Consider the following 56,397-nt stretch of genomic DNA (forward strand, 5'->3'; position numbering starts at 1 on the left):
CTGCCCGAAGGGCGCGGTCCGGTGAACCAGGCCGGGTTGGACTATTATGACCGGCTGGCCGACGCCCTGCTGGAACGCGGCATCCGCCCCTGCGCCACTCTGTATCATTGGGAGCTGCCCTCGGCGCTGGCTGATCTGGGCGGCTGGCGCAACCGCGACATCGCCGACTGGTTCGCCGATTTCACCGAGATCATCATGGGCCGCATCGGCGACCGCATGTACAGCGTCGCCCCGATCAACGAGCCTTGGTGCGTCAGCTGGCTGAGCCATTTCGAAGGCCACCACGCCCCCGGCCTGCGCGACATCCGCGCCACGGCCCGCGCCATGCATCACGTCCTTCTGGCCCACGGCCGCGCGATTCAGGCGATGCGGGGCCTTGGCATGTCGAACCTGGGCGCGGTGTTCAACCTGGAATGGGCCGAACCTGCCGATGACACCCCCGAGGCCCGCGAAGCCGCCGATCTGTACGACGGTATCTACAACCGGTTCTTCCTGGGCGGTGTTTTCAACAAGGCCTACCCCGAGAACGTCCTGCAGGGGCTGCAGGCCCACCTGCCCGACGGGTGGCAGGATGATTTCGACACGATCGGCACACCGGTCGACTGGTGCGGGCTGAACTACTATACCCGCAAGCTGATCGCGCCCGCCGACACGCCCTGGCCCAGCCTGCAAGAGGTGCCTGGCCCTCTGCCCAAGACGCAGATGGGGTGGGAGATCGAGCCAAGCGCGCTGACCCGGTTCCTGACCCGTACGGCCCGGGACTACACAGGCGATCTGCCGATCTATGTCACCGAAAACGGCATGGCAAGCCCCGAGCGGCAGCAGGATGACGACCGCATCGACTATCTGAATCAGCATCTGTCGGCGGTGCAGGACGCGCTGGATCAAGGCGTTCCGGTCAAGGGCTATTTCATCTGGTCGCTGCTGGACAATTACGAATGGGCGCTGGGATACGAAAAGCGGTTCGGCCTGGTCGATGTCGATTTCGACACGCTGGAACGCCGCCCCAAGGCCTCGTTCAGGGCGATGCAGGCGGCTTTGGCCCAAGGCGAACCGGTCTCGGTCCCGATGGCGCAGCCCAGGGGCGCGATGCACGACCACTGGAACCTGGTGGCCGATATCGGCGGCACCAACACGCGGCTGGGGGTCGTCACCAATGGCACGCTCACCGATCTGCGCAAATCGCCCACCGGCACCCTGCCCGAGTTTCTGGCCGCCCTGCACGACCTGTGCGCCGAGATCGGAACGCCGCCGCGCGCCGTAGTCGCCGCGGGCGCCGGCCCGGTGCGCAATGGATCGATCCGCCTGACCAATGCCAATCTGGACCTGTCCGAGGCCGACATTGCAACAGCCACCGGCGCGGACCACACCTTTGTCATCAACGACTTCACCGCCGCCGCGTGGTCGGTGGCCGAGATTACCCGCGATGACGTGCAGGCCCTGCAGGGCGACCCGACCCCGCCCAAGGGCACCCGACTGGTGGTCGGCCCCGGCACTGGGCTGGGCGTCGGCGCGCTTTTGTATTCCGAAGGCCACTATCACACCGTCTCGGGCGAGGGCGGCCATGTCGGCCTGTCACCCCGCACCCGCGACGAGGTGGACGTGTTCGAAGCCGCCCGCCGGATCGCGCCCGAGTGTTTCTTTGGCGACAGCCTGACGCTCGAGGCCGAAATGTTCCTCAGCGGCACGGGCCTGCCGATCCTGTATCGCGCTTTGGGCATGGCCGCAGGCCAGCCCGACACGCCCGTCCTGCCCGCCAAGGACATCCTGCACGCCGCGCAGAACGGGTCCAATCCGCTCGCCATGCGCGCCGCGCAGATCTTCACCACCCACTTGGGCGCCGTGATGGGCGACATGGCCGTGACCGTGATGCCCACGGGCGGCGTCTTCCTGGTGGGCGGCGTGGCCGAGAAGAACCGCTGGCTGTTCGGCGACGACTTCCTAGCGGCCTTCAACGCCGGAGGCCGGTTCGACGCGCTGCGGCAGGGCTTTGGCGTTTATGTGTCGGAACAGGCCGAATTTGGCATTGTTGGCGCTAACAACTTCTGCAAAAATGCGCTCGCGCGGTAAACTCACCGCCAGATCTTTGCAGAAGGAAGGAGCCGGGACATGATCCTGTGCTGTGGCGAGGCCCTGATCGACATGATCGCGGAGCCGACGGTTTCGGGCGCGCAAGGTTTCGTGCCGCATTCGGGCGGGGCGGTGTTCAACACCGCCATCGCGTTGGGCCGGCTGGGTGCGCCTGCCGGAATGCTGACCGGGCTGTCCAGCGACATGTTCGGCCAGCAAATGGCGCAAGCCCTGAAAGACAGTCATGTGGATGGCTCGCAGGTTGTTCTTTCGGACCGTCCGACCACGCTGGCCTTCGTGCAACTGCAGGACGGGCACGCCACCTATTCCTTCGTCGATGAAAACTCGGCCGGGCGGATGCTGCGCCCCGAAGACATGCCGGACCAGTTGACCGCGACCTCGGCGCTGTATTTCGGCGGCATCAGCCTGACCTGCGAGCCCTGCGCCGATGCCTATGCCGCCCTGCTGGACCGCCACGGCGCCGAGCGCGCAGTGATGATCGACCCCAACATCCGCCCCGGTTTCATCCAGGACCAGACCCGCTATCGCACCCGGCTGAACCGGATGATCGCGCAGGCCGACATCGTCAAGGTCTCGGACGAAGATCTGGACTGGATCGTCCCCGGCCCTGAAACGCTGGAGGAAAAAGTGCCGCTGCTGCTGCAGGCCGGCCCCGCCGTGGTGATCGTCACGCGCGGCAGTCAGGGCGCGGCCGGGTATCTGGCCGATGGCCGCACGGTTTCGGTGCCGGTCACGCCGGTTCAGGTGGTCGATACGGTGGGCGCGGGCGACACGTTCAACGCCGGGGTGTTGGCGCAACTGCACCGCGCCGGGCTGCTGACAAAACAGGCGCTCCGTGCGATCTCGCCCGACGACCTGCGCACCGCGCTGGAGCTGGGCGGCAAGGTCGCCGCCGTCACCGTATCCCGCGCCGGCGCCAACCCGCCCTGGGCGCACGAGCTGTAATTCATCGAAAGCACCGATATGAAACGATCCGAGATCAACCGCATCAAGGCCGAGGCGCAGGCCTTCATCAATTCTTTCGGCTTTGCCCTGCCGCCCTTTGCCGACTGGACGCCCGAGCAGATGCGCAGCCCGCAGGCCGCCGGCATCCGCGCCCGTGGTCTTGGCTGGGACATCACCGATTACGGCCAGGGCGAGTTCGATGAACTGGGCCTGTTCCTGTTCACCCTGCGCAATGGCGACGAAAAGGACCTGAGCGCGGGCCGGGGTATGCTCTATGCCGAGAAGCTGCTGATTTCGCGTGACAAACAGCTGTCGCCGATGCATCGCCACATCGTCAAGGCCGAGGACATCATCAACCGCGGCGGCGGCGATCTGGTGATGGAGATCTACGCCTCGGCCCCCGATGGCAGCATCGACCGCGATACCCCCGTCACCGTACCCAGCGACGCCTGCCCGGTGACCATCCAGCCGGGCGAGCATCTGCGCCTGAAACCGGGCGAAAGCGTCACGCTGATGCCCGGCATCTGGCACGCCTTCTGGGCGGAAAAGGGCGATTGTCTGATCGGCGAAGTCTCGACCGTCAATGACGACCGCACCGATAACGTGTTCGAACAGCCGATCCCGCGCTTTGCCACGATCGAGGAAGACACCGCGCCCGAATTCCTGCTGGTCGCCGATTACTGAGCGCGCGGGGCCGGACCAAACGGCGGGTCCGAGGCCAGTGTCAACGCGACCCGGCCCGGGCTTGCGGCCTGGGCCAGCCGGTCGCGGACGGCCTCGAAGGCTTCGATCGTCACGGGTTCGGCGGGTTTCAGATAGACAAGGTGGAACAGTGCCCGCCCGCTGCGCACCGTCGCCACGTCCAGCACCTGAAACGGGCTGTCGGCACAGATCCGGCGGGCCTGCGCAATGATCTCGGCCCGGGCATCAACCGGCAGCGCCACACCCACGACATCGCGCAGCGCGCCCAGAAATACCTTGATCGGCTGAGGCAGCAGCGCCAGGCACAGCAGCAACACCACCAGCGCATCCGACACCGGAACCAGACCGGCAAGCGGCCCGCCCTCAAGTAGGTTGATCGCAAAAAACGCCGCCCCGGCCCCAAGGCTCAGCACCCCGTCGACCATCGCGGCCCGGGACTCGACCCGCAGCAGATCGCTGGTCTTTCCCGTGCGGCGCCAGTTCCAGCGGTGATAGGCGAACAGCGCCAGGCAGATCGCCGCCATCGACCCGGCATAGATCAGGATCCATTCCAGAACCACCGGCGCGGCTTCGCCCGTCTTGGCATAGACCAGCAGACGGTTCACCGCCGAACCAGCCGCCATCAGGATGATCCCGAACAGCAGCAGGCTGCGGAACATCACGAAGACGGATTCGTCGATCTCGTATCCGAAGGGGCGGTTCTGGTCCGGGGCCCGTCGGATCGAGGCGGCGACCCATCCCGCCACCACAGCCGTTGCGAAATTGAGCCCCGAGAACAGCCCGTCCAGCAACAGCGCATCGGAGTTTGCCAGCAACCCGGCCACAACCCCGGCACCCGCCATGAACAGGCTGGCCCATTTTGCCGCGTTCAGCGACCGGCGTTCAAAAATCAATGTGTCCTGCATCGGTTCAGCTTTTCCGGTTGATGAGGCTGGCGGTCATTTATGTCCGACGGGCCAAGGCGCAAGCCCCGCGCTCATGCCCGTCCGCGTATCATGTCGGCAGCCTTTTCCGCGATCATGATCACGGGCGAGGCGGTATTGCCCGACACGATCTTCGGCATGACCGAGGCATCGACCACCCGCAGCCCCTCCAGACCCCGAACGCGCAATTGTGGATCGACCACCGCGGCGGCGTCGCTGCCCATGCGGCAGGTGCCGACCGGGTGAAAGATCGTGGTGGCGATGTCGCCCACCGCATCCAGCAGACCCTGTTGGTCGTTGATCTCGGGGCCGGGCAGAACCTCTTGCGGGTGATAGGGTGCCAGCGCCCGCGCGGCCATCACCTGCCGGGCCTGCTGCACGGATTTGACCGCCACCTGCCGGTCACGCTCGGCCGAGAGGTAGTTCAACCTGATCTCGGGCTGGGCCGTCGGATCGGGCGTGGTGATGTGGCAGTGCCCCCGGCTTTCGGGCCGCAGATTGCAGACCGAAACGGTGATCGCGGGGAACGGATGCAGCGGATCGCCCAGACGGTCGGTCGACAGTGGCTGTACGTGATATTCCAGATCCGGCGTGGCCAGCATCGGGTCGGATTTGGTGAACATGCCGAACTGGCTGGGCGCCATCGCCATCGGGCCCGACCGGGTCAGGGCGTACTGCGCCGCGATGCGCGCCTTGCCCCACAGGCTGTTGGCCATGGTGTTCAGGGTTTTGGCGTTTTGCACCTTGAACACGGTTCGGATCTGCAGGTGGTCCTGCAGGTTCGCCCCCACGCCCGCGCTTTCATGCTGAACCGCGATTCCGTGCGCCGCCAGCACCTGGGGGTCGCCGATCCCCGACAGTTCCAGCAGCTTGGGCGAGTTGATCGACCCCGCCGCCAGCAGAACTTCGGCCCCGGCCACAGCGCGGTATTCGGTGCCCCCCCGCGCAAGGCGTACGCCGCGCACGGCCTTGCCCTCGAGGATCAGGCCCAGAGTCTCGGCCTCGGTCAGGACCCGCAGGTTGGGCCGCTTCATCGCTGGGCGCAGAAATCCCTTGGCCGTGTTCCAGCGCACGCCGTTCTTCTGGTTGACCTCGAAAAACCCCGAGCCCTCGTTGTTGCCGTCATTGAAATCGGCGCGCGGCTGGATGCCGATCTCGCGCGCGCCGTCCTGAACGGCTTTCAGGATCTCCCAGCTCAGCCGCTGTTTCTGAACCTTCCACTCGCCGCCGGACCTGTGCATTTCGCTGTCGCCGGCGTGGTGATCTTCGGATCTCAGAAAATAGGGCAGCACGTCGTCCCAGCCCCAGCCCGCATTGCCCAGCTGCCGCCAATGGTCATAGTCGGCCGCCTGCCCGCGCATGTAGATCATCCCGTTGACCGAGCTGCACCCGCCCAGCACCTTGCCGCGCGGATAGACCAGCGACCGCCCGTTCAGACCCGGCTCGGGCGCGGTTTTCATCATCCAGTCGGTGCGCGTATTGCCGATGCAGTACAGATACCCCACCGGGATGTGGACCCAATGGTAATTGTCCGACTTGCCCGCCTCAAGCAGCAGAACCCGTGTCCTGGGGTCCTCGGTCAGCCGGTTGGCCAGCACGCAGCCCGCGGTACCCGCGCCTACGATGACATAGTCGTATTCACCCTCAAGCCGGGCGGTTTCAGATGTGGCGGAATTCATTCTCGGTCTGCTCTGTGCATTGTTCCTGATCCTGCAGAGCGCAGCTTAGCAGCTGCTGCGGGCAATGCACGGGTCCGATGTCGCATTCCGCAACAGTATTTCGCAATCCTGCAGGTCGCGCCCCCGGCCGGCGGTCAGACTGGGATCAAAGGAGGCCCAGAATGACCCAGACCGCCACTCGCGTCCGCACCGGAGGCCGCGCCGCCCGCCGCGCCCTGCGCACCGCACCCAGCTTTGACATGTTGCCGGGCCTGACCCGCAACATCCCGCTGTGCGAAGTGATGGACGGATCACAGGTCGAGCGGATCGACGCGGCTTCGATGGATATCCTCGAAAACGTAGGCGTGCAGTTCCGCGACCCGATCGCGCTGGCCGACTGGAAGGCGGCCGGTGCCAAAGTTGACGGCGAGCGGGTGTATCTTGATCGCGGCTTGGTCCGCGACTTGATCGCGATGATCCCCTCGGATTTCACCTATCACGCCCGTGACCCGCACAAGAATGTGCGCCTTGGCGGGCCGCACGCGGTTTTCGTGCCGATGACCGGCGCGCCGTTTCTGCGCGATCTCGACGACGTGCGCCGCAATCCGACGCTGGACGATCTGGCGATGTTTCACAAGCTCAGCCACATGCTGCCCGCGCTGCATTCCAGCGCACATCACATCGTGGAACCCTATGATCACCCGATCAGCCAGCGCCACCTGCGCATCACCTATTCGTCGATGAAGTATTCCGACAAGACCTTCATGGGCATGACCACCTCGCCCAAAAACGCCGAAGACGTGATGGAGATGTGCGCGATCCTGTTCGGCGAGAAGTTCATGGAGGATCACCCGGTCACCACCGGCAACTGCAACGGCAACTCGCCGCTGGTCTGGGACGAGACCATGCTGGGGGCTATGCGCGCCTTCTGCCGCCGCAACCAGCCGGTGCTGTGCTCGCCCTTCGTGCTGGGCGGGGCCAACACGCCGGCCAGCGTGCCGGCAACGGTCGCGCAGCTGAACGCCGAGGCGCTGAGCGCGCTGGCCTATACGCAGGTGATCCAGCGCGGCTGTCCGGCGATCTATGGGCATTACCTGTCGACCGTCAGCATGAAATCCGGCGCGCCGATGGCGGGTACGCCCGAGATCAGCCTGATGAACTTCATGATCGGCCAGATGGCCCGGCACTACGGCGTGCCCTGGCGCAGTTCGAACACGCTGGGCGGGGCCAAGACGTTCGATGCGCAGGCGGGCTACGAATCCGCCACGACGCTGTCGGCGGTGATCCATGCGGGGGCCAACTATATCTGGCATTCGGCGGGCTGGAACGAGGCCGGGATGCATTGCTCGACCGCCAAGTTCGTTGTCGATGCCGAGCAATGCGCCATGGCCTACCGCATGGCCGAGGGCCCCAAATGGCACGATTTCGACGAGGCCGTCGCCGCCGTATCCGATATCGGCCCCGGCGGGCATTACCTAGGCCATCCGCACACGCAGGACAATTTCCAGGAGGCGTTCTTCATGCCCGAACTGTTCGACAACAACTCGATCGAACAATGGGTGGCCGAGGGCGGGGTCGAGATCACCGAGCGCGCCCTGAACCACGCCCGCAAGCTGCTGGCCGAGTATCAAGAGCCCCGAATGGACCCGGCCACCGACGAGGCGCTGCGCGATTACATCGCCCGGCGCGAGCGGGAAATTCCCGCCGCCGACGAATTGAACCAGCACTATTAGGAACACTCCACTTGCCCGCCTGCCTGTCAGGCGGGCCTTTTTCATTCGTCGCGCGCGCGCCATTCCTTCCAGCGCAGCACCATATTGGCACTGATCTCAGACAACGGTCGGGGCGGCAGGCGTTTGGGCCGGTCCTCGGCACCGAAATGATCGCTGATCCCGGACCGCACGCCACAGGCCATCTCGGCCGCGGCGATCCCGGTCAGGGTGCCGCGCGCGGTGCCCAACCCGTTCTGGACGCAGGCGGAATAAACGCCGGTCTCGATCTCGCGGGTGACCGAGACGCCGTTCAGGCTCAGGCACAGATGGCCGGCCCATTCGTACTCCATCGCGATGCCGCGCAGCTGTGGAAAGCGCCGGTCGAACTTGCGCCGCATCACCGCAACTGCGCGCCGCAGGTCCGCTGCCCGCGCCTCCATGCCCGGGCGCAGCACGGCGCAGGTGCGGGTGATGATCCGGTTGCCGCCCTGCCCGGTGTCGATCCGGCGCATGGTGGTGCCCATCGGATCGGACGGGGTCACGCCCCAGCGCGGCTGGCCACCCAGCTGGGCCAGCGCATCGGCCTCCAATTCTCGCGTCATCGCCGCGAACAGATACAGCTGCATCAGCCGGCCACGTTCCACCCCGAAACTTTCCAGGTGACCGTTCACCGACAGGATCAGCCGGCCGGTCGAGACCTGCCCGCGCGCGGTCTGAACGCGCCAGCCCGCCCCGTCGCGCTGGAACCCCGTGACCGCGCCGTGTTCAAAAATCTGCACCCCATCGGCCGCCAACCCCGCCGCCAAACCGCGCACAAAGCCCGCCGGCTGCAGCATGACCGTGCCCGGCGTATACAGCCCCGAGACATAGTGCCCGGACCCGGTAAGTTCCTGCATCTGCTGCCGGTCCAGCATCTCGGACCGCTCGCCGAGGCTGTCCAGATGACGGGCATAGCTTTGGTTGTGCGCATGTCCCGTCGGGCTGGCCGCGCCGTTCACCTTGCCCGCCGGATCGAAATAGTTAGGGTCGATGCCGTATTCTTCAACCGCCGCGCGGGCAAAGGCGATGGCCCGCCGGTTCAGCCCGATCATCGCCCCGTCATCGCCCGCCCCGGCATAGTCGTCCGAGGCTAGGTCATGGGGCAGATCGATCATGAAGCCCGAGTTGCGCGCCGCCGCGCCTTCCGCCACGCGCCCAGCTTCAAACACCACGATCCGCGCATCGGGCACCAGCTGCCGCAGACGCCGCGCCGCCGACAGCCCGGCAAAACCGGCGCCCACGATGGTGAAATCTGCGGTGATATTGCCCGAAAGCTGCCGCGCGGGAGGTTGCGGGCCCAGCAGGGCATTCCACGCAGCCGGACCGCGCTGCACCGGCAGGCGGCAAGCGGTGAACCGCGTCAATCCACCGCCTCGTCGGCATCATCCGACAGGTCGATCCACAGCGTCTTCAGCTGCGTGTACTGGTCATGCGCGTGCAGCCCGTTGTCCCGCCCGCCAAAACCAGACTGCTTGTAGCCGCCAAACGGGGTCGAGATGTCGCCCTCGCCAAAGCTGTTCACCGTCACGGTCCCGGCCCGGATCGCGCGGGCGCCGCGCAGAGCGCGCTTGGCGTTGGCGGTGAACAGCGATGCGCACAGCCCATATGCCGTGTCATTGGCCATCGCGATGGCCTCGTCGAACCCCGCGACCTCGATCACCGACAGAACGGGCCCAAAGATTTCCTCACGCGCCAGCGGCGCGTCATTGTCGGGCAGCTCGACCACGGTTGCTTCGACGAACCCGTTTTCGGCCTTGCCGCCCAGAAGGACTGACGGCGCCTTGTCCAGATAACCGCAGACCTTGTTGAAATGGTCTTTGCTGACCAGCGCGCCCAGACGGGTTGCAGGGTCCAGCGGGTCGCCCACAGTCCACTGGCGGGCGTGGTGGGCGATGCGCTCCAGCAGGTCAGCCTTGACCGCGCGGTGCACGATCAGGCGCGACGTGGCCGAGCAATTCTCGCCCATGTTCCAGAACGCCCCGTTCACCACATGGGCGGCAACCCGGTCGAGGTTCTCGGCATCCTCCATCACGATGGCCGGGTTCTTGCCGCCCATTTCCAGCACCACCTCCTTGGCGTTGCTTTCGGCCGCATAGGACAGGAATTTCTTGCCCGTCACGGTCGAGCCGGTGAATGACACCATGTCGATATCCATGTGCCGTCCGATCGGTTCGCCCACCTCGGCGCCGCCACCCGGAACCACGTTCAGAACCCCGCGCGGCAGCCCGGCCTCGGCCGCCAGTTCGGCCAGACGCAGGGCGGTCAGCGGGGTTTCCATCGCCGGCTTCACCACCACCGAGCACCCGGCTGCCAGCGCCGGGCCGATCTTCCAGGCCAGCATCAGCAGGGGGAAGTTCCACGGCAGCACCAGCCCCACCACCCCGATCGGTTCGCGCAGGATCATCGCGATGTGGTCGTCGCTGGCAGGCGCGACTTGATCGTAAATCTTGTCAACCGCCTCGGCATGCCATTTCAGGCAGTGGATGGCCTCGGGGATATCCACGGTTTCGCAGTCAAAGATGGTTTTGCCGCTGTCGATGCTTTCCATCACCGCCAGTTCGCGAGCATTGCGGGTCATCAGCTTGGCCAAGCGGATCAACACATCCTTGCGCGCCGACGGGTGCAGGCGCGACCAGCGGCCGTCATCGAAGGACTCGCGCGCCTTTTCCACGGTCAGGTCCACATCGGCGGCGGCGCAGGCCGCGACCTCGGTCAGCACCGTGCCGGTGGCCGGATTCACCGTGGGAAACACCGCGCCCGAGGTCGCCGGGCGATAGCCGCCGTCGATGAAGGCGCCGGTGGGCAGGTCCAGCCCGGCGGCGATGGATGCGTATTCGTCCCGTGTCAGCAAGCCCATGCCTCAGCCCTCCGCCATGATGTCTGCGATCTTGCTTTTCAGCACGCGGGTCACCTGTTCCAGCGCGCGCTTGTCATCCTTGTTCAGCCCCTTCAGGGGCGGCCGAACCGCGCCCGCCGGGATGCCGTTCATCGTAACCCCATGCTTGATGGTCTGGATGAACTTGCCGCCCTGTTCCAGCACCCGCATCAACGGCATCAGCGCCGACATGATCCGGCGGCCCTTGGCGAAATCGCCCTTCAGCACGCAGGTCTCATACAGCGCCACATGCTCGCGCGGCAGAAAATTCGACCCGCCACAGATCCAAAAGGGCGCGCCCCAAGCGAAGAATTCCAGCGCCTGATCGTCCATGCCGCAGCCCAGCTGGATATGCGGATAGTCCCGCGCCAGCATGTGTACGCGGTTGATGTCGCCCGAGCTTTCCTTGATGCCGCAGAAATTGCGGCTGCGCCCGACGCGATCGAGGAACTCGGCCCCCATCATCGTGCCGGTGCGGTGCGGATAATTGTACAGCATCACCGGCAAATCGGCCGCCTTGTCGATGGCCAGCGCATTTAGGGCGTTTTCCCGGTCCGTCGGCACCGAATAGGGCGGGCTGGCCAGCAGGATGGCATCGGCCCCGATCTGGCGCGCGCCTTGGGCCAACGCGATCGAATCCGGCGTCAACATCGCGCCGGTCCCGACCACCAAAGGCAGCCGACCCTTCAGTCGCTGGTGAGTAAAACGCGCCAGTTCCAGCCTTTCATCGACGGTCTGGGCATAGTTCTCGCCCGTGGACCCGCCCGAGATCATCCCGTGCACACCATTCTCGACCAGGTATTCGATCACCTCGGCCAGCGCATCCCAATCGACGCTGAAATCATCCGCATAGGGCGTCACCACCGGAGTATAGATCCCCTGAAATCTGAACACGGGCGTCATCTCAATCCTCTTGCCGGGCACGCGTGAAGCTTGCGCCCGACACCAAGGCTAAGAAAAATACAAGATGTGCACAATGCAGATTCCCGACATGAACAGCCCAGGGTCCGACATGTCGTAGGAAATCCGGCGACCAAGGGTCGGCGTGGACACCGTCAGCCCAATGCCTGACCTTCCTGCCAGACCTGGAGCAGCCGTTGGTCAGAGACATGCAAAATATTTGCGCGGGCACCAACCGCCAAACGGCCAAGATCTGATCTGCCGATCAGGTCCGCAGGCAACCGGGTCGCCATGTCGAAAGCAGCTTGCAAAGGCAGTTGCGCGAATGCAACGACGTTGCGAACCGCGTCCAACAGCTCGAGATGCGCACCGGCGAGCGTTCCATCGGCGAGGGTCAACCGGTTGCCGTCGCGCAAGATCTGACGGCCGTTCAGCAGGAAGCTGTCGATATCCGACCCGGCGGTCGCCATCGCGTCGCTGACAAGGAAGACACAGCCCGGCCCTGTTTTGGCCCGGATGGCATTGCGCACTGAAACCGGATGGACGTGAATTCCATCAGCGATCAGGCCCGCCGACAGCTCGCCAAGCGCCAGCGCTGCGCCTACGACGCCGGGCTCTCGATTACCCATCTGGCTCTGAGCATTGAACAAATGTGTGACGCAACGCGCCCCAGCCTGAACGGCTCTCTGACAGGTTTCAAAACTCGCATCCGTATGGCCCAGCGAGACGACGATCCCCGCTTGGGTCATGGCGCGTATCTGATCATCGGTCACACTTTCCGGCGCCACCGTAACCTTGAGAACCGGCAACTGCGCGGCTGTGTCCAGCAACAAATCCAGATCAGCCTGCGCCATCGGTCGGATCAGGGCAGCGTCATGTGCACCTTTGCGGGTTTGGGACAGGTGCGGGCCTTCCAGATGAAGGCCGACAATGCCGGGAACGCCTTCGTTCACGGCCGCAATCGTGGCCGCGATTGCCCGGCGCGTGATCTCAGGCGTATCCGTGATCAGCGTTGGCAAGATCGACGTTGCTCCGATACGCGCATGTGCCTGCGACATCGTGCGGAGCGTGGCCAGATCTGGGGCGTTGTTCAGCATTGCCCCGCCGCCGCCATTGACCTGCAGATCGACGAAGCCCGGGACCAGAAGGCCACCGTCCAGCCGCGACACCCTCGCTGTGCCAGGAGTGTCGGAGACAGGCGTCACGCCCCCGATACGCCCTTCCGCGAACAGAAGGGCATGATCCTGCAGGATACCTGCAGGGGTCAGAATGTCCGCGCCCGCCAGAGCCTGCAGTTCGCTGGTCATACGGTTTCCGTCACCTTGTTCAGATGCCGCGGTGCGTCCGGATCGATCCCGCGCGAGGCGGCAAACGCCTCGACCATCGCGTAGAAGGAGACGATCAAGCTCAGCGGATCAGTCAGGGAATGCCCCGTGCGGACATGCGAAATGCGCGTCGCGGCAGTAACCCTGTCCGTGGTCGCAAAGACACGGGCACCCTTGGCGCTGATCGCGTCCGCCACCTCCGCCAACGCAGGCTCCGCCGCATCTGCCGCTGCAAAGCTGAGTACCGGAAAACCGTCCTCGACGATGGACACCGGCCCGTGCAGAACCTCGGCCGAGGAATAGCTTTCAGCGTGCAGCTGGCAGGTCTCCTTGAATTTCAGCGCAGCTTCGTTCGATACGGCCAGTGCCTGGCCCCGGCCAAGCGTGAACAGCGACGGGTGAGCACCGATAGCGTCACGCACTTCGGGCCAATCGATCCGGGCCGCCTGATCCAGCTGCTCGGGCAGGTCGCGCAACGCCGCCAGCAACGCCGCATCCTGCCCCCACTCTGCCAACAGCCACAAGCCGGCCACCGCCGATGTGACGAAGGTCTTGGTTGCCGCAACACTCAGTTCGGGGCCCGCCTGAATATCTATGGTGTGATCGCTGACCTCGGCCAACGGTGAAGCGGCGTCGTTGGTCAACGCTACTGTCAATGCGCCGTCGCGCCGGGCATTGCGAGCCATGGCCACGATGTCAGGGCTTTTGCCGGATTGCGACACCGACAGGCACATCGCCTGACGCATGCGCAGAACGGAATCGTAGATCGATCCGATCGACGGCCCGACCGAGGCCACCGGCACACCCAATAGGATCTCCGACGCGTATTTGAGATAGGTGCAGACGTGATCGGAAGACCCGCGTGCGACCGTCACGACAAATGTCGGGTCCAGTTCGCGGGCAACCGAGGCGACCGCCTCAATGTCGGTCTGGCCCCGACTCAGAAGCCTTTCTACGGCCACGGGGATTTCATCAATTTCCCGGCGCATCCGGGTGATCTGCTTTTGCATGATGTGTCCTAGCTGTTGGCCAACCGCAATTCGGCGACAAAATCATAGGCGTCGCCGCGATAGATCGACCGAGTGAATTCAACGACCCGCCGATTGGACAGGTATGATGTACGAACGATGCGAAGCCCGGCCGCACCGGGCTCGACCCCAAGCAAACCCGCGTCGGCGCTGTCCAGATTGATCGCCGAAATCCGCTGCAGCGCCCGTACTGGCCGGTTTCCATCCCGCTCCAAGACTTCGTACAAGGAGGCTTCGACCTCCTGCGGGCGCGGCAGAATGTCGATTGGCAGCGAGGCCCGTTCGATCGCCATGGGCCGATCATTGGCCATACGCAGGCGCGAGATGCGCGCGACCGCTTCGCCCGAGGACAGGGCCAGCGCCATCACCTCCTCGGGCGACGGAGTGTGAATACCGCGCTCGAGCCACTCGCTTGAGGATTCAAGACCGCGTCGGTTCATGTCCTCGGTGAACGAGGTCAGCCGTGACAGGGATTGCTCGACCCGAGGCGTGCCGTCGGCCACAAAACTGCCCGAGCCCTGGCGCTGAATGACGATTCCCCGATCTACCAGATCCTGCATCGCCCGACGCACGGTGACGCGGGAAAGGCCCGTGAGGTTTGCGATCTCGCGTTCGGCCGGGAGCGGTGCACTTTCCGCCAGCAGACCATTCTCGATGCCCTCTTCGATCCGCTTGCGCAACCGAACGTACCGCGGCCCAACGGCCCGCTGCATCCAGTCACCGGTCCTGAGGAAGGTTTCGATCGTTTCGGCGGTCATGCTGCCCCCAATCTGGCGCGCTCGGCCAGCTGTGCGGCGAGCTGGAGCGCCCCGTCAAGGGCGGTGCCCGCCGGTTCGATCATCACGCTCTGCACCTCGGCGGAAAGATAGGGGATGTAATGCGATGCCACCCCGCCCACTGCACAGACCGGCTCGGCATCATCGCGACCAAGGGCCTGAAGCCCTGCAGCGACATAATCGGCGCCCTCGCGCATCAGGGCCACGGCCACCACATCGCCTTTTTGAGCCGCCGCAATGATTTCGGGTGCGAAGTCTGCGATTTCGGCCGGCCGTGCCTGCCCCGCAATTCGCACGATCTGCATCGGGTCTTCGTCAAAACGTCTGCGTACGGATCGTGTCAGCGCGCTGTCGGGGGCTATTCCGTCCGCTGCAAGCAACACCCGCCGCAGCAGCTGCTGTCCCAGCCAATACCCGGACGCATCATCACCGATGAGTGCCCCATATCCGCCAATCAACCGGATTTCGCCATTGCTTTGCCGCGCCAGGAACGATCCGGTGCCGATCCCGATCAAACATCCATCGACCGGCCCCAACGCCCCAACCACGGCCGAGCGGCGGTCATCCTCGACCTGCACAATGCGCGATGGCAGGTGCCGTGCGATTTCAGCGCCTGTGTCCGCGTCGGTCACGCCAGCAAGCCCTGCGTAGATCGGAATCCCGGTCAAAGCCGCTTCGGGCATCGCAGCACGCTCGGCCAGTGCCCGCAGCCCGGCATTCAGCGTTGAGATAGCCGCCGCGCGATCCGAATAGACATTGGCGCTTCCCAGAACCAGATCATGCCGCCCGGTGGGGCCGACCATGGCAAACCGGCAGCGTGTACCGCCACCGTCAATTGCTATGAGATATTGGAGGGACTCATCCATATAGATACCTTTACGATACCTTTTGTCTGAAAAAAAGACCTCTTGTGTGCCGAGATCGTGATTTTTCATGCTTATCGGTCGATATTTCGCGATTTAAAACGAATGGTAGACAAAAGGTATTATATAGGTATTATCTTCGATGCCAAAGGGGAATCACATGACGCCGCACATGCTGCCGCAAACCGAAATGCTGCGCGACGAATCCGAGGGACTGGACCTGCGCCCGGACGCCGAAGTTCTGCGCCTGCTGCTGGATGCGCAGAAAGCCGCACTGAACGGGCTGGATGCATGCCTTCAGGATATCTCAAGAGGTGCGGCATTGATGGCAGAAACCATCCGCACCGGGGGGCGGCTCTATTATGCCGCCGCCGGGTCGTCCGGGCTGATGGGCTTGGCCGATGGGGCGGAGATACCGGGGACATTCGGCCTGTCTCCAGAGTCGATCGCCATCTGCATGGCCGGCGGCATACCGACCGGGGCAGAGATGCCGGGTCACACCGAAGATGACACCCGAACTGCCGAAATCGCAGCCGCCGACCTCCTCCCCACGGACACGGTGATCGCGATATCCGCCAGCGGCACCACGCCTTACCCGTTGACCTTTGCCGGAATTGCAAGGTCCCGCGGCGCCAAAACCATCTGCATTGCCAACAACGCCGACGCTTTGCTGTTCGAGCACGCCGATTGCGCAATTTGCCTGAACACCCCGCCCGAAGTCATTGCCGGATCGACCCGACTGGGCGCCGCAACCGCGCAAAAGGCGGCGCTCAACATGCTCTCGACCCTCATGGGTGTCAGGTTGGGCCATGTGCATGACGGCATGATGGTCAACGTGGTGGCCGACAATGCCAAGCTGCGTCAGCGCGCAGAAGGAATCATCCGGAACATAACCGGCGCCACGCCTCAGCACGCCGCTGATGCCCTGGATCGTGCCGAAGGCAACCTGAAGCTTGCCGTACTTTTGGCCGCCGGTGCCGCAACACCGGCGCAGGCCAGTGAACTGCTGACGGCATCGGGCGGCCATCTGCGCCCTGCGTTGGACCAGATTTGAACCAAGAAGAAGACCAAAAGGGAGAATACATCATGAGAACAACCACACTGACCGCCGTGCTGCTGGCGTCATCGGCCCTGGCCGGTGCGGCAATGGCCGAAACCACGCTGACCATCGAAAGCTGGCGCAACGACGACCTGGCCCTGTGGCAGGAAAAGATCATCCCGGCCTTTGAGGCCAAGCATCCCGACATCAAGATCAAGTTCACCCCATCGGCCCCGGCGGAGTACAATGCCGCCCTGAACGCCAAGCTGGATGCCGGTTCGGCCGGAGACCTGATCACCTGCCGCCCCTTCGACACCTCACTTGGCCTGTACGAGGCGGGCAAGCTGGCCGATCTTTCGGACCTTGAAGGCATGGCGAACTTCTCGGACGTCGCCAAATCGGCGTGGCAGACCGATGACGGCTCGGCCACCTTCTGCGTGCCGATGGCCTCGGTGATCCATGGGTTCATCTACAACAAGGACGCGTTCGACGAGTTGGGCCTGTCGGTTCCGGAAACCGAAGCCGAGTTCTTTGCTGTTCTGGACAAGATCAAGGAAGACGGCACCTATATCCCCATGGCCATGGGCACCAATGACCAGTGGGAAGCGGCCACCATGGGTTACAACAACATCGGGCCGAACTATTGGAAGGGCGAAGAAGGTCGCCTCGCCCTGATCGAAGGTTCTCAGAAACTGACGGACGAGCCGTGGGTCGCCCCCTACCGCCAGCTGGCCAAATGGGGTGCCTATCTGGGCGATGGGTTCGAAGCGCAGACCTATCCCGACAGCCAGAACCTGTTCACGCTGGGCCGCGCCGCCATCTATCCGGCCGGCAGCTGGGAGATCAGCGGCTTCAACAACCTGGCCGATTTCGAGATGGGCGCTTTCAAGCCGCCAGTCCAGAATGCCGGGGACGAGTGCTATATCTCGGATCACACCGACATCGCCATTGGTCTGAACGCGGCGTCGCCCAACGCCGATGCGGCACGCACCTTCCTGAACTGGGTCGGGTCCGAGGAATTCGCGCAGATCTATGCAAACGCCCTGCCCGGCTTCTTCTCTCTCTCCAGCTTCGATGTGGCGATGGAGGACCCATTGGCACAGGAATTCGTCAGCTGGCGGAACGAGTGCAACTCGACCATCCGGTCCACCTATCAGATCCTGTCGCGTGGAACGCCCAACCTTGAGAACGAGACCTGGAACGCATCGGCTCAGGTGATCAAGGGTGAGGAATCGCCAGAGGACGCCGGCAAGCGCCTGCAGGACGGGTTGGCCAGCTGGTACGCCCCGCACCAGTAACCCGTCTATCGTGACACAATCGGCTCTGGCCAGGCGGCCAGAGCCACCCTGAGCTTTCGAGGAACAACATGGGCAATCGCCGGATCAAATGGCACATCGTGGTGTTTCTGGCACCCGCAGTGCTGGTCTACTCGGCCGTCATGGTCTTTCCGCTGTTCAACACGCTGCGGCTGGCACTGTACACCGAGGTCGATCAGGCCCGTGTGTTCGTAGGCCTGGACAACTTCCGCACCCTGTTCGGCGACCCGATTTGGTCGGATGCGTTCTGGAACGCACTGGGCAACAATTTCTGGTTCTTCTTCATTCACATGCTGGTGCAGAATCCGATCGGGATCGCACTGGCGGCAATCCTCAGCCACCCACGCCTGCGCTTTGCTGCGTTTTATCGATCGGCCATCTTCATCCCGACGATCCTGTCCTTCGTGATCGTTGGCTTCGCCTGGAAGCTGATCCTGTCGCCGATCTGGGGCATCGCCCCCGATATGCTGGCCGCGGTGGGACTCAAATCTCTGTTCGCGCCTTGGCTCGGCAAAGAAGAATACGCGCTGACCACGCTGGCCCTGATTTCGGTCTGGCAGTTCGTGGGCATTCCGATGATGTTGATCTATGCCGCCCTGCTGTCGATCCCCGAAGAGATCCTCGAGGCTGCCGAAGTCGAAGGCGTCACCGGCATGTCCGCCTTCTGGAAGATCAAGCTGCCGCTGATCCTGCCTTCTATCGGCATCATCTCGATCCTGACATTTGTCGGCAATTTCAATGCGTTCGATCTGATCTACGCATCCCAGGGCGCTCTGGCGGGGCCGGATTTCTCGACCGACATCCTTGGCACGTTCATGTACCGGACCTTCTTCGGGTTCCAATTGCAACTCGGTGATCCGCACATGGGATCGGCCATCGCAACGGGCATGTTCGCCATCATCCTGACAGGGGTCTGCATCTATCTGTTCCTGATCCAGACCCGCATCCGCCGGTATCAGTTCTGAGGGGCCCGAAGAGCATGAACAAAGCCCGCAGAAACCCCTTCAACATCGCTGCCATGCATGGCGCGCTGATCCTCTATACGCTGATCGCCCTGTTTCCGGTCTTCGTGATCGTGATCAACAGCTTCAAGTCGCGCAAGGCGATCTTCCGTGAACCGCTGGCCCTGCCCGATGCCGACTCGTTCTCGATGATCGGATACCAGACGGTGATGAAACAGGGCGACTTCTTCCTGTATTTCCAGAATTCGATGATTGTCACCGTCGTGTCGCTGTTCCTGATCCTGCTGTTCGGCGCAATGGCGGCTTTTGCGCTCAGCGAATACCGGTTCAAGGGCAACACGCTGATGGGCCTGTACCTTGCATTGGGTATCATGATTCCGATCCGCATCGGCACGGTTGCGATCCTGGACATGATGGTGGCGACCGGGCTGGTCAACACGCTGATGGCGCTGATCCTCGTCTACACCGCACAGGGCCTGCCGCTGGCCGTATTCATCCTGTCCGAGTTCATGCGCCAAGTCAGCGACGACCTCAAGAATGCAGGCCGCATCGACGGGCTGAGCGAATACACCATCTTCTTCCGCCTTGTTCTGCCGCTGGTGCGTCCGGCGATGGCGACCGTGGCGGTGTTCAACATGATCCCGATCTGGAACGACCTGTGGTTCCCGCTGATCCTGGCCCCGGCCGAAGAGACCAAGACCCTGACCCTCGGTAGCCAGGTCTTCATCGGTCAGTTCGTCACCGACTGGAACGCGGTGCTTTCGGCACTCAGCATGGCGATCCTGCCGGTCATGGTTCTGTATGTCATCTTCTCGCGGCAACTGATCCGCGGGATCACTTCGGGGGCGGTCAAATGATCCGGGTTCTGATCGCAGGTTTGGGCAACATGGGCCTCAGCCATGCGCTGGCGCATCATCACCATCCCGACGCCCAGATCGTGGGTCTGGTGAACCGATCCGGGACAGTGGATCACCCGGATTTGCAGGGGTATCCGGTCTTCACCGATTTCCATACGGCGCTTGCAGACACCAACCCTGATCTGGCCGTGATTGCCACCTATTCCGACAGCCATGCCGACTATGCCTGTGCCGCAATGGACGCCGGTGCGCATGTATTTGTCGAGAAACCCCTGGCCACCACGGTCGCAGACGCACGCCGTGTCGTCGAGAAGGCCACTGACGCCAACCGAAAGCTGGTGGTTGGTTACATCCTTCGGCATCACCCCTCGTGGATGCGGTTGATATCCGAGGCGCGTGACCTGGGCGGCCCCTATGTCTTTCGCCTGAACCTGAACCAGCAGTCCGACGGCCCGACATGGGAGACGCACAAGGCGCTGATGCAAACCACCTCACCCATCGTGGACTGCGGTGTGCATTACGTCGACGTCATGTGCCAGATTACCGATGCCCGGCCGGTTCGGGTCAACGGCATGGGCCTGCGACTGTCGGACGAAATCGCACCCGACATGTACAATTACGGCCAGTTCCAAGTCGTGTTCGAAGATGGCTCGGTTGGTTGGTACGAGGCCGGTTGGGGTCCTATGATGTCCGAAACGGCGTTCTTCGTGAAGGACATCGTTTCACCCAATGGCGCGGTTTCCATTACCGAAGGCAACAAGGGCGCATCCGACGATGTGGACGGCCACACAAAGGTGGGCGGCATTCTTGTGCACAAATCCAGCGGCGACACCCTGATCGAGATGGATGGCGAACCTGGCCACCAGGAACTGTGCGACGCCGAACAAGCCTACATGCTGCAAGCCATCGCGCAGGACATCGACCTGACCCGCCACATGAATGACGCGGTGCAATCCCTGCGGATCTGCCTTGCCGCCGACCAAAGCATTCGATCCGGCCAGCCGGTCGACCTGAAGGAGACGTGACGTGACCGCCCTGAAACTGACCAATGTGTGCAAGTCCTTCGGACAGGTAAACGTGCTGAAGAACATCGACCTGACCGTCGAGGAAAACGAATTCGTGGTCTTTGTTGGCCCCTCGGGTTGCGGCAAGTCCACCCTGCTGCGCGTAATCGCGGGGCTTGAAGAGGCGACCTCGGGAACGGTGGAAATCGATGGCCAGACCGTCAACGAGGTCCCACCTGCCAAGCGCGGCATCGCAATGGTGTTCCAGTCTTATGCGCTGTATCCGCATCTGACTGTTCGGGGGAACATGGAACTGGGCTTGAAACAGGCCGGGCATCCCAAGAACGAAATCGCGCGCCGCATCACCGAAGCCAGCCGCATGTTGTCGCTGGATCCGTATCTTGAACGTCGCCCGGCCGAGTTGTCCGGCGGTCAGCGCCAGCGCGTCGCGATCGGCCGCGCGATCGTACGGAACCCGAAGCTTTTCCTTTTTGACGAGCCGTTGTCCAATCTGGATGCCGCGTTGCGCCTGAACACCCGGGTCGAAATTGCAAACCTGCACCGCCAGATCGACGCCAGCATGATCTACGTGACCCACGACCAGACCGAGGCGATGACTTTGGCGGACAAGATCGTTGTGTTGCGGGACGGCCGGGTCGAACAGATCGGCAGCCCTATGGAGCTCTACAACAACCCCGCCAACCGGTTCGTGGCCGAGTTTATTGGGTCTCCGGCGATGAATTTCGTGCCCGCCGATCGGATCGGTGGGTCTGGCCGGCAACTTATCGGCATTCGCCCTGAATACGCTCGCCTTGGGCAGTCGGGTCCGCTGTCGGGCACAGTCGTTCACGTGGAAAACCTTGGCGCAGATACCAACGTGTTGGTCGATATCGGCACCGACAAGCCTTTTACCGTTCGGGCCTTTGGTCAGCATCTGGTGTCCCCGGGGACGCAGGTCGGCATCGACTATGATCCGGCCAATGCACTGACGTTCGGAGAGGACGGGTTGCGGGTTTGAACGGGCGCGTTCAGCGCCCCCAGTTGTCGGCCGGATCGCTGTCGGCATAGTCGCGCAGCTGCGGAATGTCCGAGATTTCGGCATGGTTGCGGTTGATCTTCACCCCCACCGCCTTGAGCCGCGAAAACGCACGGCTCAGGCTTTCGGGCTTCATGCCCAGACGCCCGGCGATCAGCATCTTGTCATAGGGCAGCTCGACTTCGCAGGCGCCTTCGTCGCAGTCACACAGGTTCAGCAGGAACTCGGCCACCCGCTGCGCCCCGGTCTGGGCCTTGAGCTGTTCCAGCTGGGACACCAGCGAATGCAAATGTGTGAAGGTCGAAGCCAGGATCGAGATCCCGATCTCGGGATCGGTCTTCATCAAGGAAATCAGCACCGGGCTGGGAATGTGCATGATCTCGCAGGCCGAGACCGCCTCGGCCGAAACCGGATAGGGCACGTTGCGCAGCGCCACCGCCTCGCCGAAACTTTCGCCGCGGGTGAAAACGCTGACCACGGCCTCGGCCCCTGTGGGCGACATGCGGAACAGCTTGACCCATCCGGCCAGGACGACATGCACAGCCTGGGCGCTTTCTTCCTGCACAAAGATCGTCTCGCCACGGTCATACTGGCGCCAGATCGCATGGCTCAGCAGGGTTTCGACATGCTGATCCGGCAGGCTTTTGAGCAGCAGCGACTGCCGCGCAATGGCTTTTTGTGCTTCATGCGCCACGAAGGCATCCCCTCTTGTCCGGCCGAATAACCGGCCCATTCATCCCTGCGCCAGCCTATGCCAAACCCGCGCGCCGCGCACCACCCTTTTCCCGGCGTCGCTTGACTATTGTCATGTTCCCGACGCGCGCGCACCCCTAGTTTTCGGTCCAGCAGCCAGTTTTCCGGGGAGATCGAGACATGGATTACGAGCGTTTCTTCAGCCAGAGCCTCAGCGACCTGAAGGCCGAGGGCAACTATCGTGTCTTCATCGACCTGCAGCGCAAATGCGGCGCCTTTCCCAATGCCCGCCAGACTGATGGCGCGGCGGCACGGGACGTCCGCATCTGGTGTTCGAACGACTATCTGGGCATGGGCCAGCACCCCTCGGTGCTGGCGGCGATGCATGACGCGCTGGACCGTTGCGGCGCCGGTGCGGGCGGTACCCGCAACATTTCCGGCACCACTCATGACCACGTCCTGCTGGAGCAGGAACTGGCCGACCTGCACGGGAAAGAGGCGGCGCTGCTGTTCACCTCCGGCTACGTCTCGAACTGGGCCGCGCTGGGGACGCTGGCGGCGAAGATCCCCGGCCTGATCGTGTTCTCGGACGCGCTGAACCATGCCTCGATGATCGAGGGCATCCGCCATTCGCGGGCGCAGAAGGTGATCTGGAAGCACAACGATCTGGACGACCTGCGCGCCAAGCTGGCCGCCGCCGACCCCGAGGCGCCCAAGATGATCGCCTTTGAATCGGTCTATTCGATGGATGGCGACATCGCGCCGATTAAGGAAATCTGCGACCTGGCCGATGAATTCGGCGCCATGACCTATCTGGACGAGGTCCATGCCGTCGGCCTCTACGGCCCGCGCGGCGGCGGCATCGCCGAACGCGAGGGTCTGATGGACCGCCTGACCGTGATCGAGGGCACGCTGGGCAAGGCGTTCGGTGTTGTGGGCGGCTATATCGCCGCTTCGGCCGCGCTGTGCGATTTCGTCCGCAGCTTTGCCAGCGGCTTCATCTTCACCACCGCCCTGCCGCCGGCGATCGCCGCCGGGGCTGCGGCCTCGATCCGGCATCTGAAACAATCAAATGCGGAACGCGACCTGCAGAAGGAACGCGTGGCCCAGGTTCGCGCCCGGCTCGACGCCGAGGGCATCCCGCATCTGCCCAACCCCAGCCACATCATCCCGGTGATGGTGGGCGACCCGGTCAAGTGCAAGTTCATCTCGGACACGCTGTTGGAAGAGTTCGGCATCTACATCCAGCCAATCAACTATCCCACCGTCCCCAAGGGCACCGAGCGGCTGCGCATCACGCCCTCGCCCGTGCATACCGATGCCGATATCGACCATCTGGTCGGCGCGCTCTCGGCGCTGTGGCAGCGGTGCCAGATCGCCCGGATGCCGATGGCCGCGCAATAGATTTCTGTCCCTGAACTGGCAAGCCGCCGTGCCCCTGTGCGCGGCGGTTCTTTTTGCCTCAGACCAGATAGAGCGCGAAGATCAGTGCCGCAAAGGTGCTCAGCACCAGCGTGAAGCCCCGCAGCCAGGCCGGGCTGCATTCAAGGTCGAGATACCGCGCCAGGATGATGCGGGCCTTGAACAAGGCCAGCAGCAGGATGCCGCCCCCGACCAGCCGGGGCCCAACGGGCACGAGGGTCAGCAGGGCCGAGACCAGGCTGAGCGCGATCAGGCCGGCCCAGGCGCGGGTCAGGCGATCCGCATGGGTGTCTCGGACAAAGGAAAAACTCGGCATCGCGTCACCCCAGCAGGTAGATCACCGGAAACAGCAGGATCCAGACCAGATCGACCATGTGCCAGAACTGGCCGCCGGCCTCGATATTGCGGGGATCGTCGCGCCAGGCGACCAGCAGCAGAATGGCGACCCCGGCCAGCACATGCGCGGCGTGAAACCCGGTGAGAAGGTAGTAGAACAGGAAAAACGGGTGGGTCTCGTAGCTGATGCCCTGCGCGGCCTTGCCGCCATATTCCGCGCCCTTGATGATCAGGAATACCACACCCAGCAGGGCCGCGCCGATCAGGGCCAGCCTTGCGGCGCCGCGGCGTGCCGCCTGTCGCCAGCGCAGGGCCCGCGCCACCAGAAAGCCCGAGGTGACCAGAACCCCCGTATTGAGCGCGGCCCCGGTGCGGTAGAGATGGGCTTGCGCCTCGGCAAAGCCTGCCGGGTCGGTCAGGCGGACGCCCATGAAGGCGGTCAGCCCGGCCCCGAACACCAACAGTTCCGAAACGATCAGAACCCACATCAGCAATTCGCCGGGCAGCTCGTCGATCAGGGACGCATCGCTCATGCGCCGACCAGTTGGCGATAGATCTGCGGCAGCGCCATGGTCAGGCGGTTGGGGTCGGGGATCACCGCGAACCCGCCCTGCCCGAACATGCGCGGGAACCAGCTTTTGCCGGTCTTGTCGATGGTGACGCCAAAGACCGACTGCCCCGCCCGGCGCGCCTCGCGCACGGCCATGCAGGTGTCTTCGATGCCGTGGCGGCCCTCGTAGTGGTCCAGATCATTGGGCTTGCCATCGGTGATCACCAGCAGCAGCCGGCGCTTGCGCGCCTGCGCCGCCAGATCGGCCGAGACATGACGGATCGCCGCCCCCAGCCGCGTGTAATGGCCCGGCCGCAGCGACGCGATACGCTGTTCCACGGTGGCGGTCATGGGCTCATTAAACTTTTTGCAGCGCTGCACATAGACCCGCTGGCGTTTCAGTGAACTGAAGGCGTGGATGGCGAAATCGTCGCCGCAGGCGTTCAGACCCCAGGCCAGCGCCGCCAGCGCCTCGCGTTCGATGTCAATCACCGCACGCCCCGCGACCGCGCTTTCGGTCGAGCGGCTGACATCCAGCAGGATCGACACCGCCAGGTCGCGCGCCTCGGGGCGGGATTGCATCCAGACGCGCTCGTTGCCCTCGCCATTGGCGTGGCGGTCCACGGCGCTGCGCACGGCGGCCTCGATATCCAGCTGGTCGCCGTCCAGATGGCCGCGGGTCATCACCCGGCCCGGACGCAGCGCCTCGAACTGGCGCTTGACGGCGCGGATCCGGCGAGCGGTGGCCGGGTCCTTGCCGAACTCGGCGGCATCCTCGCGGATCTCGGCTTCCGAGGTCAGAACGTTGACGTGATCGGGCAGATACTGCCCCGTGCGCACATCCCATTCCGGGTACAGCACACGCCCAGACAGGCGCTCGCGGTTCACGTCCTCGGGCGCGAGATCCAGATGCAGTTTCAGCCGGGTCGGCGGGGCCTTCGAGATCTGGCCCAACCCGATCTCATCCTGGTCGTCGGCGGCCTTCTTGGCGTTGTCGGGATCGTCATCGTCGACCCGGCGGTTGAGGTTGAGGAACTCGGCCCAGCTGAGGATCGCCTCGAACTTGTGCAGGATCAGGCTGTCCTGCCGCTCGGCCTGGTCGGATTTGCGGCGACGGGCGCGGTGGGTCTTTTCGCCCGATTCCTCGGGTGGGCCGTCGGTGTCGCGGCTTTCGACCTCGGTGTGTTCGGAAAAGGCGACCGCGCGCAGCTCGGGCCACAGGGGCACCGGGCGGAACGGCTGGTACCCGCGCGGGGCGGCCACGTCATCGCCCAGGGCGTCGTAGGCCTGGGCGCGGGCGGACAGGGGCGCTGGGTCGCCCAGCATCCGGCGGATCAGGTCTTCGACGGCGGCCTCGGCCGGGGGCAGGCCGGGCAGGTCGCGCTGATACAGCAAGCCCTTGCACAGCTCGGCGTAAAGCGGGCGCAGGCCCGGCGCGTCTTCGAGCGTTGCGGCGACCATCGCGCCGGCCGCCTGCAGGGCGCGCAGATCGGCGCGCAGGGGATCGTCCTCGTCGATGCGGGTTCCGGCATGGGCGGCCACCGCCGCCAGCCAGACATAAAGCGCGCCATTGGCTTCGCGCGCGGGAAATACGGCCAGCCGATCGGGCAGGCGCAGGACCTCGCCGTCGAAACTGGCGCGCGGGATCAGCTCGGCCTCGGTGGCCAGCTTGCGCCGCCAGCTCAGCCGGTGGCGCGAGAGCTCAGGCGAAACCGGACGCAGCTCGACGCCCGGACTGCCGCCCAGCCCCCGGAAAAGAACGGCCAGCCGCCCCGCGACCTGCGACAGGTCGACCGCGGCTCCTTCGTGCACCTCTGGTGCATCAAGGCGGCTGGCAAGGGTGTGCCACAGTTTCCCGATCGTTTCTTCGGGTTCCCATGGCTCAAAGTCGATCCTGACCATCGCCGGCCTCACCCAAAGACGGCGGTGACAAGATCGAGGAGCCCGCGTTTGATATCCTCATCATCGGTCAGAGGTTCGATCATGGCGGCAAGGATGGCGCGGTCGGTGGACATGCCCTGCGCGATCAGCGTCGCGGCATAGACGACCAGGCGGGTGGATACGCCTTCCTCGAGGTCCTGACCCTTGAGCCCGCGCAGTTTTCCCGCCAGCCGCACCAGCGGCTTACAGCGTTCCAGCGGCAGTCCGCTTTCCTGCGCGACCACCTCGGCCTCCATCTGAGGCGAGGGAAAGTCGAATTCCAGCGAGATGAACCGCTGCCGGGTCGAGGGTTTGAGGGTTTTCAGAATGTTCTGATAGCCGGGGTTGTAGGACGCCACCAGCATGAAGCCGGGCGCGGCCTCAAGCTCTTCTCCGGTGCGGTCGATCGGCAGGATGCGACGATCGTCGGTCAGCGGGTGCAACACCACGGTCACGTCCTTGCGCGCCTCGACCACCTCGTCAAGGTAACAGATCGCGCCTTCCCGCACCGCGCGGGTCAAGGGACCATCGACCCAGACCGTCTCGCCGCCCTTCAGCAGGTAACGCCCGATCAGGTCGGCGGCGGCCAGGTCGTCGTGGCAGGCCACGGTATAGAGCGGCCGGCCAAGGCTGGCGGCCATATGGGCCACGAAGCGGGTCTTGCCGCAACCTGTCGGCCCTTTCAGCAGGACCGGCAGCTTGTTGGTATAGGCGGCGGCGAACACGTCGCATTCATCGCCTTGGGGCAGGTAGAAGGGGGCGTCTGCCGCCCCCTTTCCCAGTTGCATCGATCCATCCATGTTCATGACTCCGCTGCCACATGGTCAGGATCGCTTTCCAGACGCTCGCGTTCGACCGGTCCTGGTTCGACGATCTCTTTGCGCGGAACCCAGATCGAGTAGATGAACAGCAGCGCACCGATGACCGCGACCAGACCGGAGCCGAAGCGCATCCAGTAGAAGATCGCGATCTGATCCTGCACATCCATGTAGTAGTCACCCACCACGCGCTGCATGTGCGTCTGGACGGTACCGGCGAAGGTCAGCACGAAGGTCATGAAGACCATGCCGCTGGTCATCAGCCAGAACGAGGCCATGTTCAGCACCTGGTTGTACGGATCCCGGTTTTTCAGGATCGGCATCGCATAGGTGAAGATCGCCAGGTTGAGGCAGACATAGGCGCCGTAGAAGGCCAGGTGCCCGTGAGCCGCGGTGATCTGCGTGCCGTGGGTGTAATAGTTCACCCCGTGCAACGTGTGCAGGAAGCCCCAGACACCGGCGCCGAAAAAGGCCAGCGTGGCACAGCCCAGCGACCACAGCAGTGCGGCCTTGTTGGGATGGTCCCGACGGCCTTTCCAGACCATGACGAAGGCAAAGGCCATCATCGCGAAGAACGGGATTACCTCGAGGCTCGAGAAGATCGACCCGATCCACTGCCAGTAGCCCGGCGTACCGATCCAGTAATAGTGGTGCCCGGTACCCAGAATGCCCGAGAACAGCGCGGCGGCGACGATGACATAAAGCCATTTCTCGACCACTTCGCGGTCAACACCGGTCAGCTTGAGCATCAGGTAGGCCAGGATCGAGGCCATGATCAGCTCCCACACGCCTTCGACCCACAGGTGGACGACATACCACCAGTACTGCTTGTCCAGCGACAGGTTGCCCGGGTTGTAGAAGGCGAACAGGAACAGCAGAGCCAGACCCCACAGGCCCAGCAGCAGGATGTTTGTGATGGCGGTCTTCTTGCCCTTAAGAACGGTCAACGACACGTTGTAGAGGAAGATCAGCGCCGCCACGACGATGCCGGCCTTGACCCATTTGGGTTGCTCAAGGAACTCGCGCCCCTCTTTGCCCAGCAGCCAGTTGCCTTCGAACAGGTTGAAGACATAGGTCAGCACCACACCCAGCGTGCCCAGAATCAGGATCGCCAGCTGGATATAGGCCAGCTTGGTCGAGTGGATCTCGCGCTCGGCCTCTTCGGGGATCAGGAAATAGGTCGCGCCGAAAAAGCCGGTGATCAGCCATACGATCAGCGCGTTGGTGTGCAGCATCCGCACGATGTTGAACGGCAGAAGCTCGCTCAGAAAGTTGGGGGCTACATAGATCCAGCCGGCCAGCAGACCGCCGATCACCTGGATCGCGAACAGGGCCATTGCGAATGCGAAATAGGCATAGGCCACTTTTTGGGATTCGTATTTCATTGCTCCGTTCCCTTCTCAGCCCGCGTCATTCGGGGGCCAGTCCTGAGCGTCGATATTGTCCGTCCAGATCAGGAAGTTGGCCAGATCACGGATCTCTTCGTCGCTGAGGTTGAATTGGGGCATCTGCCGGCGACCGGGAATGCCGGTGGGTTGCGCCTCCATCCAGCCCTTGAGGGATTCAAAGGCCGATTCCGGGTCGTCCAGAACGCCCCAACGGGTCATCACGTTGGCGACCTCGGGGGCGAAATAGGCACCCTCACCCATGATCGAGTGGCAGTTGATGCAGGCGTGTTTTTCCCAGACATGCTTGCCCCGGATCACGCTTTCATCCAGCTTCGCCGAGTTCGGCGAATTGACGATGTAGAGGTGTGAGTGGGCCGACAGGGCCAGAAAGATTAAGATGAAGAACAGTGACCCGCCATAGAATATGTTGCGGGCCATGCTCTTGGTCATGACTTCTCGCATTGCGCTCTCCTTTGCGCCGCTTTGCTGGTAGTGGGACAATGGCGGGATGGGCGGTTTGCCGCCTTAACGAAAGTCAAGACTCTGCCCTGGCACGCGGCCAATAGGCTACATTCCCTTAAAATAAGCGTGAAATGCCCCGAAATCGCCTTGAACCGCGTCTATCAGGGTGCCAAGTCAGATGGAGTTGCCGGGTCTGTGTTGTGCGGTTCCAGTGTCTTTGAATGAGTGAGTGAACGAGTAAAAGATGGCGAACTATTCCTATATCGGCTACGCGCCGGGGGTGATTTCACTTAGTTTTACCGGGTTTAACTCCGGGACCATCACTCTGAGTTCAGGCTACGATCCGAACACCGATCGCCGGGTATTTGACGTAACCGATGCGGCCGGTGGAACGCTCGTGAACGGGGACCCGGACAATGGAACTGATTTTAACGGCGACCGTTTCAACAACGAAGTCGGCGATGACCTGACACAGACAGGCGTTGTCACCAGTCTTGACGGATCAACCACCTTTGATTCCGGCGCTATCTATCTGGAAGAATCCTACGCCCTGACCAAACCGGGCGGCGGTACGATCGATGTTTTTCGGGTCGAGGTTGAAGGAAGTCTTGTAGGATACATCACGTCCGAACCTTTGGTACCCGGTACCGCCTATTCCTTCATTCGTTCGAATGTGACCCCGTCGAACGCGCCGGACACCACCGATCCTACAGCGATCGTCGACGTGCCCTGCTTTACCGCCGGTACGCTGATCGATACGCCCACCGGCGCCAAGGCGATAGAAGATCTGGCGGAAGACGACCTGGTTCTGACGCTCGATCACGGCCCGCAACCGATTCGCTGGATCGGCTCGCGCACCTTGACGTCGGCCGAGCTGCGAGCCAAGCCACGGCTGCGGCCGGTCTGCGTGTCTGCGGGTGCGCTGGGGGCGGGTCTACCGCGGCGCGATCTGCGGGTCTCTCCGCAGCACCGGATGCTGGTCCGCTCGGCGATTGCCGTGCGCATGTTCGACGCCCAAGAAGTGCTGATCCCCGCCCATAAGCTGGTCGGCGTTCCCGGCGTTCATGTCGATGAAACTGCCAGCAGCGTGACGTACTACCACATTCTGTTCGACCGCCATGAAATCGTGACCGCCGAGGGGGCTCCGTCGGAAAGCCTGTACACCGGGCCCGAGGCTCTCAAAAGCATTGGCTGCGATGCCCGAGACGAGATCTTCGAGATATTCCCCGAACTTGACGACCCGGATCATGTCCCGATCGCCGCTCGGCCCATTCCCGAAACCGGCAAGCGTGCGCGGCACATGATCCATCGGCATGTCAAAAACGCGCGACCATTGATCGACCGGGCCTGAGCCGCTCAGGACGGTACCGCACGCGGACCCACCAAGGCCGGCCACATCGCCACCACATACAGCGCCATCGCGCTGATCCACAGCCCGTCGGCAACCAGCATGGCAGTCAAGAATTGCGCGTCCAACCCGGACCCAATCCAGCGCAGAATCGCAGCCAGAGCCATCGCTCCGTAGGCGACGACCACCGGCGCGGGGGCGACCAGCGCCCGTCCGCTATGGCCAAGCGCCGCGCGGCTCATGACCGCCAGCGTCATGCCACCGACGCAGCCGATGCCCAACACATGCAGCGCACCAAGTTCACTGCCGAGGCCCAACAAGCCCATTCCCCACAGAACCAGTCCAAGGCCCAGCATCCCCAAGGCCAGATGCAGCGCAAACAGAATCGGCTGCCGGACAGCCCAAGCCCCCCGCCAACCTGACAGGCGCAAGCCCTGTATCGCTCCGAGGACCAGCGCCAAAATCGCGACCGCGTGCCCGGCCCCGAAGATCAGCATCACAGCGGGCAGCAGCAGGGCCAGCACCATGTTGCTTTTTTCCATCCAATCGCGAATGACAGGCCAGTCAGCTTCGGGCACGCCTGCGCGCTTCATTGCATTGCGCGTAAAGGCCGGAGTGATCCGACCTCCCAAAATGGCGATCATGGAACACAAGGCCAGCAGTCCTGTGCGGAGGCCGACATCCAAGGTTCCGACCGTCACACCGATCCAGTCCAGATGGGTCAGCAGGTTTGAGACCCAGATGTAGGCCAGCAACAGAAGAAAGATCATGTTCTGCGGTTTTGGTCGCCGGATCAGCTGGGTGGCGATCTTGGCCGCAAGAACCGGCACGAAGGCGAGGTCGAGCACCGCGACAATCACCGGGTCGATCACACCTGAAAACCACAGTGCCACGCGCCCGGCCAACCACAGCGCCGCTGCAGCGGCAATAAACAAGCGCCGCGCCTCGGGGGCGCCGGTCCAGTTGGGAACGGCGGTCAGAAAGAACCCGCCCAGTGCGGCACTGGCATAGCCGAAAATCATCTCGTGCGCGTGCCACATCGGCGGGCTCATGGCATAGGGCGCCTCGGTCCACAGCTCGAGCCCGGCCAGCGTTGCCAACCACCCTCCCCAGGCCAGACCGGCAAACACGCCGTATAGACCTGCAAACAGAAAAAAGACCCGGAACCCCTCACCCATAACGCGCGTGATTGCCGTTGGCATGCCTGCTCTCCTTGGCCAAGCTGTTCGTTTGCCAAGCACTAGCAACCGCCGGGCCCGCGCCCCTTAACCAAAATCAAGCGTCGGCGAAAACATGACCCCAAAAAGCACTTATTTTCATGGCTTTTTTCGGCCCCATTTCCCCCTGAACGCCCCCTCCGTTGACTTTCGTCAAGGAGAAGACGCCCGTCCCGGCGCAGTGTCCGGCCTGCCTCACCAGCAAACGGAGAGTGATCATGTCACTTGGAATCAGCCATTACACCACCGGCCGCGCCTTCAGGGTCGGTCTGGCCATGTTGTTGGGCAGCGTCGCTGCTCCGACATTCGCCGAAGAGCCAACCCTGAGCGACGAGGCCTTCGAGGCTTCGAAACAGCTCTACTTCGAACAATGTGCCGGTTGCCACGGCGTGCTGCGCAAGGGCGCCACCGGCAAGAACCTCGAGCCACACTGGAAGAAAACCGCAGCCGACGGCACCGTGACCGAAGGCGGCACCCTGCAACTGGGCCAGGAGCGCCTTGAAAAGATCATCGCGTGGGGCACCGAAGGCGGTATGAACAACTTCTCGGACATCATGACCGAGGAGCAGATCCGCGACATGGCGACCTACATCATGATGGACGCGCCCAAGCCGCCGGAAATGTCGCTGGAACAGATGAAGGCGACCCGCAAGGTCTATGTCGAAGAGGCAGACTATCCGACCGAGCCGCTGCACGGTCGCAACTGGGAGAACTTCTTCGTCGTCATCGAACGTGACGTGGGCAAGGTTGCCGTAATCGACGGCGACACCAAAGAGGTGCTGACCCACATCCCCACCGGCTATGCCGTGCACGTTCTGAAAGCGTCCGAACACCACAGCCTGACCGAACCGGAACACCCGGGCCGTTTCTGGTACACCATGGGTCGCGACGGCAAGATGACCAAAATCGACCTCTGGCAGACGCCGGACAAGATGTTGGTCTCGGAGGTCAAGATCGCCTATGACGCCCGCGACGTCGCAGTTTCCGGCGATGGCAAATACGTCATCGGTGGTGGTTACTGGCCGCCGCACTTCGCGATCGTTGACGCCAAAACCATGGAACCGCTCAAGGTCGTTTCGACCCGCGGCGTGAACGTGGACGGCGACTATGTCGAAGAGAGCCGCGTGGCCGCGATCTACACGACACCGAACGAACCCACTTGGATCGTCGCCGTGAAAGAACTGGGCCAGTTGTGGCAGGTCGATTACACAGACCTCGACAACCTGCGCATCGATAAGATCGACAGCGCCAAGTTCCTGCATGACGGGTTCTTTGACCCGACAGGCCGCTATTTCCAGATCGCCGCGAACGCGTCGAACAAAATGGTGGTCGTCGATACCGAAACCCACAAGCTGGAAGCGATGATCGACACCGCTGCCTTGCCGCACCCCGGACCGGGCGCAAACTGGGTCGATCCGAACTGTGGACCCGTCGCCGGTACGACCCACCTGGGTGTGGGTACCGTGACCGTTTGGGGCAACGACCCCGAAGGCCACCCGGATCAGGCTTGGAAGGTCTGCTACGAAGTGGAGACGGACGGCCCCGGCCTGTTTGTCCGCACCCACCCGAACTCGGACTACATCTGGGCTGACCAGACCAAACACCCCGAGCCGGAAATCCAGCAGTCGGTGCAGGTCATCTCGAAAGAGACCGGCGAGATCGTGAAAACCATCCAGATCACCGAAGACGAAGGCAGTGCCGCCGTTCACTTTGAATTCAATGCCGACGGCACCGAGGTCTGGGTCTCCAAGTGGAACCTGTCGGACTCCAAGGAGCCCAACGGTCAGATCGTGATCTTCGACGCCAAGACGCTGGAAGAGATCGGCCGCATCGACGGGCTCTATGCGCCGACCGGCAAGTTCAACGTCTACAACCGCTCGAACCACGTCACCTGACGGGTTCGGACCAAACACAGGAAAGGGCGGGCCCCTCGCCCGCCCTTTCCACGTTCGCGGGGCCGCTCTGGCCCGGTGAAACCTCAGCCAATTTCACCGGCCTGACACCCAAGGCCAGACAAGACAGCCAAAACGGAGCCTGGACATGACCCAGTCCGAACCGGAAAAGAAAAAACCGATCTGGCGCCGGTATTTCCTGTGGGGAATGCCCGTGGCCGGCATCGCCGCCGCCTTTGTCGCCGGCATCATCTTCTGGGGCGGGTTCAACACCGCCATGGAAGCCACCAACACCGAGAAATTCTGTGTCTCGTGCCATGAGATGCGCGACTACATCTATACCGAGTACAAGGGCACGATCCATGACGTGAACCGCTCGGGCGTGGGCGCGGTCTGTTCGGACTGCCACGTGCCCAAGGACTGGACCCACAAGATCATCCGCAAGATCAAAGCGTCGAGAGAGCTGTACGGCAAGATGGTCGGCTCGATCAGCACGCCCGAGAAGTTTGAGGCCAAGCGCATCCATCTGGCCATGAACGAATGGCAGCGGATGAAAAAGACCGACTCGCGCGAGTGCCGCAACTGCCACGATTTCGAGTCGATGATGCCCGAGTTCCAGAAGCCCCGCGCCCGGCAGCAGCACCTGAACGCGATGGAGGTCGGCCAGACCTGCATCGACTGCCACAAGGGTATCGCACACTCGAACATCCGTGACCGCGCACCCGAAGATTTCCTGGAAGAGCTCGAAGCCCCGAACCCGGCCTTCGCCCGTCCGATCCCGCCGGAATACCTGGCCAGCCTGGAACGGATCGAAGCCAAGGAGGCCGCCGAAGCCGAGGCCGAGAAAGCCGCCCGCAAGGCCCAGCAGGAGGCTGTGCAGGCACAGATCGCCGCCGCGGTCGACGCGGCTGTGGCCGAGGAGCGCGCCAAGGCCGATGGCACCGCAACCGACGCCGCGGCCGCGGGCGGTAGCGACGTGGGCGGCAACATCGACTGGAACGCCGTGGCCAGCACCGATCTGAAACTGTTCTATCCGGGACAGGCTTCGTTCGAATGGGTACAGAACGGCAAGACCCACGGCGGCGCACGCCCGCTGACCAAGGGTGGCGACCAGTGCTCGACCTGCCACGCCAAGGAACTGGACGCGATCGGCAACAAGATTGTCGCCGGCGGTGATCTCGAACCGACCCCGATCCCCGGCAAGCGCGGGGTGATCGACGCCACGGTTCAGGCCGCGCATGACGACGAAAACCTGTATATCCGGCTGCAATGGGCGGATGCGGGTCACAATCCCGTGCCCTTCGTCGACGGCGGCAAGATGGACCCGGACAACCCGATCAAGGTCGCCATGATGATCACCGGTACCGGGATCGAGCTGGGCGAACAGGTGGGGTGCTGGGCCTCGTGCCACGCCGACAACACCTATATGCCCTTTGCGCCCGATGTCGAAACCATCGCCGCCAACCCGGACGTGGCTGGACGCCTGACGGCCAAGGACACCGTCACCAAGTACATCAGCGAAAGCCGCACCGAGGTCGAAGTCAAAGGCCGGCGCGGCAAGCCGCTGGGCGGCTGGGACAAGCTGCAGGCCGAAGAGCAGATCGCGCAGTACCTGCAGGACGGCACTTTCCTTGACCTGATGCGCGTCTATGCCGACGGCAGCGCCACCAACGGCTATCTGCTGGAACAGCGCGTGGTCAATGATGGCGAGATCTCGGCCTCGGCCAGCCTGTCGGGCGGCATGTGGACGGTGGTGTTCTCACGTCCGCTGAACTCGGGCGCGCCGGGCGACGTCCCGCTGGAGCCGGGCAAGACCTACACGGTGGGCTTTGCCATCCACGATGACCATACGGCGGCGCGGTTCCACCACGTCACGCTGAACACCAGCCTCGCGCTGGATGACGACAGCGCCGACATCAACGTGGTCAAACAGTAACGAAAAGGGGCCGGCGATCCGGCCCCTTTTCCACAGCCGAGGAGACATGCGACCATGACGACCAAGCCCCTTCTGACCGCAGTCCTGGCCCTTGTTGCGGCCCTGCCGGCCCTGGCCGATGAAACCGACCAGATCTGCGCCGAGGCCGAGGAGCGCTATGTCGAACTCTTCGGCGAACCCTCTGACGCAGCGCAGGATGCCGAGGTGGTGCTGATGTACAAGTACAACTTCTGCCCGGCCCGGATCACGGTCAAGCCCGGCACCACGGTTCGCTGGGTCAACGTGGACAAGCGCACCAGCCATTCGGTGCTGCTTAAAGATGGCAGTCAGCCCGAATCCGACCGCATCTTCCCCGAGGAAACGATCGATATGACGTTCCTTGAGCCCGGCCCGCAGGACTATCTGTGCGGCCCTCATTGGGAAACCCAGAACATGGTCGGTATGGTCACCGTCGAACCCTGAACGCAGGCAAACAACAGGAGCGCGGGCGCAAATCCCGCGCTCCTTAACTTATGTCAAGGAGGCCCCTTTGCGAATGCGCCAGTCTGCGGCCATGACACGCCCGGCCACCCCAGCAACGTCCCGATCCGCCGCTCTGTCCGCGCTCGGAACCGACCGGAACACCCGGGTCCCGATGACATTCAGACCAAGCGAGATTGCACCATGAGCGGTAAGGTTTTTCTGATCGGCGCCGGACCCGGAGACCCCGAGTTGATGACCCTGCGCGCCCTGCGGATGCTGCGCGAGGCGGATGTGGTCGTCTACGACCGCCTGGTCTCGGACGAGATCCTGGCCATGCACGCCCCCGGCGCGCGGCTTATCCCCGTGGGCAAGGCGCCCAAATGCCATACCGTGCCCCAGGACCGGATCAACCAGATCCTGCTGGAACAGGCCCGCGCGGGCCACATAGTTGCCCGCCTCAAGGGGGGCGATCCGATGATCTTTGGCCGCGGTTCGGAAGAGGCGGCGTTTCTGACGGACCATGGCATCGCCGTGGAATACGCGCCCGGCATCACCGCGGCGCAGGGGGCAAGCTGTTCGACCGGCGTGCCGCTGACCCATCGCGGGTTGGCCACATCGGTGCAATATGTCACCGGCCATCGTCAGGCCGACAAGGTGTTGGACCTCGACTGGAAGCGCCTGGCGGACCCTGACACCACCCTGGTCATCTACATGGGCGTCGCCAATATCGGCCAGATCGCCATGGGCCTGATGACCGAGAATCTGCCGGGATCGAGCCCCGTCCTGGCCGTCGGCAAGGCGACCACCCCGGACGAGCGCCGCCTTGTCTCGCGTCTGGACCGTGTCGCCGCCGACGTGCGCGCGGCCGGTCTGGCCGCCCCCACCCTGTTCATTATCGGCAAGGTCGTGTCGCTGTATGCCGAACGGCCCGTTGCAGAGTTGCTGGAGCACGCTCATGGCTAGGACTCTGCCCATTGAACCGGCCCGTCGGGACTGGTCCGGGCGCGCGGTATTGACCGCCGCCGTGCTGGTTGCCACCTCGGCCTTTGCCGCCGACACGCTGGATCCCAACGCGTTGAAACGTTTGGTGCATCAGGATTGCGGGTCCTGCCACGGACTGACCCTGAAAGGCGGGCTGGGCCCCGATCTGCGTGCGGGAAACCTGCAGCACTATGACCCCGAAATCCTGACCGGCGTAATCCTGGACGGCATCCCCGACACGGCCATGCCGCCCTGGCGGCCCCTTATCACCGAGGAAGAGGCCGAATGGATCACCCGTTATCTGCTGAAACCGGAGGCGCAATGAAACAGTTTGTCCTTGGCCTCGCGGCATCGCTGCTGATGACCGCAGCCCATGCCGAACCCACCGCCACCGGAGACCTGGGGCTGGTGATCGAGCGGGCCGCCGGTTCGGTCCTGCTGGTCGATCAGTCCGACCGCGCCGCGCTGGCACGGATCGAGGGGCTGGGCGATCTGTCCCATGCCTCGCTGGTCTATTCGCCGGATGAACGTTTTGCCTATGTGTTCGGGCGCGACGGCGGGCTGACCAAAGTCGATATCGTGACCCGTCAGATCGCCAAGCGCGTCGTACAGGCCGGCAACGCCATCGGTGGGGCGATCTCTGACGATGGCACGCTGGTGGCGGTGTCGAACTATGAACCCGGCGGGGTCCGCGTCTTTGACGCCGACACGCTGGATCTGGTGGCCGACATCCCCACCGGCAGCAAGACCATCGGCTTGGTCGATGCGCCGGGCCGCCGTTTCGTGTTCACCATGTGGGATACGGGCGAGACCTGGATCGCCGATTTCGCGCGCGGCACCGACCCGCAGATCACCAAGATCACCGACATGGGCAAAAACCCCTATGACGCGCTGATCACCGCCAATGGCCGCACCTACATTACCGGTCTGTTCGGGCAGGACGGGCTGACCGCGCTGGACCTGTGGGCGGACACCCCCGAACCGATCCGGGTGCTGCCCGGCTATGGGCGCGGTCAACAGGAGTTGCCCGTCTACAAGATGCCCCATCTGGAAGGCTGGGCGCATACGGGCGCCGAATTCGTATTGCCGGCCGTCGGCCATCACCAGGTGCTCTGGGTCGATGCCGACACACTCACGGAAACCGGGCGCACCCAGACATACGGCCAGCCCGTCTTTGCCATGGCGCGGCCCGACGGCCGGCAGGTCTGGGTGAATTTCGCCCACCCGCTGAACGACACGATCCAGGTGATCGACACGGTCAGCAAACAGGTCATCCAAGAGTTCAAACCGGGCCCGGCGGTGCTGCACATGGAGTTCACCCCGCGCGGGCACGAGGTCTGGATCAGCGTGCGCGATGCAAACACGGTCATGGTCTATGACACCCACAGCTTTGAAAAGCTGCGGGAAATTCCGGCCGACAGCCCCTCGGGCATCTTCTTCACCGCGCGTGCGCACAGAACGGGGCTGTAAGCGATGTGCCACATCACCGACCCGATCGACCGCAGGCTGCTGGATGACTGGCAGCGCGATTTTCCTGTTGCCGACCGGCCGTTCCAAGTGCTGGCCGCGGCGCTGGGGCTGGATGAGGCCGAGGTGATCGACCGCCTGACCCGCATGCGCGCCGCCGGGCGCATCACCCGCGTCGGCGCGACGGTCGCGCCCGGCGTGGCCTCGGCCAGCACGCTGGCTGCCGTTGCCGCGCCCGAGGACAAGGTGGAACAGATCGCCGCCCTGATCGACGCCGAGCCTGGCGTGAACCACAATTACCAACGCGAGGATGACTGGAACCTGTGGTTCGTGGCCACTGGCCCCGACCGGGCGCATGTGGACGCCACCCTGGCCCGGATCAGCGACCGCACCGGGCTGCGCGTTCTGGACCTGCGTCTGGTCCGCCCGTTCAACGTCGATCTGGGTTTTCGCATGTCGGGTTGCTCGCGGCGCGTGCCACGTCCGCGTGCGGTCGACCGAACCGTTCTGCGGCAAGGCGATCGCGACATCCTGCAGGCTCTCAGCGCGGGCCTGCCGCTGATGGCCGACCCTTACGCGGCGCTGGCCCGGTCCTTGAACCGCACCCCCGAGGACGTAATGAACCGCATCCGGGTGTTGCACAAGGCTGGCGTCATCTCGCGCCTGGGGGTTATCGTGCGGCACCGGGCGCTGGGGTGGTCGGCCAACGCCATGGTCGTGTGGGACCTGCCCGTCGAGCGGATCGACCACGCGGGCCCCGCACTGGCCGCCCATCCCGGTGTGACCCTGTGCTATGAGCGCCAGCCGGTCGAGGGCGTGTGGCCCTATCGGCTCTATTCCATGATCCACGCCCGGTCGCGCTCCGAGGCGCGGGGCATCCTGGCCGGCGCCGCCGCCCTGCCTGAATTGGCAGGCGCCGCGCACAAGGTTCTGTTCTCGACCCGATGCTTCAAACAGACCGGCGCATTGATCAAACCGAAAGAGGCCGCCGCATGACCCCGCTGGACGACACCGACCGCCGCCTGCTGAACCGCCTGCAGGAGGACTTGCCACTGACCCCCCGCCCCTATGCCAATGTGGCAACCGAACTGGGGATCACCGAACAGGACCTGCTGGACCGGCTGGCTCGGATGAAGGCTGACCGGGTCATCACCCGGTTCGGCCCGTTCTTCGACGCCGCCGCCATGGGCGGGGATTTCTGCCTGTGCGCCATGGCGGTGCCCGAGGCCGAGTTTGAAACCGTCCTGAGCAAAGTCAATGCACACGCCGAGGTGGCGCATAATTATGAACGCACGCACCGGCTGAACATGTGGTTCGTTCTGGCGACCGAAACGCCCGAGGCGATCACCGCCACGGCCGACGCGATCGAACGCGAGACGGGGATCACGGTTCAGCGGTTCCCGAAACTGCAGGAATTCTTCATCGGCTTCCGGGTGGCAGCATGATCGACGCAACCGACAGACGGATCATCGAGGCGCTGCAGGGCGGGTTGCCCCTGGTGCCCGCGCCTTTTGCGCAGGTCGCCGACGATCTTGGGATCGAGGAAGCCACCCTGCTGCACCGGCTGGCAGCGCTGAAGGCACGCGGGGTGATCCGGCGGATCGCCGCGGCCCCCAACCACTACAAGCTGGGCATGACGTCGAACGGCATGACCGTCTGGGACGTGCAGGACGACCTGATCACCGAACTCGGCGCCCATATCGGAGCACTGCCCTTCGTCACCCATTGCTATGAACGGCCCCGCGCCCTGCCCGACTGGCCCTACAACCTGTTCGCCATGGTTCATGGCAGCTCGCCCGATGAGGTCGAAGACAAACGCGGCCAGATCGCCACGATCCTGGGATCGGCCTGCCGGGGCAGCAACATTCTCTATTCCACGCGCATCCTGAAAAAAACCGGGCTGCGCCTGAAAGCGAAAGGCTGAGACCGATGTTCCGCCTGACCGAATACATGCAGCAGCTGGTCAACCCGACGCCGGTGCGCAAACGCCGCACCGGACCGGTGAAACCGGTGGTGATCTGGAACCTGACCCGGCGCTGCAACCTGAAATGCCGCCATTGCTACACCGTGTCTGCGGATGTGGCCTTCCCGGGCGAACTCAGCCACGAGCAAGCCATGGTCACCCTTGAGGATCTGGGCCAATTTCGCGTCCCGGCCCTGATCCTCTCGGGCGGGGAGCCATTGGACCGGTTCGATTTTTTTGACATCGCCCGGCGCGCGCGCCAGCTGGTACCGATGCTGGCGCTGTCGACCAATGGCACGCGGATCCACGACGAAACCGCCGACATGATCGCCGATGTGGGCTTCAATTACGTCGGCATCTCGCTGGACGGAATCGGGGCCACGAATGATTGGTTCCGCGGGGTCGAGGGCGCCTTTGATGACGCCCTGCGCGGCGTGCGCGAATGCAAGAAGCGCGGCATCAAGGTGGGCCTGCGGTTCTGCCTGACCGAGGGCACCCAGCACCACCTGCCCGACCTGCTGAAACTGTGCGACGACGAGGGGGTGGACAAGTTCTATCTTTCGCATCTGGTCTATGCGGGGCGCGGCGACAAGAACCGGGGCGAGGACGCGGAACATCAGCGCACCCGGCAGGGGCTCGACCTGTTGCTGGCCCGCGCATGGGAGGCCGCCTCGGGCGGACGCCCGCTGGACATCGTGACCGGCAACAACGACGCGGATGCCGGGTATTTCCTGAACTGGGCCGCCGCCCGGTTCGACGCCGACGCCGTCGCGCATGTGCGCGAGCACCTGGCCCATTGGGGCGGCAATTCCAGCGGTCTGGGCGTAGCCAATATCGACAATCTGGGCCGCGTCCATCCCGACACCTACTGGTCGGACTACACGGTGGGCAACGTCAAACTCACTCCGTTTTCCGAGTTGTGGTCCGGGGATGACCCGATGCTGGCCCTGCTGCGCACACGGCCGCGCCCGTTGAAGGGGCGGTGCGGCGCCTGCCGGTTGCAGGATGTCTGCGGCGGCAACACCCGCATCCGGGCCCTGCAGCTGACCGGCGACCCGTGGGCCGAAGATCCGGCCTGCTACCTGACCAATGACGAAATCGGCGTGGACAGCGCGGGCGAGCGCCTGCAGGTCACGCCTTTCCGGGGGAAAAGCCATGATCCGGCGCATCAGTTCTTCTGACGACCGCTGCCCTGACGCATCGAACAATGCCGCGCGCGGACGCATGACCCGCGCCACGACGGTCGCCGCGATGTGCTCGGTTCTGGCGGGCGGATTGGCATTGGCCGACCCGGCGGCGGATTACGCCGAGCATTGCGCCAGCTGCCATGGCGAGGCGCGGCTGGGCGGCGTCGGCCCGGCGCTGATCCCCGAAACTCTCAAACGCATGCGCGGCCCCCGCGTGGCCGCCGTCATCGCCGAAGGGCGCCCCGCGACCCAGATGCCTGCCTTCGCGCACGAGCTGGACTCACTTCAGATCGAGGAACTGGCGGGCTGGCTGAAATCTCCGCTGGAGGTCGACCCCGAATGGGATGCCGAACAGATCATGGCCAGCCGCACGCTGGATGCCGATTACGCACAGGTCGATGCGCCGGTTTGGGACAGCGACCCGATGAACATCACGCTGGTGGTGGAAACCGGCGATCACCATGTCAGCGTTCTGGACGGCGACACGTTCGAGATTCTGGACCGGTTCGAAACCCCCTTTGCCGTGCATGGCGGCCCCAAGTTCAGCCCCGATGGGCGCTATGTGTTCATCATGTCACGCGATGGCTGGGTGCAGAAATACGACATCTGGGCGCTGCAACAGGTGGGCCGCATCCGCGCCGGCCTGAACAGCCGCAACATCGCAATGTCGGGCGACGGCAAGTGGCTGGCCGTGGCAAACTATCTGCCCAACAGCCTGACCCTGCTGTCGACTGAGGATCTGTCGGTCGCCAAGGTGGTCGAGGTCAAGGGCAAACAGGGCAAGCCCAGCCGGGTCTCGGCCGTGTACCAGGCCCCCCCGCGCGAAAGCTTCGTGCTGGCGCTCAAGGATGTGCCCGAGATCTGGGAAGTGTTCTATGGCGATAACCCGCCGCAATTCGGGCTGGGTCATGATTTCCGGATCGAGGGGCAGTTCAAGAATCCCGACCCCTTCCCCGTCCGCAAGATCACCACGCCCGACTATCTGGACGATTTCTTTTTCGACCAGAGCTATGAATACGTCATGGGCGCGTCGCGCGATGGCAAGGGCGGTCAGGTGATCGACCTCGTGATCGGGCAGAAAGTGGCGGATCTGGACCTGCCCGGCATGCCGCATCTGGGCTCGGGCATCACCTGGCAGCGGGATGGCACCACGGTGATGGCCACGCCGCACCTGACCGAAGGCACCATCTCGGTCATCGACATGGGCACCTGGGAAACGATCAAGCGGATCGAGACCGAAGGCCCGGGCTTTTTCATGCGCAGCCACGAGAACTCGCCCTATGTCTGGGCCGACGTATTCTTCGGCCCCAACAAGGACGCGATGCATGTGATCGACAAGCAGAGCCTCGAGATCGTCAAAACCCTGCGGCCCGCGCCGGGCAAGACCGTGGCGCACGTGGAATTCACCCGCGACGGCGCCCATGCGCTGGTGTCGATCTGGGAGGATGACGGTGCGGTGATCGTCTATGACGCGCAGACGCTCGAGGAAATCAAACGCCTGCCGATGCGCAAACCTTCGGGGAAATACAATGTCTGGAACAAGATCACCTTCTCGGAAGGCACCAGCCACTGACGGGCGCTGGCCGGTCTGGAAACTGGCCATTCTGTTGTATCCGGCGACGGCGCTGACTGTCGCCATCAACCTGTTTCTGGCCGGGTTGATCGCCCATGCGCTGGGGTTCGGCGCAGTTACACCGGTGGCCGCGCTGATCTGGTGTGTGCCCCTTGGGGTTCCGGCCAGCTGGCTGGCGGGGCGCTGGGTGCGGCGGTTGATGGATGAGGCCGACGGCTGATCCCAGGCGATCGGCCGCCAAACCGAAGTGCCATTTTTTTGACCACCTGATCGAAGTCAAGTCGCACCGCCAACCATTCACTTACGACTCGGGCAACATCAAATTCGAGTCGGAGTCTCCATGCCCGCCGCCCGCCAAAACCACAGCCTCCCTGTCCGCGCGATACGCGTGGCACCCGGGCTGGCGGGCATCCTTCTTTTGATGTTGCAGGTGCTTGGGCCAGCGCTGGCGAGTCCCGGCCAGGGCACCTGGATGGAGATCTGCTCGGAGGCAGGCGCGGTCTGGGTGCAGGTGGACCTGGAAGGCGACACTGGCGACCCGACCGCGCCCTGCCCGAAGTGTGCCGATTGCGCCCTGTGCGCGATCACGGCGGCGGCACCGGTCCCCGACCTGCCGCAGGTGCAACAGCCCGGATTTGTGCAGATAACACGTTGTGAGTGCGCCGATCTGTTGGATTCGTACAGCTCCGAACGGCTGTGGCCCGAAACCCGCGGCCCCCCGGCCGAGCCCGAAATCAGAACCGAACGCGCGCCCCGCGCGTCCATGGCGTCAACCCGAACCGAAGGAGGTGCGCCGTGGTCGTGACCCGCGCTGCCCATTTCCTTGTTGCCCTTGTCCTGTTTTGCCTGCTGGCGCTTGGCGCGCGGGCCGACAGTCTGGCCAGCTTCCTGCCCGAGATCGAACCCGCCGAACTGGCGACCGGTGCCGATGCCATCGGTCCGGTGCGTGAAGACGTGCCGGTGGCCCCGGTGCTGAAGGGCGGTGAAACCGTCGCCTGGGCCTTTCTCACATCCGATTTCGTGGGCACCACCGGCTATTCCGGCAAGCCCATTCACGTCGTCGCCGCCATCGACGGTGATGCGGTGCTGACCGGCGTCAAGCTGGTCAAACATTCCGAACCCATCGTTCTGATCGGCATTCCCAACGCGCGCATGGTCGAGCTGACCGAAGGCTATGCCGGTCTGGACCTCAAGCGCGAGGTCGAGACAGGCGGCGAGGGACATGATCTGGACATCATCTCGGGTGCGACCGTTACGATCATGGTGATCGATGACAGCCTTGTGCGCGGCGGCATCAAGGTGGCCCGCGCCTTGGGTCTGGGCGGTCTGTCCGAAGTGCAAGCCGACGGCCCCCAGCGCCAAGTCGACATGACCAAGGCCGACACTCATGACTGGTCAACGCTCTCGGGCGACGGCTCGACCCGGCGGCTGACGCTGGACGTGGGTCAGGTCAACGCCGCCTTCGAGGCCACCGGCGACCAGCGCGCGATCAAGCGCCCCGAGAAGGGCAACCCCGAGGACACCTTCATCGACATGCATGTGGCGCTGGTCTCGGTGCCTTCGATCGGCAAGTCGCTGCTGGGCGAGGCCGAGTACCAGAACCTGGTCAACTGGCTGGACGAGGGCGAACACGCGATCTTGGTGCTGGGCCGCGGCAAGTACAGCTTCAAGGGCTCGGGCTATGTGCGCGGCGGGATCTTCGACCGGATCCAGCTGATCCAGGGCGACAATTCGGTACGGTTCTTCGACCGTCAGCACCGTCGCCTGGGCACGGTGGCCGCCGAGGATGCGCCCAGCTTTACCGAGCTGGACATCTTCAAGATCCCCGCCGATGCCGAGTTCGACCCGACCGAACCGTTCCGCCTGCAACTGCTGGTGCAGCGGGCCATCGGCGCGGTGGAAAAGACCTTCCTGACCTTTGATCTGGGTTACAATCTGCCCGAACAATACCTGTTGCCGGTCGCGGCGGCGCCCAAGGTCGTGAACGATGCCACAGGCGAGGCCGCCGCCAAGTCGGCCCTGTGGCAGCGCATCTGGAAGGACCGCCAGGTCGAGATCGCCGTCTTGGGCGCCATGCTGCTGGTGCTGACGATCACTTTCTTCTTCCAGTTCCACGCCACGATGAACGCGCGGGTCTTCTACTGGTTCCGCATCGGGTTCCTGACGATGACACTGTTCTTCATCGGCTGGTACGCGAATGCGCAGCTGAGCGTGGTGAACATCATGGCGCTGGCCGGCAGCCTGCGCGGCGGCTTCACCTGGGATGCCTTTCTGCTGGACCCGCTGGTGTTCATCCAATGGTTTGCCGTGGCCGCCGCGCTGCTGTTCTGGGGGCGCGGGGCCTATTGCGGCTGGCTGTGCCCCTTCGGTGCCCTGCAAGAGCTGACCAACAAGATCGCCCGCGCGCTGAAAGTGCCGCAATGGACCCTGCCCTGGGGCCTGAACGAGCGCCTGTGGCCGATCAAGTACATGATTTTCCTGGCGCTGTTCGGCCTGAGCATGGTGTCGATCCCGCTGGCCGAGAAATATGCCGAGGTCGAACCGTTCAAGACCGCGATCATCCTGAAATTCATGCGCGATTGGCCCTTCGTGGTCTTTGCGGTGGGTCTGTTGGTGATCGGCCTGTTCATCGAACGGTTCTATTGCCGCTATCTGTGCCCGCTGGGCGCGGCGCTGGCGATCCCCGCCCGTATCCGCATGTTCGACTGGCTGCGCCGCTACAAGGATTGCGGCAACCCCTGTCAGACCTGCGCCAACGAATGCCCCGTTCAGGCCATCCACCCCTCCGGCGAGATCAACCCGAACGAGTGCGTCACCTGCCTGCATTGTCAGGTGCTCTATCAGTCCGAGAGCAAATGTCCCGTCGTCATCCGCCAACTGAAACGGCGGGCCAAGACCGGGTCGGTCAAGATCAAGACCCCCCTCGGACAACCACCGGCGAACCATCCGAACGCCAAACCGCAAACCGTTTCCTAAAAGGAGGAACGACCATGTCGGACCACGACACCAAACTGAACATCACCCGCCGCGGGATGCTGGGGGCCACGGCCACCGGGGCCGTGCTGGCCGGAACCGGCCTTGGGTCCACGATGATGACCGCCAAACAGGCCAGCGCTGCGGCCAAGGTCGAACTGGCGCCAGGCGAGTTGGACGAGTATTACGGCTTCTGGTCTTCGGGCCAGACTGGCGAGCTGCGCATCATGGGCTTCCCCTCCATGCGCGAACTGATGCGGGTGCCGGTGTTCAACCGCTGCTCGGCCACCGGATGGGGCCAGACCAACGAGTCGCTGAAGATCATGACCGAAGGCCTGCTGCCGGAAACCAAGGAGTTCCTGGCCAAGCGCGGCATGAAAACCTATGACAACGGCGACTTGCACCACCCGCACATGTCGTTCACCGACGGCACCTATGACGGCCGTTATCTGTTCATGAACGACAAGGCCAACACACGCGTGGCCCGCGTGCGCTGCGACGTGATGAAATGCGACAAGATCATCGAGATCCCCAACGCCAAGGCGATCCACGGTCTGCGCCCGCAGAAATTCCCGCGCACCGGCTATGTCTTTGCCAATGGCGAGGACGAAACCCCGCTGATCAACGACGGCAGCGTGCTGGACGATCCGTCGCAATACGTCAACATCTTCACCGCCATCGACGGTGACACGATGGAGATCGCCTGGCAGGTGATGGTGTCGGGCAACCTCGACAACACCGATTGCGACTATCAGGGCAAATACGCCTACTCGACCTCGTACAACTCGGAAATGGGCATGAACCTGGCCGAGATGACCGAGAGCGAGATGGACCACGTCGTCGTCTTCAACCTCAAGGAAATCGAGGCCGGCATCGCCGCGGGCGACTATCAGGAGATCAAGGGCGTCAAGGTTCTGGACGGGCGCAAGGGGTCGAACAAGAAGTATACCCGCTACATTCCGATCCCGAACTCGCCGCACGGCATCAACACCGCGCCCGACGGCAAACATGTCTGCATCAACGGCAAGCTGTCGCCGACCGTGTCGATCATGGACGTGACCAAGCTGGATGCCCTGTTCGAAAGCGACGCCGATCCGCGTTCATGCATCGTGGGCGAGCCGCAGCTGGGCCTTGGCCCGCTTCACACCGCCTATGACGGTCAGGGCAACGCCTTCACCACGCTGTTCCTGGACAGCCAGATCGTCAAATGGAACCTCGACAAGGCCATCCGCGCCTACAACGGCGAGGACGTCGACCCGATCATCTCGAAGGTCGACGTGCACTACCAGCCGGGCCACAACTCGACGTCGATGGGTGAAACCAAAGAGGCCGACGGCAAGTGGTTGATCTCGATGAACAAGTTCTCGAAGGACCGGTTTCTGAACACCGGCCCGCTCAAGCCCGAGAACGAGCAGGTGATCGACATCTCGACCGACGAGATGAAGGTGGTGCATGACGGCCCGACCTTTGCCGAGCCGCATGACTCGATCATCGTGCGCCGCGACATCGTCAACCCGGTCAACGTCTGGGACCGCAACGACCCGACCTGGGAAGATGCGCGCAAACAGGCCGAGGCCGATGGCGTCGATCTGGAGGAAGGCGCCGAAGAGCCGATCCGCGACGGCAACAAGGTGCGGGTCTACATGGTCTCGCAGGCGCCGACCTTCAGCCTCGAGAAGTTCACCGTCAAACAGGGCGACGAGGTCACGATCTACGTCACCAACCTGGATGACGTGGACGATGTGACCCACGGCTTCTGCCTGGGCAACTACGGCATCGCCTTCGAGGTCGCGCCGCAGGCCACCGCCTCGATCACCTTCACTGCCGACCGTCCGGGCGTGCACTGGTTCTATTGCCAGTGGTTCTGCCACGCGCTGCACATGGAAATGCGCGGCCGGATGCTGGTCGAACCGCAGGGAGCCTGACCCATGCGCTGGCCCCTGCTCATCCCGCTTCTGCTCGGCTCGCCGCTTTGGGCGGCGGACTGGGACGTGCCCAACCGGGCGGGGGCCATCACTGAGACACTGGCGCAGGCGGCGGATGGCGACACCCTCCGCCTGAGCCCCGGCGTCTATGCCGAACGCTTGGTTCTGGACCGGCCCGTCACCATCGACGGGCAGGGCCAGGCCACCATCGACGGACAAGGCACCGGCAGCGTCATCACCGTGACCGGACCCGACATCAACCTGCGCGGCCTGACTGTGATCGGGTCGGGGTCGAACCATGGTGAGATCGACAGCGGCATCCAACTGACCAAGACGGCCCGCGCCGCCGTGGTGGAAAACAACGTGCTACTGGGCAATCTCTATGGCATCGACATCCACGGTGCCGATGACAGCATCGTGCGCGGCAACCGCATCGAGGGCCGGCAGGACCGCCGGATGAACGACCGCGGCAACGGTGTTTATGTCTGGAACGCGCCGGGCGCGGTGGTCGAAGGCAATGACATCCGCTTTGGCCGCGACGGAATCTTCGTGAACTCGTCGAAGAAGAACACCTTCACCGGCAACACCTTCCGCGATCTGCGCTTTGCCGTGCACTACATGTATGCCGACGATTCCATCGTCAGTGAAAACCTCTCGATCGGCAACGATCTGGGCTATGCGGTGATGTTCACCTCGAACGTGCAGGTGATCAACAACGTCTCGGTCGGCGACCGCGAACACGGGGTCATGCTGAACTATGCCAATGACAGCGTGATCTCAGGCAACGTGGTGAAAGGCGCCAAGGAGAAGTGCACCTTTCTGTACAATTCCAACAAGAACGAATTCACCGACAACTGGTTCGAAGGCTGCGGCATCGGGATCCATTTCACCGCCGGCAGCGAACGCAACCGGATCGTCGGCAACGCCTTTGTCGGCAACCGGACACAGGTGAAATACGTCTCGACCAAATGGGTCGAGTGGTCGGAAGAGGGCCGCGGCAACTACTGGTCCGATTTCGCCGCCTTTGACGTGAACGGCGACGGCATCGCCGATGCCCCCTATCGCCCCAACGATAGCATGGACCATGTGCTGTGGACCCAACCCGCAGCCAAGCTGCTGCTCGGCTCGCCTGCCGTGCAGCTGGTGCGCTGGTCGCAATCGGCCTTCCCGGCGCTGCTGCCGGGTGGCGTGATCGACAGCCACCCCTTGATGCAAGCCCCTCAACCCCCAGCCATGAAAAAGGTGCCTCATGACGGATAAGGCCCTGACCATCCAAACGGTCTGCAAGGATCGCGGCAAGACCCGCGTTCTGAGCGATATCTCCCTGACGCTCGACCCCGGACAGCGCGTGGCGCTGCTGGGCCACAACGGCGCCGGAAAATCCACCCTGATCAAGTCGATCCTGGGCCTGACGCCCATCCAGGCCGGCACGATCCGCATCGGCACCGCCGCCCCCGGCAGCGCGCAGGCGCGTCGCGACACGGCCTATCTGCCCGAGGCGGTCTCGTTCCACCCGGCCCTGACCGGGCGCGAGCAACTGACCCTGTTTGCCAAGCTGTCAGGCACCCGCGCCGACGTGCCCGCCTTGCTGGACCGTGTCGGGCTGGGCGACGCGATGGACCGTCGGATCGGCGCCTATTCCAAGGGGATGCGGCAGCGGCTGGGCCTTGCGCAGGTGCTGCTGGGCCAGCCGAAGCTGGCGCTGCTGGACGAGCCGACATCGGGGCTGGACCCGATTTCGCGCCAGGACCTGTACGCTATCATCGACGAGCTGGCCGCGCAGGGCACCGCCGTGCTGATCGCCAGCCACGCCCTGACCGAGGTCGAGGCCCGCACCGACCGCATCGCCATCATGCGCAAGGGGCGGATGGTGGCCGATGACACGCTGGCCAACCTGTCGGCGCTGGCAGGGTTGCCGATCCGGCTGCGGGTACGCGCCCGCGCCAATGCCGACGCGCTGGCCGCCGAACTGGGCGGCGACCGGATCAACGGCGCCTCGGTCGAGCTGCTGTGTTCGCCCGCCGACAAGATGCAAGCGCTGCGCCGCATCGCCGCGATGGGTGACGCGGTGGCCGACCTCGAGATGACCCCGCCCAAGCTGGAAGACCTCTATCGCCACTATGCTCAGGAGGCGCTGCAATGACCCGTTTCCTTGCCATCACCCGTACCGAGATGCTGATCCTGCGCCGTAACCGCTGGCTGCTGGTGGCGACGCTGATCATGGTTCTGTTCGCGCTGGCCCTGACCTTTGCCGGAAGCGCGCCCACCGGCACGCTGGGGGTCGACATGCTGACGGTGTCGGTCGCCTCGATGACCACTCTTTCGGTATATCTTGCGCCGTTGCTGGCGCTGATGATTTCCTTTGACGCCATCGCCGGTGACGTGGACCGGGGCAGCCTGTCGCTGCTGCTGTCCTACCCGGCGGGGCGCGGGGAAATTCTGCTGGGCAAATTCACCGCACATCTGGCGGCGCTGGCCTTTGCGATGACGGTCGGTTTCGGCACCGCCGGGGCGGTCGCCGCGTGGTTCGGCGGCGCGGGCGCGGACAGCCTGTTCGCGCTTGGCCGGCTGATCGTCACCTCGATTCTGCTGGGCGCCGTGTTTCTGGCGCTGGGATACCTGCTGTCCGCCCTGGCGAGGGGCGCAACGGCGGCGGCAGGTCTGTCGGCCGGGCTCTGGCTGGTCTTCGTCGTCCTCTATGATCTTGGGCTGTTGGGAGCCGTCGTCATGGACAAGGGCGGCGTCTTCACCCAATCCGTCTTTCCCTGGGTGATGGTGGCCAACCCGGCCGACGCTTTCCGTCTGTGGAACATCGCCGCGACCGAGGGCGTGGCGATGGCGTCCGGCATGACCGGCGCCGCGCAGGCCCTGCCCGCCTGGGCGGCGCCCGGCTCGCTGCTGATCTGGCCGGTGCTGGCCTTTGCCCTGGCCCGGTTGGCGTTCCGAAGGGTCGAGCCATGACGCGCCTTGCCCTGATTGCCTTGATCGCGCTGGCAGCCTGCAAGGAAGAACAGGCAGCCGCCCCGCCGGATCCGGTCGATCTGACCGAAACCGCGCTCAGCTATTTCTGCCAGATGAACGTGGCCGAACACGGCGGTCCCAAGGGGCAGATACATCTGGAGGGCTATCCCGCGCCGCTGTTCTTTGCGCAGGTGCGCGACATGGTGGCCTATCTCAAAAGCCCCGAGCGGGATGCCGAGATCACCGCGGTCTATGTCAGCGACATGGGCGCGGCCCCCAGCTGGCACGAGCCGGGCATATCGAACTGGATCGCCGCCGATCAAGCCACTTTCGTGGTGGGCGCCGGCGTGGCCGGCGGCATGGGCGCGCCCGAGATCGTGCCCTTTGCAACACCGGACGCCGCCGCGCGGTTCATCGAAACCTATAGTGGCACCGCCCTGCCCCTGACCGACATTCCCGACGACGCGGCGCTTGGCCCCGTCGATCTGACGCAATCCCTGGAGACACCCGCATGACCCCCCTGTCCCGCCGCCGTTTCCTGACCATCTCGGCCGCCTGCGCCGCCTTGCCGACCGTGGCGCGCGCCGCCCCGGTTGCCCGCTGGCGCGGCACCGCGCTGGGGGCACCCGCCAGCCTGCAGCTGGGCGGGCTGAGCAACGCGCAGGCCGCGTTGATCATCGCCGCGCTCGAGGCCGAACTGGACCGTCTGGAGAATATCTTCAGCCTGTACCGCCCGGACTCGCAGCTGAGCCGCCTGAACCGTGACGGCACCCTGACCGCCCCGGCGCCGGAACTGCTGCAGGTGCTGACCCAAAGCGCCGCCTTGCATGACGCAACCGGCGGCGCATTCGACCCGACCGTTCAACCGCTGTGGATGGCGCTGGCGAGCGGCGCCCCGGATGCCGAAGTGGAACGGTCGCGGGCGCTGGTCGGGTGGCAGGGGGTTTCGGTATCGGCCGAAGCGATCCGCCTGCCCCATCCTGGCCGCGCGGCGCTGACACTGAATGGCATCGCGCAGGGCGCCGTGACCGACCGCATCGCGGCGCTGCTGCGGGCGCAGGGGCTGACCGATGTGCTGGTCGACATGGGCGAGATCGCCGCCATCGGCAGCCGCGACGACGGGTCGGACTGGCGCGTCGGCCTGGCCGGCCCCGAAGGCGTGACCCGGCGAATCGAGCTGCGCGACCGGGCGGTGGCAACCTCAGCCCCTGATGCGACGCAACTGGCCGGTCGTCATGGCCACATTCTGGGCCCGCAGGGTCAGCCGGTCCGGCATCGGGCGGTTTCGGTCTCGGCCCCTGACGCGGCGCTGGCCGACGGGTTGTCGACCGCGCTGTGCCTGCTGCCCGCGGACCGGATCGCGCCGGTTCTGCAACGCTTCCCTGAGGCCCGGCTCGAGATGCTGATTTGACCGGAATGGCCGTCCCGGAACTCTGCCGTTGAAATTTGTCGCGCGATAAGAAAAGGTAAAACACCGACAAATTCAGAGTGGCGCGGGCCGTGTCCCGCGCCAGAGGCAAGGCATGGCACCCAGAAAAATCCGGAACATGGAGGAGTTCGCCGCCGTCAGCGGGATTTCGCGCCCGACGGTCTCGAAATACTTCAACGATCCCGACAGCGTCCGTCGGTCGACCCGCGAACGGATCGAGCAGGCGCTGGAGCGGTTCGACTATCGCCCCAACATCTTTGCCATGAACCAGAACCGCAAGCTGACCAAGAATGTCGGCATCGTGGTGCCCTATCTGGCCGACCCGTTCTTTGCCGAGATCGCCCGCAACATCGAGGAAAAATGCATCGAGGCCGGGTTCCGCCCGACGCTCTACAGCGCCTATGGCGACCCCGCGCAGGAGGCCGAGATTCTCGACAGCCTGCGCGCGCTGAAACCGGCCGGCGTGCTGCTGGCGCCGCTGGGGCGCGATTCCGACCGATCATTCATCGAGAAGTTCTGCAAGGATATACCCACCATCCTGTTCGACAGCAACCTGGAGGGCATGGGCGCGGCCTTTGTCGGGTCGGACAATGCCAGCTTCATCGAACAGACCGTCGATTACCTGTGCCGCAGCGGCGAACCGCCGGCGTTCTTCGAAATGCGGCATCCTGCCAACCCCAACGCCAACAAGCGCCGTATCGCCTATGTCAATAAGATTGAGAGCCTGGGCTTCGAACCGCAGGTGATCAAGGTCGATGGTCGCGGCTGGGGGTTCGAGGAAATCGGCCGCGAGGGCGCATTCAAGCTGTTGGAGCAGCCCAGGCTGCCCTCGCGCACCATTCTGTGCAGCAACGACCGGCTGGCCATCGGGTTCCTGTCTGCCTGCTATGAAAAGGGCCTGCGGGTCGGGTTGGGCGACGACTGCGACCTGCGCGTCGCCTCGCATGACGACCATCCGTTTTCCAAGTTCACCTGCCCGTCGCTGACCACCGCGGCGCATGACTACAACGCGGTGTCGAATCGCTCCGTCGAGACGCTGACGCAACTGGTCGAATCCGGCGGGCGGCTGAGCGCGCGCACCGAAACCCTGTTTCCCGCGCGTCTGATACTGCGGAGTTCGGCCTGATTTTCGACAACTTTTTTACGCGCGTAAAATTTTAGTTGACGCGCGGCAAATAATTCACGATGCTTTCCTCCAGGTAATTCGACACCAGGGAGGAAAGAATGTACCTGAAATCTGTTCTATGGGCGGCCAGTGCCGCGGCCCTGACCGCCGGCGCCGCGTCGGCCGAGACGATCACGATCGCCACCGTCAACAACGGCGACATGATCCGGATGCAGAAATACACCGACAAATTCACCGAAGCGACCGGCCACGAGGTGGAATGGGTCACGCTGGAAGAGAACGTATTGCGCCAGCGTGTGACCACCGACATCTCGACCAAAGGCGGCCAGTTCGACATCATGACCATCGGCATGTATGAAACGCCGATCTGGGGCGCAAACGGCTGGCTTGTGCCGTTGGACGGTATGTCCGCGGAATATGACGTGGACGACATCCTGCCCGCGATGCGCGGCGGCCTCAGCCATGATGGCACGCTGTACGCGGCGCCGTTCTATGGCGAAAGCTCGATGATCATGTACCGCACCGACCTGATGGAGAAGGCCGGTCTGGAGATGCCTGAGGCGCCGACCTGGCAATTCATCCGCGAATCGGCAGCTGCGATGACGGACCGGGACAACGACATCAACGGCATCTGCCTGCGCGGCAAGGCCGGCTGGGGTGAGGGCGGCGCCTTCATCACCGTGACCGCGAACTCGTTCGGCGCGCGCTGGTTCGACGAAGACTGGAAACCCCAGTTCGATCAGCCCGAGTGGAAAGAAGCACTGACCTTCTTCGTCGACATGATGAACGAATCCGGCCCCGCCGGGTATGCCACCAACGGCTTCAACGAGAACCTGTCGCTGTTCCAGCAGGGCAAATGCGGCATGTGGATCGACGCCACCGTTGCGGCATCCTTCGTGACCAACCCCAACGACTCGACTGTCGCCGATCAGGTTGGATTTGCTCTGGCACCGAACTCGGAAGGCGTTGACAAGCGCGCCAACTGGCTGTGGGCCTGGGCCCTGGCCATTCCGGCCGGCACCCAGAAAGAGGATGCCGCCAAGCAGTTCATCGAATGGGCCACCTCGAAAGACTATATCGAACTGGTTGCCGAGAACGAAGGCTGGGCCAATGTTCCTCCGGGCGCACGCCAGTCGCTGTACGAGAACCCGAACTACAAGGACATCCCCTTCGCGCAGATGACGCTGAAGTCGATCCTTGCGGCCGATCCGGAAAACTGCTGCGTCAAGCCGACGCCGTATACCGGGATCCAGTTCGTCGCCATCCCCGAATTCGCGGGCATCGCCACCCAGGTGAGCCAGGAATTCTCGGCGGTCTACGCCGGACAGCAGTCGGTTGACGAAGCTCTGGCCAAGGCACAGGCCTTCACGGCCGAAGAAATGGAAGCCGCAGGGTACTGAGGCCTCCTCCCGGCGGGTGGGCAGGTTTCTGTCCCCCGCTCTCCCCCCTTCCACAACCCGTGTTAGTCTCGCAGGCAACAAGCCGCCTGAACAGAGAGGTCTTGCGTCATGGCAACTCAACACTCCCGATCCGTCGCACGCCTGATGATGGCCCCCGCCGTGGTCCTGTTGCTGGGCTGGATGCTGGTTCCGCTGACGATGACCCTGTATTTTTCCTTCAAGAAATACCTGCCGCTGCGCGGCGGTGATCTGGGTTGGGTCGGATTCGACAACTACGTCCGGTTCGTAACCTCAAGTTCCTTCTGGCCCGCCGTTCAGGCGACGCTGGTGATCGTGGGCGGTGTGCTGGCCATCACCGTGGTGCTGGGCATCCTGCTGGCGCTTCTGCTGGATCAGCCGATGTGGGGCCAGGGCGTCGTGCGCATTCTGGTGATCGCCCCGTTCTTCGTGATGCCCACCGTTTCGGCGCTGGTCTGGAAGAACATGTTCATGGATCCTGTCAACGGCCTGTTCGCCCATCTGTGGCGGTTCTTCGGGGCCGAGCCGATCTCGTGGCTGTCCGAGGCGTCGATGCCGTCGATCGTGATGATCGTGTCCTGGCAATGGCTGCCCTTTGCCACCCTGATCCTGCTGACCGCGATCCAGTCGCTGGACAGCGAACAGCTGGAGGCCGCCGAAATGGATGGCGCGCCGCCGCTGAAACGCTTCTTTTTCATCATCCTGCCGCATCTGAGCCGCGCGGTCACGATCGTCATCCTGATCCAGACGATCTTCCTGCTGTCGATCTTCGCCGAGATCTTCGTGACCACAGGCGGCGCCTTCGGCACCCGCACCCTGACCTACCTGATCTACCAGCGCGTGCTGGAAAGCCAGAATGTCGGGCTGGGCTCGGCCGGCGGGGTCTATGCCATCATCCT

General features: G+C 63.9%; 52 protein-coding genes and 1 pseudogene (2 of these 53 only partly in view). 36 read left to right on the forward strand and 17 right to left on the reverse strand.

Annotated features, from left to right (window positions below):
* The 4 genes and pseudogenes from ACR0NY_RS14210 to ACR0NY_RS14225 form a co-directional block, all read left to right on the forward strand.
* Positions 1 to 1,041 (forward strand): annotated as a pseudogene (locus tag ACR0NY_RS14210) (GH1 family beta-glucosidase); its annotated part reaches 258 nt to the left of the window's first position; the annotation flags it as partial.
* Between the two features lie 48 nt (positions 1,042 to 1,089).
* Positions 1,090 to 2,070 (forward strand): glucokinase, encoded by a 981-nt coding sequence (locus tag ACR0NY_RS14215; protein ID WP_254432968.1) that lies wholly within the window; start codon positions 1,090 to 1,092, stop codon positions 2,068 to 2,070.
* 39 nt (positions 2,071 to 2,109) lie between these two features.
* On the forward strand, positions 2,110 to 3,036 hold the full coding sequence (locus ACR0NY_RS14220) for a carbohydrate kinase family protein (protein ID WP_170341816.1): 927 nt from the start codon (positions 2,110 to 2,112) through the stop codon (positions 3,034 to 3,036).
* A gap of 18 nt (positions 3,037 to 3,054) precedes the next feature.
* Complete coding sequence (locus ACR0NY_RS14225; protein WP_170341814.1) at positions 3,055 to 3,720, forward strand: D-lyxose/D-mannose family sugar isomerase; 666 nt, start codon at positions 3,055 to 3,057, stop codon at positions 3,718 to 3,720.
* Here ACR0NY_RS14225 and ACR0NY_RS14230 read toward each other — a convergent pair.
* The gene (locus tag ACR0NY_RS14230) at positions 3,714 to 4,643 is read right to left on the reverse strand and encodes a cation efflux transmembrane domain-containing protein (protein WP_170369430.1); all 930 of its coding nucleotides are present in this window, start codon (positions 4,641 to 4,643) and stop codon (positions 3,714 to 3,716) included. The two genes, ACR0NY_RS14225 and ACR0NY_RS14230, sit on opposite strands and share 7 nt — an antisense overlap.
* Before the next feature lie 71 nt (positions 4,644 to 4,714).
* The gene (locus ACR0NY_RS14235) at positions 4,715 to 6,340 is read right to left on the reverse strand and encodes a GMC family oxidoreductase (RefSeq protein ID WP_170369432.1); all 1,626 of its coding nucleotides are present in this window, start codon (positions 6,338 to 6,340) and stop codon (positions 4,715 to 4,717) included.
* A 161-nt stretch (positions 6,341 to 6,501) separates the two neighbouring features.
* On the opposite strand from ACR0NY_RS14235, the gene ACR0NY_RS14240 reads away from it, so the two are divergent.
* Entirely contained in the window at positions 6,502 to 8,052 is a 1,551-nt protein-coding gene (locus tag ACR0NY_RS14240; RefSeq protein ID WP_170369434.1) for a trimethylamine methyltransferase family protein, read from the forward strand.
* A gap of 41 nt (positions 8,053 to 8,093) precedes the next feature.
* On the opposite strand, the gene ACR0NY_RS14245 is transcribed toward ACR0NY_RS14240, so the two are convergent.
* The 7 genes from ACR0NY_RS14245 to ACR0NY_RS14275 form a co-directional block, all read right to left on the reverse strand.
* Positions 8,094 to 9,434, reverse strand: a complete 1,341-nt coding sequence (locus ACR0NY_RS14245; RefSeq protein ID WP_170369436.1) for an NAD(P)/FAD-dependent oxidoreductase — start codon at positions 9,432 to 9,434, stop codon at positions 8,094 to 8,096.
* Positions 9,431 to 10,927: an aldehyde dehydrogenase gene (locus ACR0NY_RS14250; RefSeq protein WP_170369439.1), complete on the reverse strand. Its 1,497-nt coding sequence runs from the start codon at positions 10,925 to 10,927 to the stop codon at positions 9,431 to 9,433. Before ACR0NY_RS14250 ends, ACR0NY_RS14245 begins: the two co-directional genes overlap by 4 nt.
* A gap of 3 nt (positions 10,928 to 10,930) precedes the next feature.
* On the reverse strand, positions 10,931 to 11,848 hold the full coding sequence (locus tag ACR0NY_RS14255; RefSeq protein WP_170369441.1) for a dihydrodipicolinate synthase family protein: 918 nt from the start codon (positions 11,846 to 11,848) through the stop codon (positions 10,931 to 10,933).
* Positions 11,849 to 12,000: 152 nt separating this feature from the next.
* Positions 12,001 to 13,152 carry an N-acetylglucosamine-6-phosphate deacetylase gene (nagA, locus tag ACR0NY_RS14260; protein ID WP_170369443.1) on the reverse strand — a complete coding sequence of 384 codons (1,152 nt, stop codon included), beginning with the start codon at positions 13,150 to 13,152 and terminating at the stop codon, positions 12,001 to 12,003.
* Complete coding sequence (locus ACR0NY_RS14265) at positions 13,149 to 14,180, reverse strand: SIS domain-containing protein (RefSeq protein WP_170369446.1); 1,032 nt, start codon at positions 14,178 to 14,180, stop codon at positions 13,149 to 13,151. The genes nagA and ACR0NY_RS14265 overlap by 4 nt, the downstream gene beginning before the upstream one ends.
* An 8-nt stretch (positions 14,181 to 14,188) precedes the next feature.
* Complete coding sequence (locus ACR0NY_RS14270) at positions 14,189 to 14,956, reverse strand: GntR family transcriptional regulator (protein ID WP_170369448.1); 768 nt, start codon at positions 14,954 to 14,956, stop codon at positions 14,189 to 14,191.
* Positions 14,953 to 15,840, reverse strand: coding sequence for a glucosamine kinase nucleotide-binding domain-containing protein (locus ACR0NY_RS14275; RefSeq protein WP_170369450.1), 888 nt, complete (start codon positions 15,838 to 15,840; stop codon positions 14,953 to 14,955). Before ACR0NY_RS14275 ends, ACR0NY_RS14270 begins: the two co-directional genes overlap by 4 nt.
* Positions 15,841 to 15,997: 157 nt before the next feature.
* On the opposite strand from ACR0NY_RS14275, the gene ACR0NY_RS14280 reads away from it, so the two are divergent.
* The 6 genes from ACR0NY_RS14280 to ACR0NY_RS14305 all read left to right on the forward strand — a co-directional run bounded on the left by ACR0NY_RS14280 (position 15,998) and on the right by ACR0NY_RS14305 (position 22,033).
* Positions 15,998 to 16,891: an N-acetylmuramic acid 6-phosphate etherase gene (locus ACR0NY_RS14280; RefSeq protein ID WP_254432959.1), complete on the forward strand. Its 894-nt coding sequence runs from the start codon at positions 15,998 to 16,000 to the stop codon at positions 16,889 to 16,891.
* 32 nt (positions 16,892 to 16,923) lie between these two features.
* A complete protein-coding gene (locus ACR0NY_RS14285; RefSeq protein WP_170341178.1) occupies positions 16,924 to 18,174 on the forward strand; it encodes an ABC transporter substrate-binding protein in 1,251 nt (416 codons plus the stop codon).
* Between the two features lie 68 nt (positions 18,175 to 18,242).
* A complete protein-coding gene (locus ACR0NY_RS14290; RefSeq protein ID WP_170341793.1) occupies positions 18,243 to 19,157 on the forward strand; it encodes a carbohydrate ABC transporter permease in 915 nt (304 codons plus the stop codon).
* Positions 19,158 to 19,171: 14 nt separating this feature from the next.
* Positions 19,172 to 20,011, forward strand: a complete 840-nt coding sequence (locus ACR0NY_RS14295; RefSeq protein WP_170341791.1) for a carbohydrate ABC transporter permease — start codon at positions 19,172 to 19,174, stop codon at positions 20,009 to 20,011.
* Positions 20,008 to 21,036, forward strand: a complete 1,029-nt coding sequence (locus ACR0NY_RS14300; protein ID WP_170341789.1) for a Gfo/Idh/MocA family protein — start codon at positions 20,008 to 20,010, stop codon at positions 21,034 to 21,036. The genes ACR0NY_RS14295 and ACR0NY_RS14300 overlap by 4 nt, the downstream gene beginning before the upstream one ends.
* A 1-nt stretch (position 21,037) precedes the next feature.
* Entirely contained in the window at positions 21,038 to 22,033 is a 996-nt protein-coding gene (locus tag ACR0NY_RS14305; protein WP_170341787.1) for an ABC transporter ATP-binding protein, read from the forward strand.
* Between the two features lie 10 nt (positions 22,034 to 22,043).
* On the opposite strand, the gene ACR0NY_RS14310 is transcribed toward ACR0NY_RS14305, so the two are convergent.
* Entirely contained in the window at positions 22,044 to 22,745 is a 702-nt protein-coding gene (locus ACR0NY_RS14310) for a Crp/Fnr family transcriptional regulator (protein WP_093963736.1), read from the reverse strand.
* Between the two features lie 179 nt (positions 22,746 to 22,924).
* Between ACR0NY_RS14310 and hemA the strand changes: the two genes are divergently transcribed.
* Positions 22,925 to 24,148 (forward strand): 5-aminolevulinate synthase, encoded by a 1,224-nt coding sequence (hemA, locus tag ACR0NY_RS14315; protein WP_170341785.1) that lies wholly within the window; start codon positions 22,925 to 22,927, stop codon positions 24,146 to 24,148.
* 58 nt (positions 24,149 to 24,206) lie between these two features.
* Here hemA and ACR0NY_RS14320 read toward each other — a convergent pair whose 3' ends face one another.
* The 6 genes from ACR0NY_RS14320 to ACR0NY_RS14345 are packed head-to-tail and all read right to left on the reverse strand — an operon-like array spanning position 24,207 to position 29,640.
* Positions 24,207 to 24,482, reverse strand: a complete 276-nt coding sequence (locus ACR0NY_RS14320) for a cytochrome C oxidase subunit IV family protein (protein WP_170341783.1) — start codon at positions 24,480 to 24,482, stop codon at positions 24,207 to 24,209.
* Between the two features lie 4 nt (positions 24,483 to 24,486).
* On the reverse strand, positions 24,487 to 25,035 hold the full coding sequence (locus tag ACR0NY_RS14325) for a cytochrome c oxidase subunit 3 (protein WP_170341781.1): 549 nt from the start codon (positions 25,033 to 25,035) through the stop codon (positions 24,487 to 24,489).
* The gene (locus ACR0NY_RS14330) at positions 25,032 to 26,954 is read right to left on the reverse strand and encodes a nitric oxide reductase activation protein NorD (protein ID WP_170369452.1); all 1,923 of its coding nucleotides are present in this window, start codon (positions 26,952 to 26,954) and stop codon (positions 25,032 to 25,034) included. Before ACR0NY_RS14330 ends, ACR0NY_RS14325 begins: the two co-directional genes overlap by 4 nt.
* 8 nt (positions 26,955 to 26,962) lie before the next feature.
* Positions 26,963 to 27,778, reverse strand: coding sequence for a CbbQ/NirQ/NorQ/GpvN family protein (locus ACR0NY_RS14335; protein ID WP_093963187.1), 816 nt, complete (start codon positions 27,776 to 27,778; stop codon positions 26,963 to 26,965).
* Entirely contained in the window at positions 27,775 to 29,175 is a 1,401-nt protein-coding gene (locus tag ACR0NY_RS14340; RefSeq protein ID WP_170369454.1) for a cbb3-type cytochrome c oxidase subunit I, read from the reverse strand. Before ACR0NY_RS14340 ends, ACR0NY_RS14335 begins: the two co-directional genes overlap by 4 nt.
* A gap of 15 nt (positions 29,176 to 29,190) precedes the next feature.
* The gene (locus ACR0NY_RS14345; RefSeq protein ID WP_093963737.1) at positions 29,191 to 29,640 is read right to left on the reverse strand and encodes a c-type cytochrome; all 450 of its coding nucleotides are present in this window, start codon (positions 29,638 to 29,640) and stop codon (positions 29,191 to 29,193) included.
* Positions 29,641 to 29,884: 244 nt separating this feature from the next.
* On the opposite strand from ACR0NY_RS14345, the gene ACR0NY_RS14350 reads away from it, so the two are divergent.
* The gene (locus ACR0NY_RS14350) at positions 29,885 to 30,991 is read left to right on the forward strand and encodes a Hint domain-containing protein (RefSeq protein ID WP_170369456.1); all 1,107 of its coding nucleotides are present in this window, start codon (positions 29,885 to 29,887) and stop codon (positions 30,989 to 30,991) included.
* Between the two features lie 5 nt (positions 30,992 to 30,996).
* Here ACR0NY_RS14350 and ACR0NY_RS14355 read toward each other — a convergent pair whose 3' ends face one another.
* Positions 30,997 to 32,190: an NnrS family protein gene (locus ACR0NY_RS14355; protein ID WP_170369458.1), complete on the reverse strand. Its 1,194-nt coding sequence runs from the start codon at positions 32,188 to 32,190 to the stop codon at positions 30,997 to 30,999.
* Positions 32,191 to 32,423: 233 nt separating this feature from the next.
* On the opposite strand from ACR0NY_RS14355, the gene ACR0NY_RS14360 reads away from it, so the two are divergent.
* The 23 genes from ACR0NY_RS14360 to ACR0NY_RS14470 all read left to right on the forward strand — a co-directional run.
* Positions 32,424 to 34,100 (forward strand): cytochrome D1 domain-containing protein, encoded by a 1,677-nt coding sequence (locus tag ACR0NY_RS14360; protein ID WP_093963191.1) that lies wholly within the window; start codon positions 32,424 to 32,426, stop codon positions 34,098 to 34,100.
* 145 nt (positions 34,101 to 34,245) lie between these two features.
* Positions 34,246 to 36,033 (forward strand): NapC/NirT family cytochrome c, encoded by a 1,788-nt coding sequence (locus ACR0NY_RS14365; RefSeq protein WP_170369460.1) that lies wholly within the window; start codon positions 34,246 to 34,248, stop codon positions 36,031 to 36,033.
* Between the two features lie 54 nt (positions 36,034 to 36,087).
* Complete coding sequence (locus tag ACR0NY_RS14370) at positions 36,088 to 36,495, forward strand: cupredoxin domain-containing protein (RefSeq protein WP_170369462.1); 408 nt, start codon at positions 36,088 to 36,090, stop codon at positions 36,493 to 36,495.
* Between the two features lie 201 nt (positions 36,496 to 36,696).
* Positions 36,697 to 37,458, forward strand: coding sequence for a uroporphyrinogen-III C-methyltransferase (gene cobA, locus ACR0NY_RS14375; RefSeq protein WP_170369465.1), 762 nt, complete (start codon positions 36,697 to 36,699; stop codon positions 37,456 to 37,458).
* The gene (locus tag ACR0NY_RS14380; RefSeq protein ID WP_170369467.1) at positions 37,451 to 37,801 is read left to right on the forward strand and encodes a c-type cytochrome; all 351 of its coding nucleotides are present in this window, start codon (positions 37,451 to 37,453) and stop codon (positions 37,799 to 37,801) included. The genes cobA and ACR0NY_RS14380 overlap by 8 nt, the downstream gene beginning before the upstream one ends.
* The gene (locus ACR0NY_RS14385; RefSeq protein ID WP_170369468.1) at positions 37,798 to 38,946 is read left to right on the forward strand and encodes a cytochrome D1 domain-containing protein; all 1,149 of its coding nucleotides are present in this window, start codon (positions 37,798 to 37,800) and stop codon (positions 38,944 to 38,946) included. The genes ACR0NY_RS14380 and ACR0NY_RS14385 overlap by 4 nt, the downstream gene beginning before the upstream one ends.
* Positions 38,947 to 38,949: 3 nt before the next feature.
* Entirely contained in the window at positions 38,950 to 39,939 is a 990-nt protein-coding gene (gene ahbB / locus ACR0NY_RS14390; RefSeq protein ID WP_170369470.1) for a siroheme decarboxylase subunit beta, read from the forward strand.
* Positions 39,936 to 40,388 (forward strand): Lrp/AsnC family transcriptional regulator, encoded by a 453-nt coding sequence (locus ACR0NY_RS14395; RefSeq protein ID WP_170369472.1) that lies wholly within the window; start codon positions 39,936 to 39,938, stop codon positions 40,386 to 40,388. Before ahbB (ACR0NY_RS14390) ends, ACR0NY_RS14395 begins: the two co-directional genes overlap by 4 nt.
* Positions 40,385 to 40,867, forward strand: a complete 483-nt coding sequence (gene ahbB, locus ACR0NY_RS14400) for a siroheme decarboxylase subunit beta (protein WP_170369474.1) — start codon at positions 40,385 to 40,387, stop codon at positions 40,865 to 40,867. The genes ACR0NY_RS14395 and ahbB (ACR0NY_RS14400) overlap by 4 nt, the downstream gene beginning before the upstream one ends.
* A 5-nt stretch (positions 40,868 to 40,872) precedes the next feature.
* The gene (gene nirJ, locus ACR0NY_RS14405) at positions 40,873 to 42,087 is read left to right on the forward strand and encodes a heme d1 biosynthesis radical SAM protein NirJ (protein WP_170369476.1); all 1,215 of its coding nucleotides are present in this window, start codon (positions 40,873 to 40,875) and stop codon (positions 42,085 to 42,087) included.
* Positions 42,088 to 42,130: 43 nt separating this feature from the next.
* Positions 42,131 to 43,666: a nitrite reductase gene (locus ACR0NY_RS14410; RefSeq protein ID WP_170369604.1), complete on the forward strand. Its 1,536-nt coding sequence runs from the start codon at positions 42,131 to 42,133 to the stop codon at positions 43,664 to 43,666.
* Positions 43,623 to 43,886, forward strand: coding sequence for a hypothetical protein (locus ACR0NY_RS14415; protein WP_093963201.1), 264 nt, complete (start codon positions 43,623 to 43,625; stop codon positions 43,884 to 43,886). Before ACR0NY_RS14410 ends, ACR0NY_RS14415 begins: the two co-directional genes overlap by 44 nt.
* 120 nt (positions 43,887 to 44,006) lie before the next feature.
* Positions 44,007 to 44,471: a DUF2946 family protein gene (locus ACR0NY_RS14420; RefSeq protein ID WP_254432960.1), complete on the forward strand. Its 465-nt coding sequence runs from the start codon at positions 44,007 to 44,009 to the stop codon at positions 44,469 to 44,471.
* Positions 44,468 to 46,642: a 4Fe-4S binding protein gene (locus tag ACR0NY_RS14425; RefSeq protein ID WP_437342593.1), complete on the forward strand. Its 2,175-nt coding sequence runs from the start codon at positions 44,468 to 44,470 to the stop codon at positions 46,640 to 46,642. Before ACR0NY_RS14420 ends, ACR0NY_RS14425 begins: the two co-directional genes overlap by 4 nt.
* A gap of 14 nt (positions 46,643 to 46,656) precedes the next feature.
* On the forward strand, positions 46,657 to 48,564 hold the full coding sequence (nosZ, locus tag ACR0NY_RS14430) for a TAT-dependent nitrous-oxide reductase (protein WP_170369480.1): 1,908 nt from the start codon (positions 46,657 to 46,659) through the stop codon (positions 48,562 to 48,564).
* 3 nt (positions 48,565 to 48,567) lie between these two features.
* The gene (locus ACR0NY_RS14435) at positions 48,568 to 49,824 is read left to right on the forward strand and encodes a nitrous oxide reductase family maturation protein NosD (RefSeq protein ID WP_170369482.1); all 1,257 of its coding nucleotides are present in this window, start codon (positions 48,568 to 48,570) and stop codon (positions 49,822 to 49,824) included.
* The gene (locus ACR0NY_RS14440) at positions 49,814 to 50,707 is read left to right on the forward strand and encodes an ABC transporter ATP-binding protein (protein WP_170369484.1); all 894 of its coding nucleotides are present in this window, start codon (positions 49,814 to 49,816) and stop codon (positions 50,705 to 50,707) included. The genes ACR0NY_RS14435 and ACR0NY_RS14440 overlap by 11 nt, the downstream gene beginning before the upstream one ends.
* Positions 50,704 to 51,525 carry an ABC transporter permease gene (locus ACR0NY_RS14445; protein WP_170369486.1) on the forward strand — a complete coding sequence of 274 codons (822 nt, stop codon included), beginning with the start codon at positions 50,704 to 50,706 and terminating at the stop codon, positions 51,523 to 51,525. Before ACR0NY_RS14440 ends, ACR0NY_RS14445 begins: the two co-directional genes overlap by 4 nt.
* On the forward strand, positions 51,522 to 52,040 hold the full coding sequence (locus tag ACR0NY_RS14450) for a nitrous oxide reductase accessory protein NosL (RefSeq protein ID WP_170369488.1): 519 nt from the start codon (positions 51,522 to 51,524) through the stop codon (positions 52,038 to 52,040). The genes ACR0NY_RS14445 and ACR0NY_RS14450 overlap by 4 nt, the downstream gene beginning before the upstream one ends.
* The gene (locus tag ACR0NY_RS14455) at positions 52,037 to 52,936 is read left to right on the forward strand and encodes an FAD:protein FMN transferase (protein ID WP_170369490.1); all 900 of its coding nucleotides are present in this window, start codon (positions 52,037 to 52,039) and stop codon (positions 52,934 to 52,936) included. Before ACR0NY_RS14450 ends, ACR0NY_RS14455 begins: the two co-directional genes overlap by 4 nt.
* Positions 52,937 to 53,048: 112 nt before the next feature.
* A complete protein-coding gene (locus ACR0NY_RS14460; protein WP_170369492.1) occupies positions 53,049 to 54,080 on the forward strand; it encodes a LacI family DNA-binding transcriptional regulator in 1,032 nt (343 codons plus the stop codon).
* Between the two features lie 98 nt (positions 54,081 to 54,178).
* Entirely contained in the window at positions 54,179 to 55,480 is a 1,302-nt protein-coding gene (locus ACR0NY_RS14465; RefSeq protein ID WP_170369494.1) for an ABC transporter substrate-binding protein, read from the forward strand.
* Positions 55,481 to 55,588: 108 nt separating this feature from the next.
* Positions 55,589 to 56,397: the 5' portion of a carbohydrate ABC transporter permease gene (locus ACR0NY_RS14470; protein ID WP_093963211.1), read on the forward strand. 58 nt of this gene lie beyond the right edge of the window; only the first 809 of its 867 coding nucleotides appear in the window; the start codon lies at positions 55,589 to 55,591; its stop codon lies off the right edge, out of view.

Source organism: Ruegeria sp. BJ5, assembly GCF_056537865.1.

What these genes read in the sequence shown, in the direction of transcription:
- ACR0NY_RS14215 (WP_254432968.1), top strand. Translation starts at nt 1,090, where the DNA reads ATGCACGACCACTGGAACCTGGTGGCCGATATCGGCGGCACCAACACG.
- ACR0NY_RS14220 (WP_170341816.1), top strand. Translation starts at nt 2,110, where the DNA reads ATGATCCTGTGCTGTGGCGAGGCCCTGATCGACATGATCGCGGAGCCG.
- ACR0NY_RS14225 (WP_170341814.1), top strand. Translation starts at nt 3,055, where the DNA reads ATGAAACGATCCGAGATCAACCGCATCAAGGCCGAGGCGCAGGCCTTC.
- ACR0NY_RS14230 (WP_170369430.1), bottom strand. Translation starts at nt 4,643, where the DNA reads ATGCAGGACACATTGATTTTTGAACGCCGGTCGCTGAACGCGGCAAAA.
- ACR0NY_RS14235 (WP_170369432.1), bottom strand. Translation starts at nt 6,340, where the DNA reads ATGAATTCCGCCACATCTGAAACCGCCCGGCTTGAGGGTGAATACGAC.
- ACR0NY_RS14240 (WP_170369434.1), top strand. Translation starts at nt 6,502, where the DNA reads ATGACCCAGACCGCCACTCGCGTCCGCACCGGAGGCCGCGCCGCCCGC.
- ACR0NY_RS14250 (WP_170369439.1), bottom strand. Translation starts at nt 10,927, where the DNA reads ATGGGCTTGCTGACACGGGACGAATACGCATCCATCGCCGCCGGGCTG.
- ACR0NY_RS14255 (WP_170369441.1), bottom strand. Translation starts at nt 11,848, where the DNA reads ATGACGCCCGTGTTCAGATTTCAGGGGATCTATACTCCGGTGGTGACG.
- nagA (WP_170369443.1), bottom strand. Translation starts at nt 13,152, where the DNA reads ATGACCAGCGAACTGCAGGCTCTGGCGGGCGCGGACATTCTGACCCCT.
- ACR0NY_RS14265 (WP_170369446.1), bottom strand. Translation starts at nt 14,180, where the DNA reads ATGCAAAAGCAGATCACCCGGATGCGCCGGGAAATTGATGAAATCCCC.
- ACR0NY_RS14270 (WP_170369448.1), bottom strand. Translation starts at nt 14,956, where the DNA reads ATGACCGCCGAAACGATCGAAACCTTCCTCAGGACCGGTGACTGGATG.
- ACR0NY_RS14275 (WP_170369450.1), bottom strand. Translation starts at nt 15,840, where the DNA reads ATGGATGAGTCCCTCCAATATCTCATAGCAATTGACGGTGGCGGTACA.
- ACR0NY_RS14280 (WP_254432959.1), top strand. Translation starts at nt 15,998, where the DNA reads ATGACGCCGCACATGCTGCCGCAAACCGAAATGCTGCGCGACGAATCC.
- ACR0NY_RS14285 (WP_170341178.1), top strand. Translation starts at nt 16,924, where the DNA reads ATGAGAACAACCACACTGACCGCCGTGCTGCTGGCGTCATCGGCCCTG.
- ACR0NY_RS14290 (WP_170341793.1), top strand. Translation starts at nt 18,243, where the DNA reads ATGGGCAATCGCCGGATCAAATGGCACATCGTGGTGTTTCTGGCACCC.
- ACR0NY_RS14295 (WP_170341791.1), top strand. Translation starts at nt 19,172, where the DNA reads ATGAACAAAGCCCGCAGAAACCCCTTCAACATCGCTGCCATGCATGGC.
- ACR0NY_RS14300 (WP_170341789.1), top strand. Translation starts at nt 20,008, where the DNA reads ATGATCCGGGTTCTGATCGCAGGTTTGGGCAACATGGGCCTCAGCCAT.
- hemA (WP_170341785.1), top strand. Translation starts at nt 22,925, where the DNA reads ATGGATTACGAGCGTTTCTTCAGCCAGAGCCTCAGCGACCTGAAGGCC.
- ACR0NY_RS14320 (WP_170341783.1), bottom strand. Translation starts at nt 24,482, where the DNA reads ATGCCGAGTTTTTCCTTTGTCCGAGACACCCATGCGGATCGCCTGACC.
- ACR0NY_RS14325 (WP_170341781.1), bottom strand. Translation starts at nt 25,035, where the DNA reads ATGAGCGATGCGTCCCTGATCGACGAGCTGCCCGGCGAATTGCTGATG.
- ACR0NY_RS14330 (WP_170369452.1), bottom strand. Translation starts at nt 26,954, where the DNA reads ATGGTCAGGATCGACTTTGAGCCATGGGAACCCGAAGAAACGATCGGG.
- ACR0NY_RS14335 (WP_093963187.1), bottom strand. Translation starts at nt 27,778, where the DNA reads ATGAACATGGATGGATCGATGCAACTGGGAAAGGGGGCGGCAGACGCC.
- ACR0NY_RS14340 (WP_170369454.1), bottom strand. Translation starts at nt 29,175, where the DNA reads ATGAAATACGAATCCCAAAAAGTGGCCTATGCCTATTTCGCATTCGCA.
- ACR0NY_RS14345 (WP_093963737.1), bottom strand. Translation starts at nt 29,640, where the DNA reads ATGCGAGAAGTCATGACCAAGAGCATGGCCCGCAACATATTCTATGGC.
- ACR0NY_RS14350 (WP_170369456.1), top strand. Translation starts at nt 29,885, where the DNA reads ATGGCGAACTATTCCTATATCGGCTACGCGCCGGGGGTGATTTCACTT.
- ACR0NY_RS14355 (WP_170369458.1), bottom strand. Translation starts at nt 32,190, where the DNA reads ATGCCAACGGCAATCACGCGCGTTATGGGTGAGGGGTTCCGGGTCTTT.
- ACR0NY_RS14360 (WP_093963191.1), top strand. Translation starts at nt 32,424, where the DNA reads ATGTCACTTGGAATCAGCCATTACACCACCGGCCGCGCCTTCAGGGTC.
- ACR0NY_RS14365 (WP_170369460.1), top strand. Translation starts at nt 34,246, where the DNA reads ATGACCCAGTCCGAACCGGAAAAGAAAAAACCGATCTGGCGCCGGTAT.
- ACR0NY_RS14370 (WP_170369462.1), top strand. Translation starts at nt 36,088, where the DNA reads ATGACGACCAAGCCCCTTCTGACCGCAGTCCTGGCCCTTGTTGCGGCC.
- cobA (WP_170369465.1), top strand. Translation starts at nt 36,697, where the DNA reads ATGAGCGGTAAGGTTTTTCTGATCGGCGCCGGACCCGGAGACCCCGAG.
- ACR0NY_RS14380 (WP_170369467.1), top strand. Translation starts at nt 37,451, where the DNA reads ATGGCTAGGACTCTGCCCATTGAACCGGCCCGTCGGGACTGGTCCGGG.
- ACR0NY_RS14385 (WP_170369468.1), top strand. Translation starts at nt 37,798, where the DNA reads ATGAAACAGTTTGTCCTTGGCCTCGCGGCATCGCTGCTGATGACCGCA.
- ahbB (WP_170369470.1), top strand. Translation starts at nt 38,950, where the DNA reads ATGTGCCACATCACCGACCCGATCGACCGCAGGCTGCTGGATGACTGG.
- ACR0NY_RS14395 (WP_170369472.1), top strand. Translation starts at nt 39,936, where the DNA reads ATGACCCCGCTGGACGACACCGACCGCCGCCTGCTGAACCGCCTGCAG.
- ahbB (WP_170369474.1), top strand. Translation starts at nt 40,385, where the DNA reads ATGATCGACGCAACCGACAGACGGATCATCGAGGCGCTGCAGGGCGGG.
- nirJ (WP_170369476.1), top strand. Translation starts at nt 40,873, where the DNA reads ATGTTCCGCCTGACCGAATACATGCAGCAGCTGGTCAACCCGACGCCG.
- ACR0NY_RS14410 (WP_170369604.1), top strand. Translation starts at nt 42,131, where the DNA reads ATGACCCGCGCCACGACGGTCGCCGCGATGTGCTCGGTTCTGGCGGGC.
- ACR0NY_RS14415 (WP_093963201.1), top strand. Translation starts at nt 43,623, where the DNA reads ATGTCTGGAACAAGATCACCTTCTCGGAAGGCACCAGCCACTGACGGG.
- ACR0NY_RS14420 (WP_254432960.1), top strand. Translation starts at nt 44,007, where the DNA reads ATGCCCGCCGCCCGCCAAAACCACAGCCTCCCTGTCCGCGCGATACGC.
- nosZ (WP_170369480.1), top strand. Translation starts at nt 46,657, where the DNA reads ATGTCGGACCACGACACCAAACTGAACATCACCCGCCGCGGGATGCTG.
- ACR0NY_RS14435 (WP_170369482.1), top strand. Translation starts at nt 48,568, where the DNA reads ATGCGCTGGCCCCTGCTCATCCCGCTTCTGCTCGGCTCGCCGCTTTGG.
- ACR0NY_RS14440 (WP_170369484.1), top strand. Translation starts at nt 49,814, where the DNA reads ATGACGGATAAGGCCCTGACCATCCAAACGGTCTGCAAGGATCGCGGC.
- ACR0NY_RS14445 (WP_170369486.1), top strand. Translation starts at nt 50,704, where the DNA reads ATGACCCGTTTCCTTGCCATCACCCGTACCGAGATGCTGATCCTGCGC.
- ACR0NY_RS14450 (WP_170369488.1), top strand. Translation starts at nt 51,522, where the DNA reads ATGACGCGCCTTGCCCTGATTGCCTTGATCGCGCTGGCAGCCTGCAAG.
- ACR0NY_RS14455 (WP_170369490.1), top strand. Translation starts at nt 52,037, where the DNA reads ATGACCCCCCTGTCCCGCCGCCGTTTCCTGACCATCTCGGCCGCCTGC.
- ACR0NY_RS14460 (WP_170369492.1), top strand. Translation starts at nt 53,049, where the DNA reads ATGGCACCCAGAAAAATCCGGAACATGGAGGAGTTCGCCGCCGTCAGC.
- ACR0NY_RS14465 (WP_170369494.1), top strand. Translation starts at nt 54,179, where the DNA reads ATGTACCTGAAATCTGTTCTATGGGCGGCCAGTGCCGCGGCCCTGACC.